This is a genomic window from Micromonospora sp. CA-248089, assembly GCF_050948515.1.
In the GTDB taxonomy this organism is placed as follows: domain Bacteria; phylum Actinomycetota; class Actinomycetes; order Mycobacteriales; family Micromonosporaceae; genus Micromonospora.
This window is the reverse complement of record NZ_CP192016.1, coordinates 2,672,844-2,730,514: the sequence shown is the minus strand read 5'-3', so window position 1 is coordinate 2,730,514 and position 57,671 is coordinate 2,672,844. Positions and strand designations below refer to the sequence as shown.

Here is a 57,671-nt window from a genome sequence, read left to right as displayed (position 1 = left end):
CCGTCCCTGGTCGCCGCGGCCGCCGGCTCGTCGTCGTTCGCCGACGTGAGCTGCTCCGGGGCCACCACCGAGGACATCCTGTCCGGCGGCGACGGTGCGCTGGGCATCGCGCTGCCGCCGCAGGTCAGCGCCGTCACCTCGGCCACCGCGCTGGTGACCGTCCAGATCGGCGGCAACGACATCGGCTTCGCCGGCATCATCGGCGACTGCGCCGAGGCGAGCGTGAGCAGTCCCCTCGGCTCGCCCTGCAAGGACCGGTTCACCGCGGGCGGCACCGACCAGTTGCGGGCCCGGATCGCCGCCACCGCGCCCAAGGTGACAGCGGTGTTGCGGGCGGTCCGCCAGGCCGCGCCGAACGCGCGCGTGGTGGTGCTCGGCTACCCGGCGATCCTGCCCGACAGCGGATACGGCTGCTGGCCGGTGGTGCCGATCGCCTACCAGGACGTGCCGTACCTGCGTGGCGTCCAGAAGGCGCTCAACACGATGCTCGCCGACACCGCGGCGGCGGGCGGGGCGAGCTACGCCGACGTCTACACCCCGTCGATCGGCCGGGACGCGTGCAAGAGCAGCGGCACCCGCTGGGTGGAGGGACTGGTGCCGCAGAACTCCGCCGCGCCGTTCCACCCGAACGCCCGGGGCGAGCAGGGCATGGCCACCGCCCTGCTGGCGCACCTGAACTGAGCCCGCCCGCGTGAGCCGGTCCCACTCTCGGCGGGACCGGCTCACGTCCCGCGGCTCAGACCCGGGTGATGCGGACCGCGTCGGCGACCACGTACCCGGTCCCGGCGCTCCAGCGGCTCACCCCGACCTTGTCGCCCGTCCCGGCGGCGAGCGTGAACACGCCGAGCGAGACCCAGCGCCCGCCGCCGGTGCGCTGGTCGACCGTCACCGTCCGGTTGCCGGTCGTGGTGGCCACGAGGTACGGGGTGCGGTCGTTGTAGCCGCTGTCGGCCGGGTACCACACCGAGACCTCGTAGCTGCCGCTCGCGGGCAGGGTCGTCCGGAACCAGGCCACGTCGCTCGCAGGGGTCGGCGCGGCGAAGCGGTAGTCGGCGCCGTACCGCTGCCCGGAGTACGCCGACGTGCCCCACGCCGCGCCGGCGGTGAACCCGCCCGCCGTGCCGTTGTCCACTGTCACACTCCACGGCGCGGGCGTCGCCGTGCCGGCCCGGAGGTCGAGGTAGTTGCGGTCGATCTTCATGGTCACGCCGCCCCACGTCTCGGTGACGTCGCCGGAGTACTGGTGCAGGCGCTGCTGGTCGGCGTAGCGGTCGTCGGCGCAGTACGTGCCCCCGTCGGTGTCCGCGACGCCGTTCCACCAGGCGATCCAGATCTGGTCCAGGCGCAGGTAGCGGGTGTCGTGGTACGCGCCGCAGACGTCGGTGATGCCGGACGAGCCGCTGGAGTACATGCCGGCGAGGTAGCCGCGCGTGTGCAGGCGCTCGACCCAGCCGGAGAGGAAGGAGAGCACGGCGGCGCGGCAGGAGGCGCTCGTCGGGTACTGCTCGATGTCGTTGTAGAGCGTGCTGCCCGCGCCGATGCCGAGCGCCGTCGCCGCCGCGACCGCGCTGTCCGCCGCGGTCCGGCCCTGCCCGCGCGCGGTGGCCGGGTCGGCGGACATCTTCGGCGTACGGGTGCCGCACGGCGCCTGGTAGCCCAGCTCGATCGGGATGAGCCGCCAGCCCTTACGGGTCTGGTCGGCCACCCAGGTCGCGGTCAGGTTGGGCTGGGCGCACGTGCGGCTGCCGCCGCTGATGTAGACGCCGACCGCGCGGTACGGCGACGCGGTCAGCCAGGCGTCCATCGCGGCCTGGGACGGCGCGGTGCAGGTGTCGAAGCCCTTACCGGTGTACGTGCCGGGCTGCGGGCCGACCGCTGCCGCGACGGCCGGCTCGGCGGTGCCCGTGGTCCCGGCGCGGGCCGGGACGGCCGGAGCCGGACCGGCCGCGGCCGCGACGACGGCGAGAAGTGTCAGGGCCGTGGCGATCGCTCTCATCGGCGCCCCTCCTGTGAAGGATTCCTCGCCCGGCGGCGAGACATGGGCAGGATTTCTACCACGCATCGACGAACGACGACAGACGGTCGTGGCGGAAGTTTTCACAATGGAAACGATCATTGAAGGGTATCGACAAGCGCCCGGCGCCGGGATAGCGTGCTCACACTCACATGCGTCGATCAGTGAAGCGCCGTCACCCGAGGAGCGCCATGCCCACGTCACGATCCCCCCGTCTGCGACGCCGAGGTCTGCTCGGCGTACCCGCCCTGGTGGCCGCCGCGGTCACCGTGGCCGTCCGTCCCGGCGCGGCGCACGCGGCGCCGAAGGCCGAGTGCCTCGCCGACCTGCTCCGGGAGCAGTGATGGCGACCATTCCCTGGCTGGTGGACGTGCTGCGGGCCGCCGGCGTGCAGGTGGTGGTCGAGGGCGACTGGCTCAACCGGATGCGCTCCGGCTCGTTCGACCCGATCGGCGTGCTCTGGCACCACACCGCTGCCACGTCCAGCGCCACCAACCCGCACCCGGCGCTGAACATCTGCATCAACGGCCGCTCCGACCTGCCCGGCCCGCTCTGCCAGGCGCTCGTGGACTACCACGGCGTGTTCCACGTGATCTCGGCCGGCCGATGCAACCACGCCGGCACCAGCGGCGGCAGCGGCCCGATCCCGGCCGGGGACGGCAACACCCTGATGATCGGGTGGGAGATCGACTACAACGGCGTCGACCAGCGGATGACCACCGCCCAGTACAACGCGAGCATCGCGGCCACCGCCGCCGTGCTCAAGCGGCTCGGCCGGGACTCCAGCTACGCCCGGGGGCACCGCGAGACCAGCACCACCGGCAAGATCGACCCGTCCTTCATCGACCTGAACACGATGCGCGCCGACGTGGCCGCCAAGATGGCCGGCGGCGGCACCGGCTGGACGTCGATCGTGGACAACGCCACCGCGGGCCGGTTCACCGCCAGCGCCAGCTGGGGCACCTCGACGTACTCCGGGCAGCGCTACGGCGCCGACTACCGCTACGCGGACCCGGTCGCCGCGAGCGACGCGGCCTGGTACAAGTTCAACGTCCCGCGCACCGGCAACTACCGGGTCGAGGCGTGGTGGCCGGCGAACGCGGGCTACAACGCGGCCACGCCGTACATCGTCGCCACCACCACCGGCAACCGGACCGTCGTCGTCGACCAGCGGGCGACCGGCGGGCAGTGGCGCTCACTCGGCACGTTCACGCTGCCGGCCGGGGACGCCAACCGCGTCGCGGTCAGCCGGTGGAGCTCCGCCGCCGGCCTGGTCATCGCCGACGCGATCCGGCTGACCGAGGTCTGAACCCGAGGATGCGGCCGGGTGGCGCCCCACCCGGCCGCATCCGTCGTGGAGTCAGCGCAGCGACCGGAAGGCCGCCCGCATCTCCTGCGCGAACAACTCCGGCTGCTCCCAGGCGGCGAAGTGCCCACCCCGGTCCAACTGGTTGTAGTGAATCAGGTTCGGGTACGCCCGCTCCGCCCAGCTACGCGGCGCGAGCAGGATCTCGTCCGGGAACTGGCTCACCGCCGCCGGCACCTGGACGCCCTTGGCGGCGAAGAACGACAGCGCATTCTGCGCGTACAGCCGGGCCGAGGACACCCCCGTGTTCGTCAGCCAGTAGAGCGTGACGTTGTCCAGGATGTCGTCGCGGCTCAGGCCGCCCGGCCGGCCCGCGAAGGCGGCGCAGATCAGGTCCAGGCTCGCCGCGTCGTGGTCGAGCATGAACGTCGCCAGCCCGGCCGGCGAGTCGGCGAGCGCCGTCAGCGTCTCCGGACGGGTGGTCATGATCAGCGCGTACGCGGAGTGCTTCCAGAAGAAGTCGATCCGCTCGCAGGCGGCCCGCTCCTCGTCCGAGAGCCCGGCCGGCAGCTGCGCGAGGGGGTTGTTCACGCCGGTGATGCCACTCTGCAGCAACGCGTCGATGTCCGGCGGCACCACGCAGGGCATGTTCGTGTGGATGCCGGCCAGCTCCGGCGGCGCCTGCACGCCGAGCATGTCGGTGATCAGCGCGCCCCAGTCGCCGCCCTGGGCCACGAAGCGGGTGTAGCCCAGCCGCCGCATCAGCTCGGTCCAGGCGCGGGCGATGTGCTGCGGGTCCCAGCCGGGCCGGTCCGGCTTGCCGGAGAAGCCGTAACCGGGCATCGACGGGATCACCAGGTGGAACGCGTCCGAGGCGCTGCCGCCGTGTGCCGTCGGGTCGGTGAGCGGGCTGATGATCTTCAGCTGTTCGATCACCGACCCCGGCCAGCCGTGCGTGACGATCAGCGGCAGCGCGTCGGCGTGCGGCGAGCGCACGTGGATGAAGTGGATGTCCAGGCCGTCGATCTCGGTGACGAAGTTCGGCAGGTCGTTCAGCCGCGCCTCGACCCTGCGCCAGTCGTACTCGGTGGCCCAGTAGCGGGCGAGCGCCTGGCTGGTCTCCAGCGGCACGCCCTGCGACTGGTCGTCCACCGTCTGCCGCTCCGGCCAGCGGGTGGCCGCGAGCCGGGCCCGCAGGTCCGCCAGGTCGGCCTCCGGCACGTCGATGCGGAACTCGCGGATGTCGGCGCCGGTACGCGTCGGCGTCATGGTCTTGACGGCCACGGGTTGTCCTCCTCGGGTCGGGTCAGGGGCCGAACGTGAAGACGTACGCGCGCAGACCGGGCCGCTCGGCGCGCAGGGTGAGCCGGTGCTCCCCCGGCGGCGCGCCGTCGATCAGCCGGATCATGGCCGCCCGGTCGACCCGGGCCCGGTCGTCCGGGCCCACGTCGGCGCCGCGCGCCTCAGCGGCCGGTTTCCCGTCCAGCAGCATCCGAACCCCGGCCGGTCCCGCCGGTCCCGGGTCGGCCACCAGGTTCACCTCGCCGGCGGTGAACGGCAGGACCAGTTCGGCGTCGGCAGCGGCCGCCTCGACGTACTCGCCCTCGACCCGCCAGTCGCCGCGCAGCGCGTACGTGCCGGGCACGCCCCGATCAGCGCCGAGGTAGGTCTCGGGCGTGAGCCCGGCGTACGTGGGCTGCGGGGTGGTCACGAACGCGGTCACCTCCGGGGTGACCGGTGGCAGCGCGGTCGCGGGCGCGGCGGCCTCGACCAGCCGCCGGATCAGTGTCTCGGTGCGGTCGTAGTCGCCCTCGCCGACCCAGCGGTCGGCCAGCCGCCCGTCGGCGTCGAACAGGTACTTCGCCGGCCAGGCGTCGTTTCGCAGGGCGCGCCAGAACGTGTAGTCGTCGTCGATCGCGATCGGGTAGGTGAGTCCGTGGTCGCGGATCGCCCGGTCGATGTTCTCCGGCAGCCGGCCGAACCCGAACTCCGGCGCGTGCGCGCCGATCACCGTGAGACCCAGGTCGCGGTAGTCGCGGTGCCACGCCCGCACGTACGGGGCGGTACGGATCCAGTTCACGCACGTGTACTCCCAGACGTCGACGAGCACCACGCGTCCGCGCAGGTCCTCCGGCATCAGCGGCGCGGAGTTCACCCAGCGGCGGACGTCGATCGGCGGCAGCCGGGTCGCCACCGCGGCCCGCGTCACCCGTGGCTCCCGTCGCCGAGGTCGACGCCCGTGGCGCCGACCACCGCCCGGTCGCCCTGCTGCACGTATCCGACGACCGAGGTGCGACGCGGGTCGGGTGCCGCCGGCACGTCGATCTCCATCCGGCCCCGCTCACCGTTGCACTCGGTGGAGCAGAACGCGCGCACCACGGTGTCCTGGCGCAGCCGCCGCCCGGCGTTCTCGCCCCGGGGGACGTCGTTCTCCAGGCCGCGCTCCACCACCGCCACGTTCAGCCGGGCCTGCTCGGGCAGCGCGCCGGTCTCGTAGTCGAGCACCACATGGCCGGCGTCGGCCGTCACCACGGACAGCGCCACCGGGGTGCCGGACGACGCGGCCAGCGCGGCGTCGATCGCCGAGGTGGCCTGCCGGCGGTCCGACCCGACGAACTCGACCGTCCCGTTGACGATCATCTGCGGCGTGTAGAGCCCGCCGGAGCGCAGCGCCCGCGCGTACCGCTCCTGCCGCAGCGTGTGAGCCTGCGCGCCGTACGGGTCGGCCCAGCCCAGGTGGTCCCAGTAGTCGACGTGGAAGCCGAGCGTGTAGATCCGCTCCCCACGCTCACGCGCGTCCCGGTCGATGGCGGACAGCACCTCCTCCGCGGGCGGGCAGCTGTCGCAGCCCTGGGAGGTGAACATCTCCACGACGGCGAAGCCGTCGCGCGGGGGCGATGCGCCGGTCATGCGGGCTCCCTTCCTCCGACGTCCGCCCGCGGTTACCCGGCCGGCCCGGCTTCGAACGGGCCGCCCGCCGGGCCGTGCGGGCGTTTGCCCACGCCCCGGCCGGGTAGGCCGGTGCGCCACCCGAGGGCGGGCCGTGCAGGCGGCGTGGGCGGCCGGGAGTCGCGGAGGGTCGATGACGGCTGGACCAGGGCGGGCACAGGCCCCGTCGGGCGAGGTGGTGGAGCTACGGGTGCACGGTGTCTCGGCGGGCGGCGCCGCCGAGGTGCTGGACCGGCCGCTGGTCCGGCAGGTCGCGGGCGACCGCAGCGCCGGCTTCTACCGTCCCCGTCCGGACCTGGTCGACGACCGCGGAGCGGGCGGCGTGACGCTCGAGGCGTACCAGTGGAACGACCTGCCGTCCGGCACTGCCCTGCGTACCCTCTCGCTGTTGTTCCTGATGCCCTTCATGCTGCTCAACGTGGCCGTGTGGATGCGGCCGGTGGACGCGGTCGGCGGCGTGGTGGTGCGGGCGCTGTGCCGGGTGCTGGGGCTGAGCCTGACCGGGCTGTACGTGCTCTCCGGCGCCGGGGTCGCGCTGGACCTGGTGGCCTGGCAGTGCCTGTCCGTCCCGGCCTGCATCGCCGACCGCGAATGGCTGTCCTGGATGGGCGGGCGGCCGGTGGGGCTGCGGCTCGTGGTGCTGGCGCTGGTGCCGACCGCCGCGGTGAGCCTGGTCTGGTGGGGCGCCCGGCGGCCGGGGCGCTCGTTCACCGCGTTCCGGGCGCCGGAGCGGGCGTCCGCCGGGCCTCCGCTGAGCACGATCGGCCAGTGGGACACCGAACCGTTGATGGGCCGGCTGCGCTCGATCCACATCGCGGCGGCCTTCGCCGTGCTCGACGCCTGCCTCCTCGCCGCCCGGGCCGCGCAGGGTGTTCCGCCCACGGTGGCGGTGCTACTCGCGGTCACCGGCGCGGTCCTGCTCGCCTGCGTCGTCCTGGTCTGCGTTCCGCCGCTCGTCGACCGGGCACCCACCGACCCGCGACGCGACCGGGTCGCCCGGGTGCTGCGCGCCACCGCGATCGGCCTCACCGTCGTGGTGGCCGGGTACCTGCTGTTCGCCCCCACCCGCTGGCGTACCGGCGGCGGGCTGCCCGGCTACGGCTCGATCCTGACCTGGCTGCTGTCCACGCACGCCGTCCTGCTCGGCGCCCTGGGCGCCGTGCTGATCTGGCACCGCCTGCGGGCACGCGGCCACCAGCCGCCGAACGGGCTCGGCGCGCTCGTGGTCGCCGCGGCGGCGGGCGGGCTCGCCGTCGCGTACTCCGCCGAGCTGGTCCAGCGCACCGCCGACCTGCTGGACCGGGGCGTGTCCCCGGCGGACGACATTCCGGGGCCGGCGCGCGCGTACACCTGGGCGATCTACGGCTTCTTCCGCGCGTTGCTGGTCACGCTGGTGGCCGCCGCCGTGGTGGCACTGGTGTCCCGGCGTGGCCGGACACGCGCCGCCCAGGCGATCGTCGAGCGGGACTTCCCGGCGCCCCCGGCCGAGGCGGCGCCCCGGCTGCGGCAGGTCCGGACGATGATCGTCCGCGCCCGGTTCACCGACCTGCTGGTGCCCCTGGCGGTGCTGTTCGCCGTCATGGCCGGCGCGGGCGCCGCGACCACCGCGATGGCGCTGGTCCACCCCGAGCCGGGCGTGGCTCTGGAACGGCGCACGCACATCCCGGCCGAGCTGGTCATGTTCGGCATCGAGGTGGGCGGGGTGGCGATCTCGGCCGCGGTGCTCGGCCTGGTGGTCGCCGGGATCTTCGCCTACCGCAGCCCCGGGTTCCGCCACCACGTGGGCGTGCTCTTCGACCTCGCCACGTTCTGGCCCCGGGCCGCGCACCCGTTCGCACCGCCCTGTTACGCCGAGCGGGCCGTGCCGGAGCTGGCCCGGCGCGTCACGTACCTGGTGCGCAGCGGCAACGGGGTCCTGCTGGCCGGCTACAGCCACGGCTCGGTGCTGGTCGCCGCCACCGTCCTGCAACTACCGGCGGAGATCAGCGCGCGGGTCGCCCTGCTCACCTACAGCTCACCGCTGCGCCGGCTCTACGCCCGGCTGTTCCCCGCCTACGTCGGCGACGACATGCTGCGCGGGATCGGCGGGCGGGTCGGCTGGCGGTGGCGCAACCTGTGGCGGGACACCGACGCGCTGGGCGGATGGATCTTCTCCCCGCACCGCGCGGACGAGCCGGCCCGCGTCACCGGGCCGGAGGCGACAGTGGACCGCCGTCTCCGGGATCCGGAGGGCCTGGTGGCCCCGCCCTGGGACAGCGTCCCGCCGCCGATCAAGGGTCACCTCCCGTCCGAGGACGACCCGGCGTACGCCGAGACGGTGCGGGACCTGGCCGGCCGGCTGCGCGCCGACGCCGTCGAGCCCTGACGCGGGCGGGCGTCACGCGGGCGGGTGGTCCGCCTCGAACCGTTCCCGGGTGAGGAACGCCAGCCTCGCCCGCTTGTCCGGCATGTCGATCTCGTCGCCGAGCGTGAACCCCTCGATCCGCAGCCGGCGCAGCATCGCGTCGTTGCGCACGTCCGGCTCGACCACCACCCGGCGCGCGGCCGGGTCGCGCAGCAGGAACCGGACCAGGGCCGGGAAGACCGCACCGGTCACGCCGCGCGGGTACCGCCGGGGCGGGTCGAGCAGCAGGTGCGTGCCCACGTCGCCGGGCTGCACCGGGTAGCGCTCGCCGACCGGGTCCGCCTCCGGCTGGTAGGTCTGGAACAGCCCGATCGGCTCGCCGTCGAGCCGGATCAGGTACGCGTGGTGGGTGTCCAGCCCGTCGACGAACGCGTAGATCTCGCGTACCTCGTCGACCGTGTGCGAGCCCATGCCCCAGAACCGGTTGCGGGGCCGGATCACCCAGCCGTGCAGCAGGCCGGCGTCCCGGTCGGGGCGTACCGGCTCCAGCGCCAGCTCGCCGAGGCCGGGGATGCGCTCCAGGTGGATCACGTCGTCTCGTCTCCCGTCAGGGGGCCGGCGGGCACCGGGATCAGCGTCCCGGCGGCCCAGTGGGGCAGTTGGTCGGCGAAGTGCGCGTCGCCGGGGCGCCCGGAGGCGCCGAACGGGACGATCCAGCGGCTGGCCGCCCGGTCGGTCAGGTCCCACACGTAGCGGGCGACCGGGCCGCGCCAGCAGGCGTCGGAGATGCCCGGCACGCTGGACGTGGCCAGCACGCAGTCCGTGTCACCGGCCAGCGCCACCCGCTGCCGCATCGCCGCCACCGCGTCGGTGACCGCGGGGGCGACGCCCAGGTGCACCGGGTGCAGCAGGTGCCGGCTGCCCCACGCACCGGGCGGCGGGCCGGCGGCCACCTCGGCCAGCGCCTCGGCGGCCGGTTCCGCGAGGTCGAACCCGGCCGCGAGGTGGTCCAGCGCCAGGCCGATCCGGGCCGCCGGGTCGGTCCACGGTGCGAACAGCTCGTCGAACCCGCACGGCTCGTCGAGGGCGCGCAACCTCGGGTGTACGCGCAGCCGCCGGGCCAGCGCCGCCCGCCACGCCGCGTACGCGCCCGCCTCGGCCGAGCCCGCCGCCATCACGCGGTCCCAGCCGCGCAGCCGCAGCAGCAGCGCGCGGGCGGGTTCGTCGAGCCGGCCGGGGTCGAGCCGGTCGAGGAGCCGGTACAGCGGGCCGGCCGGAAGCCGGTCGTCGGTGTGCACGGTGGACGGTTCGGCGTCCTGGGCGAGCAGCTCCCGGATCCGGCGGGCCCGGTGCGGCGGGGCGAAGTCGGTGCCGTGTGCGGCCACGTCGTCGCGGCGGTCGTTCGCGCACACCGCCGCGCCGTCGACCGGTTCGTCCACGAGCGGCAGGTAGTCGCCCCGCCACCGGTAGTCCGGTTCCCAGGCCGGCACGGGCTCCCGGCGGCACCGCTCGTCGCGTACCGGGACCAGGCCGGCGACCAGGCGGCGGACACTGCCCCGGGTGTCGGCGGCGAGCACGCTGTTGACCGGCTCGACCCAGTGCCGCAGCGCGTCGGCCACGTCGTCCGTACGCCGGGCGCGCAGCAGCGGCAGCAGCGCCTCGAAGCCGAGGCGGACCTCGACCCGGCTCGGGGTACGCAGAGCGATCGCCTCGCCGGTGACCCGGTCGTGGTCGATCACCGGGCCGCGGGGCGTCTCGATCACCTCGACGGTCTCCGGGGCGCCGCCGCGGACCTCGATCTCCTCGACGTGGCGCGTGGCGGGCGTCCAGCCGTCGGCGTCGCGCACCAGCACGCGGTCGCCGTCGCGGCGCAGCCGCTCGCGGTAGAGGTCCTGGTAGTCGGCCATCGCGTTGGTGACGGCCCAGGCCACGTGCCCGGTGTGGCCGAAGTGCGGCACGCCGGGTACGCCGGGGAAGGCGAGACCGACCACGTCGAACTCCGGGCAGGTCAGCCGGACCTGCTGGTAGACGCCGGGTAGTTCGAGCAGCCGGTGCGGGTCACCGGCGATCACCGGGCCGCGTCCGGTGGCCGGGTCGGCGGGCAGCGCCCAGGCGTTGCTGCCCGCCGACGCCGGTCCCTCGACCGCGAACAGTCCGGCCGCCTCGGGGCCGAGCGTGCGGGCCACGTGCGCGTGCCAGAGCTTGTTCGGGAACGTGGAGAACAGCACGTGCTGGACGAGGAACACGCCGAGCGGCGACCAGGGGTGCCAGGGTTCGGGTGCGGTGCCGGTGGCGGCGAACTCGGGTGCGCCGGCGGCGCCCTCGGCGAGTCCGGAGTTGACCCCGTCGACGTACGCCTCGACCCAGCGCCGGGTGTCCGGGTCCAGCCGTTCGTAGCAGCGCCGGGCGGTGTCGTCCAGCCGTACGCGGCGGGCGAACCGGTCCCACGCCAGCTCGGCCGGGCCGACGTGGGCGGAGAGGCGCCCTTCGGCGCGCCAGCGTTCGACGCTGATCTGCCAGGCCCGGTCCGTCGCCGCGACACGCCCCTGCAGGCGCGCGAGCGTGTCGACGTCGCCGGCCTGCAGCTGCGGCACGCCCCACGGATCGCGATCGACGCGTGTCATCGTCGTGCCCCGCCCGGGTGCGCCCGGCGGTGGTTCCATTCGATCGTCAACTTAGGATAACCTCCCCTAACCGACGGCGACCTTACCGCGACAGGCGGACGTCGCCAACCGGTGGTACATGCGGGACAAAACAGGCCGAGTCGCGCTTGCTTGTTAGGCCAGCCTAACCTAACCTGATCGCCGCGGCTCTGACCGCGCGCCCTGTCCGCACGACCGCTGGGAAGTCGCATGAGTTCGATCGGGAGCCCGACCGGCGCCGCGCCCACCGACACCGGCCGCACCGCCGCCGAGGCACGCGGCCACCTGTTCAACGCCGGCTCGCTCGGGCGGTACCGGGACGTGCTCGCCCGCGGCGTCGACCGGGTCGCCCGCCGGGTGGCCGAGGTGGACGCGCCGTTCACCGGCGTCACGCCCGACGAACTGGCGCCGCTCATCGGCGGCATCGACCTGGACCGGCCGCTGGGCGACACCGACGCCGCCCTGGACGAGCTGCACGACGTGTGGCTGCGCGACGCCGTGTACTTCCACCACCCGCGCTACCTGGCCCACCTCAACTGCCCGGTGGTCATCCCGGCGCTGCTCGGGGAGGCGGTGCTCAGCGCCGTCAACTCCTCACTGGACACCTGGGACCAGAGCGCCGGCGCGACGCTGATGGAGCGGCGGCTGATCGAGTGGACGGCCGGGCGCATCGGGCTGGGACCGGCCGCCGACGGGGTCTTCACCAGCGGCGGCACCCAGTCGAACCTCCAGGCGCTGCTGCTGGCACGCGAGGAGGCGTACCGCCGGGTGGTGGGCGGCGCCGACGGCCGGCCGGACCGGCCGGCGGTGCTGTCCCGGCTGCGGATCATCACCTCCGCGGCCGGGCACTTCAGCGTGCAGAAGGCCGCCAAGCTGCTCGGACTGGCCGCCGACGCGGTGCTCACCGTGCCCACCGACGCGAACCGCCGGATGCGCACCGACGAGCTGGCCCGCGTGATCGACAGCTGCCGTCGCGACGGCCGCGTGGTGATGGCCGTCGTCGCCACCGCCGGCACCACCGACTTCGGCACCGTCGACCCGCTGCCGGAGATCGCCGACATCTGCGCCGGCGCGGGCGTCTGGCTGCACGTCGACGCCGCGTACGGCTGCGGGCTGCTGGTCTCCCCCACCCGCCGGCACCTGCTCGACGGCATCGAGCGGGCCGCGTCGGTGACTGTGGACTACCACAAGTCGTTCTTCCAGCCGGTCAGCTCCAGCGCGCTGCTGGTCCGCGACGGCCGGACGCTGCGCCACGCCACCTGGCACGCCGACTACCTCAACCCGGCCCGGGCGGTCGAGCAGGGCATCCCGAACCAGGTCGACAAGAGTATCCAGACCACTCGCCGGTTCGACGCCTGCAAGCTCTGGCTGACCCTGCGGATCATGGGGCCGGACGCGATCGGCGCGCTGTTCGACCAGGTCGTCGACCTCGCGGCGCAGGCGTGGCGGCGGCTCGACGCCGACCCGCGGTTCGAGGTGGCCGCCCCGTCGCAGCTGAGCACGGTGGTCTTCCGCTACCGGCCCCCCGGCCTCGCCCCCGACCTGGTCGACGAGGCCAACCTGCACGCCCGCGACGCGCTCGCCGCCTCCGGCGCGGCACTGGTCGCCGGGACCCGGGTCGACGGCGCCCACCACCTGAAGCTCACCCTGCTCAACCCCGAGACCACTGTGGACGATGTCGCCCACGTGCTGGATCTCATCGCCGACCACGCCGCCTGGTACGCCCGGACCGCGACCGCCGCCGAGCTGTCCTGCCCGGTCGGCTGACCCCGTCGAGGAGAACGAGAACCCCATGTCGACCCACGACTTCATCGCCGTCGGGCTGGGCCCCTACAACCTCGGCCTGGCCTGCCTCACCGCACCGATCGACGACCTCGACGGGCTGTTCCTGGAGGCCCGCGACAGCTTCGACTGGCACCCCGGCATGCTGCTGGAGTCCACCCGGCTCCAGACGCCGTTCATCGCCGACCTGGTCACGCTCGCGGACCCCACCTCGCCGTACTCGTTCCTGAGCTACCTGAAGGAGACCGGCCGGCTCTACCCGTTCTACATCCGGGAGAGCTTCTTCCCGCTGCGCGCCGAGTACAACGACTACTGCCGCTGGGCCGCCGCCAAGCTGCCGAACCTGCGCTTCCGGCACACCGTCACCGCCGTCGAACACGACGAGGCCGACGACCGGTACGTGGTGCACGCGGACACGCCGGACGGGCCGGTCACTCACCGGGCCCGGCACCTCGTGCTCGGCACCGGCACCCCGCCGTACCTGCCGCCGGCCTGCGCCGGGCTGGGCGGTGACCTGATCCACAACTCGCGCTACCTGGAGCACCGGGAGGCGCTGCGGGCCAAGGACAGCATCACGATCGTCGGCAGCGGCCAGAGCGCGGCCGAGATCTACCACGACCTGCTCGGCGACATCGACACGTACGGCTACCAGCTCACCTGGGTGACCCGCTCACCCCGGTTCTTCCCGCTGGAGTACACCAAGCTGACGCTGGAGATGACCTCGCCGGACTACGTGGACTACTTCCACGCGCTGCCCGAGCCGACCCGCTACGCGCTGGAGGCGGCGCAGAAGCCACTGTTCAAGGGCATCAACGCCGACCTGATCAACGACATCTACGACCTGCTGTACGCCAAGAGCCTGCACGGTCCGGCGCCGACCCGGCTGCTGACCAACACCGAACTGGTCGAGGCGACGTACGCCGACGGCCGCTACCGGCTCGGGCTGCGCCACACCGAGCTGGACCGCGCGTTCACGCTGGAGACGCAGGGGCTGGTACTCGCCACCGGCTACCACTACCGGGTGCCGGAGTTCCTCGCGCCGGTACGCGACCGGCTGCGCTTCGACGCGCACGGCCGCTTCGACGTGGCCCGCAACTACAGCATCGACCACACCGGCCGGGGCGTGTTCCTCCAGAACGGCGGCACCCACACCCACAGCATCACCTCGCCCGACCTGGGCATGGGCCCGTACCGCAACTCGTGGCTGATCCGGGAGATGACCGGCCGGGAGCACTACCCGGTGGAGAAGGCGATCGCCTTCCAGGAGTTCGGAGCGCCCGCATGACCACCTTCACCCGCGTCGACGACGCGCTGGGCGAGTTCACGCTGCGCCCGCTGGACCCGGACGCCGACGCCGCGCTGCTGCACCGCTGGGTGACCCATCCCAAGTCCGCGTTCTGGCTCATGCAGGACGCCGACGTGGACGCGGTCGCCGCGGAGTACCGGCGCATCGCCGACCACCCGCACCACGACGCGTACCTGGGGTCGTGGCGCGGCACCCCGGCGTTCCTGGCCGAACGGTACGACCCGGCGCACGTCGAGCTCGTCGGCCTGTACGACCCGGAGCCCGGCGACGTCGGCATGCACTTCCTCTGCGCACCCGCCGACACGCCGGTGCACGGCTTCACCCGTGCCGTCATCACCACGGTGATGGCCTGGCTGTTCGCCGACCCGGCGACCCGCCGGGTGGTGGTGGAGCCGGACGTGCGCAACACCGCCGTGCACGCACTGAACGCGGCCGTCGGCTTCACCGTCGTCGGCCCGATCCGCAAGCCCGAGAAGGACGCGCTGCTCAGCGTCTGCACCCGGGACCAGTTCCGGGCCGCCACCGGCGCGCCCACAGGCGAGGAAGGGGCACCGGCGTGAACGCCAGCGCATCCGTGGACCACCTGACCCCCGAGGCGTGGGCGACGGCCAACCGGCTGCTGGTGCGCAAGGCGCTCGCCGAGTTCGCCCACGAACGCCTGATCACCCCCGAGCCCGCCGGACCCGGGCAGTGGCTGGTCCGCAGCGACGACGGCACCGTCGAGTACCGGTTCGCCGCGCAGCGGCTGGCGCTGGACCACTGGCAGATCGACCCGGACAGCATCGTGCGCCGCCGCGACGACGCGGACCTGCCGCCCGACGCCGTCGACCTGTGCGTGGAGCTGCGCGGCGCGCTCGGTCTCACCGACGCGATCCTGCCGGTCTACCTGGAGGAGATCACCTCCACGCTGGCCGGGACCGCGTACAAGCTGGCCAAGCCCGCGCGGAGCGCCGCCGAGCTGGCCGCCGCCGACTTCCAGGCGATCGAGACCGGCATGACCGAGGGGCATCCCTGCTTCGTGGCGAACAACGGCCGCATCGGCTTCGGCGTGCACGAATACCACGCGTACGCCCCGGAGGCCGCCGCGCCGGTACGGCTGCTCTGGCTCGCCGCGCACCGCGACCACACCACGTTTACCTGCGCCGACGACCTGGACTACGACACGCTGGTCCGGGCCGAGCTGGGCGAGCAGACGCTGGCCGGGTTCACCGCCACGCTCACCGGGCTGGGCCTGGACCCGGCCGACTACCTGTTCGTGCCGGTGCACCCGTGGCAGTGGTGGAACAAGCTCGCCGTCACGTTCGCCGGTGAGGTGGCACGGCGCCGGCTGGTCTGCCTCGGCGAAGGGCCGGACGAATACCTCGCGCAGCAGTCCATCCGTACCTTCTTCAACGTCAGCGACCCGGCGAAGCACTACGTCAAGACCGCGCTGTCGGTGCTGAACATGGGCTTCATGCGTGGCCTGTCCGCCGCGTACATGGAGGCGACGCCCGCGATCAACGACTGGCTGGCCGGGCTGATCGAGGCCGACCCGGTGCTCAGGCGCACCCGGCTGTCGATCATCCGGGAGCGGGCCGCGATCGGCTACCGCCACCGGCAGTACGAGGCGGCGACCGACCGCTATTCGCCGTACCGGAAGATGCTGGCGGCGCTCTGGCGGGAGAGCCCGGTCCCCGCGTTGGAACCCGGGCGGCGGCTGGCCACCATGGCCTCGCTGCTGCACCTGGACCGCGACGGGCGGTCGCTCGCCGCGGCGCTGATCGACGAGTCGGGGCTGGCGCCGGCCGACTGGTTGCGCCGCTACCTGGACGCCTACCTGGTGCCGCTGCTGCACAGCCTGTACGCCTACGACCTGGCGTTCATGCCGCACGGCGAGAACGTCATCCTGGTGCTGCACGGCGGCGCCGTGGAGCGGGTCGTCTTCAAGGACATCGCCGAGGAGATCGTGGTGATGGACCCGGACGCGGACCTGCCCGAGCGGGTGGGACGGATCCGGGCCGCCGTGCCCGAGGACGAGAAGATCCTGTCCATCTTCACCGACGTCTTCGACTGTTTCCTGCGGCACCTGAGCGCCGCCCTGCACACCCAGGGCGTGCTGGACCAGGACGGGTTCTGGCGCACGGTGGCCGAGTGTGCCGCCGACTACGCCGCGACGGTGCCGCACCTGGCCGACCGGATGCGCCGGCACGACCTGTTCGCGCCGGAGTTCACGCTGTCCTGCCTCAACCGGCTCCAGCTGCGCAACAACCAGCAGATGGTGGACCTGTCCGACCCGTCGGCCGCGTTGCAGTTCGCTGGCACCCTGGTCAACCCGCTCGCCCCGTACGCGCCACGCGGATGACGAAGCGGGCCGGCGCACCTGGCGCCGGCCCGCTTCAACGGCGGTGGGGACGTCTCAGTTCTCCGCGCGACCGGCCCGCCAGTAGCCCATGAACGCCACCGCGCGCCGGTCCATGCCCCGCTCGGTGACCAGGTGGCGGCGCAGGCCGCGGATCATCGCCGCCTCCCCGGCCAGCCAGGCGTAGAGCGCCGCGCCGTCGGGCCGCTCCGGCACCTCCCAGAGGATGTCCCGGTCCACGTCCACCTCGGCCAGCGGCGCGGCGCCCACCGCGACAGGTACCTGCACCAGGCGACCGGCCACGCTCGTCACGGCCGGGGTGAGCCGGCTGCCGTGCGGGGCGCCGTCGCGGGGCAGCCAGGTCACCGTGACGCCGGCCGGTGCCGCGCAGGGCAGCTCGTCGCCGGTCTCCGGCACCTCCACCAGCGCGTGTCCCCGCGCGTCGGCGGGCAGCCGCTCCAGGATCGCGCAGATCGCCGGCGCGGCGGTCTCGTCGCCTGCGAGCAGCAGCGTCGCCCCGGCGGGCGGCTGGAACTCGACGCCGCCGTGCGGCCCGTCCCAGCCGGCGTCCGGGCCGACCACGGCGATCCGGTCGCCGAGGCGGGCGCGCCGCGCCCACCGGGTCGCCGGGCCGCCGTCGCCGTGCAGCGCCATGTCCACGTCCACCTCGTACGCCTCCGGCCGCACGGCGCGGACCGTGTACGTGCGGATCGGGCTGCGCAGCCCGTCCGGCAGCTCGCGCCACCGCGGGAACCAGTCCGGCCCGTCGGGCAGCTCCCCCGGCGCCCCGTCGACCGGCGGCAGGGCCAGCTTGATCCGCTGGTCGTACCCGTTGTCGGCGAACCGGTCCAGGTCCGGCCCGGTGAGCGTCACCCGCAGGAACGACGGGCCGAGCCGCCGTAGCGCGCGGACCTCAACGGTGAAGACTCGCCAGGGCGCGACGGCCAAGGTGCTGGTCATGCGTCATTCCTCTCACGGCCGGTGGGCGGTTCGTGGGTGAACGGGTCAACGGGCCGCTGCCGCGGCGCGGGAACGCCACAGCAGCCAGACGAAGTACGGGGTGCCGATCAGTGCGGTGACCAGACCGGCGGGGATCTGGGCGGGGGGGATGACGGTGCGGCCGAGCGTGTCGGCGAGGCTGACCAGGGTGGCGCCGAGCAGCACCGCGACCGGCAGGACGCGGGTGTGCCGCCCGCCGACCAGCGCGCGGGCCGCGTGCGGCGCGACCAGGCCGACGAAGCCGATCACGCCGACCGCCGACACGGCGGTGGCGGTGAGTATCGCCGCCAGGCCGAGCGCGACCAGCCGGGCGTGCTCCAGCCGGACCCCGAGCACGCGGGGCGTGTCGTCGTCGAGCGCGAGCAGGTCCAGCTCGCGGCGTACGGCGGCCACCAGCGGCAACGCGATCAGCAGCGCGATCGCCACCGGCAGCACCTGCGGCGCGGTACGCCCGTAGGTGGAGCCGGACAGCCAGGTCAGCGCCTTGCCGGTGTTCCACGGGTCGGACGACACCACGATGAACGTGATGACCGCCGTACCGCCCTGCCAGACCGCGAAGCCGATCAGCACCAGCCGGTCGGAGTTGAGCCCGCGCCGCCGCGCCAGGCCGTAGACCAGCGCGAACGCGGCGACGGCGCCGAGTCCGGCGGCGCCGGACAGGGCGAGCACGCCGGCCATCGGCGCGAACGTCAGCAGCGACACCGCGCCGATGCCGGCGCCGCCGGTGATGCCGAGGATGCCCGGTTCGGCGAGCGGGTTGCGGCACACCGCCTGCACCGTGGTGCCGGCCAGGGCCAGCGCGGCGCCGGCCAGCAGCGCCGCGGTGACGCGCGGCCAGCGGGCGTCCAGCACGAAGGTGTACGCCGGCCCGGTGCGGCCCTGAACCCAGTTGACGATGTCGCCGAGCAGCACCCAGGTGTCACCGAAGAGCATGCCGAGCACCAGCGCGGCGGTGACGACGACCGCGCAGAGCGCGATGACCACGGCGACGAAGCCGCGGGAGCGTACGGCGGCGTGACCGCCCGGCGCCTGCCGGGTCGGCCCGGCGTCGCGGTGGCGGCGGGCCAGCCAGATCAGCAGCACCGCGCCGGAGAGCGTGGTCACCACGCCGGTCGGCACGTCGACGCCGGCCTGCCCGCCGAGCACGGCCCGCAGCAGCACGTCGGAGCCGAGCACGATGACCACGCCGACGATGCCGGCCAGCGGCATCAGGACCCGGTGCCGGTGCACCTCGGGCACCCACTTGCCGAGCAGTCGGACGATCACCGGCGCGCCGAGGCCGACGAAGCCGATCGGCCCGGCCATGGTGACCGCCGCGGCGGAGAGCAGCACCGCCAGCAGCACCACTGTGAGCCGGGTGCGGCGCACGTTGAGCCCGAGCACGGTGGCGGTGTCGTCGCCGAGGGCGAGCAGGTCCAGCCGGTGCCCGAGCGCCACGAGCAGCAGCGCGGCGACCCCGATCACGGGGGCGAGCTGGGTGAACGCGACCAGGTCGCCCTGCACGAGCGAGCCGTTGCCCCAGGCGAACAGGCCGATGGTGGACTGCTCGAACAGCAGCAGGAGCAGCATGGTCACCGAGGCCAGCGCCATCGCGGTGGCCGAGCCGGCGAGGATGAGCCGGGTGGTGGCGGCCTGGCCGCCGGCCGAGAGCAGCATGACCAGGGAGGCGGCGGCGAGGCCGCCGCAGAACGCCAGGCCGCCCGAGGGCAGCGCCGGCAGCGCGATCCCGAACGCGGCGGTGGAGACGATCGCCAGATGCGCGCCCGCGTTGACCGCGAGCGTGTCCGGCGAGGCGAGCGGGTTGCGGGTGGTCGACTGCAGCGCGGCGCCGGCGAAACCGAGCGCGACGCCGACGGCGAGGCCGGTGAGCAGCCGGGGCAGGCGGGAGGCGACGAGGATCCGGGCGGCCTCGTCGTCACCACCGGTGAGCAGCCGGAGCAGGTCCAGCGCCCCCACCGACGACGTGCCCTGGGTGAGGTGCACCGCGGTGATCGCGACGAGCACGACGGCGGCGAGGGTGAACGCGCCGGCGACCCGGCTGCGCCGGGCAGGCGGCGGCCCGACCGGGGCCGGCCTGGTGGCCGGCCCCGGCGGGGCGGGGGCGGTCATCGCGCTCAAGCCGTGTAGACCTTGACGAGCTCGTCGATGTACTGCTTGGCGGACAGCGTGCCGCCGAAGGTCCAGATGCCGTTGGGCATCTTGTGCAGCTTGTTCTGCTGCACGAACGGCAGGGAGCGCCAGATCGCGTTGCCGGCGAGGCCGTCGGCGAACACGTCGGTGCCGTCCGAGGCGTTGTAGAAGAAGTGCAGGTCCTGGCTCTTGAGGACGTTCATGCCCTCGACGTCGGTCTGGCCCAGGCCCCACATCTCGTCGGTCTTGCCGGTCCAGGCGTTCTTGAGGCCGAGCTGGATGCCGAGCTGGGAGACGAGCGCGCCCTGGCCGAACATCCGGATCGAGACGGTGCTGCCCTCCTTCCAGCCGTCGGCGATGGCGAACTGCTTGCCGGCCGCCCCGGCGTCGGCGATCTTCTTCTTGCCGTCGGCGATGGCGGCGTCGAAGTCGGCGAGCAGCTTGTCCGCCTGGGCGGTACGACCGGTCGCGGTGGCGATCATCTTCAGGTCCGCGCGCATCCGGCCGATGTTGTCGGAGGCGTCGCTGCCCTTGGTGACCAGCACCGGGACGTACTTCTCCAGCTGGGTGACGACGGCGGAGCCGCGCTCGGCCTCCATCACCACGAGGTCCGGCTGGAGGGCGACGATGGAGTCGACGCTCGGCTCACCCCGGGTGCCGACGTCCTTGACGCCCGGGTCGAGCGGGGCGGCGGTCACCCAGGTGGCGTACCCCTTGGGGTCGGCCACGCCGACCGGCATCACGCCGAGGCCGACGAGCATCTCCACCTCGCCCCACTCCAGGCCGACGACCTTGGTGGCGGGGCTCTTGAGGGTGATGGTCTTGCCCCGGCTGTCGGTGACGGTGACCGGGCCGGTCGACGCGGCGTCGGAGGGGGACGGTGCGGCGGCGGGCTCCTCGGTGGTGCCGCAGCCGGCGATCAGCAGCGCGCCGGCCGCGGCGGCGGCGAGCAGGGTCATGCGGGTACGCAACATCGGTTTCTCTTCTGTGTGCAGGAATCGGTCAGGCACAGACGCGGGTCGTGTGCCGGCCGACGGGACGAGTGGAGAGCAGGTTGGTGACCGGGTCGACGGTCACCTCGACGCGGATGCCGTAGGCCTCGGTGAGCGCCGCCTCGGTGAACACCTCGTGCGGCGTGCCGGCACCGCGTACCCGGCCTTCGTGCAGGAGCACGACCTGGTCGGCGACGGCAGCCGCCTGGTTGAGGTCGTGCAGCACCACACCGACGGCGACGCCGGCGGTGTCGGCGAGTTCGCGCATCAGGTCGAGGATCTCCACCTGGTAGCGCAGGTCCAGGAACGTGGTCGGCTCGTCCAGCAGCAGGATCGCGGTGTCCTGGGCCAGGCAGGTGGCCAGCCACACGCGTTGCAGCTCACCGCCGGACAGCTCGTCGACCGGCCGGGCGGCCATGGCGTCGACGCCGGTGACCCGCATGGCCCGGTCGATGGCGGCCGGCCCGTCGAGGTCGTTCGCGCGCCACCGCTGCCGGTACGGGTGCCGGCCGTACCCGACCACGTCGCGCACCGTCACCCCGCTGGGGGTGGGGCGGCTCTGCGCGAGCAGCGTCACCCGGCGGGCGAAGTCCCGGGCGGACAGCGACCGGGCCGGCGTGCCGTCGGCCAGCACGATCTCGCCGTGCTCCAGCGGGTGCAGGCGGGCCAGCCCGCGCAGCAGCGTCGACTTGCCGCTGCCGTTCGGGCCGACCAACGCGGTCACTGCCGCGGGCCGCAGCGTGATGGCGGCGTCGTGGACCACCGTCGTGCCGTGATAGCCCAGCCGCAGGTCACTGCCGCTCAAGCCGTCGGCTCGCACCGTTCTGCTCGTCACGGAGGTTAGGCTAACCTAAGACTTGATCGTGCTGTCAAGCCGGTCCTTCGGTCCGATCTCCTCCCCCACCCCACCCCCGCCCCCACCCCCGCCCTCACCCCCGCCCGGGTCGATCATGAGGTTGACGGCGGCGTCGATCTCCGATCCGGCCGCCAACCTCATGATCGATCGAGCGGGGGGCGGGCCGTCAGAGGGAGACCGGCCGGCCGCCGAGGGTCACCGTCAGGCGGCCGTCGCCGGCAAAGGACCAGGCCAGGGCACCGGGGTACGTGGCGCAGCGGGAGCCGTTGGAGCCGGACCAGAACTGGTTCGAGCCATCCACGTTGCCGACGGTCTTGTCGTTCGAGCCACCGCCGGCGAAGCGGCAGGAGGTGTTGCTCCGGAACACCGAGGTGCCGGCGTCGAACGAGAAGTTGCGTTCGGTGTTGTCGATGCTCAGGTTGTTCGAGATGGTCATCGTGCCCGGGTTGCGGTTGAACGTGAATCCGTGCTTGCCGTTGCGGTACGCGATGGTGCGCCGGACGGTGTGGTTGACAGCGATGTCCTCGCCGCCGAGCTTGAAGCCGTTGCGGTCGCCGTTGCCGTTCTGCGTACCGTTGCTCAGCGTGCCGTTGCTGAAGGCCAGCGAGTCCTCGATGGTCACCGTGCCGATCGCGCCGGTGTCGGACTTGGTGTAGAGGTCCCATCCGTCGTCGATGTTGTGGTGCGACACCGCGTACCGGAAGACGTTCCCGCCGCCGACGGTGAGCTTGGCCGCGAAGCCGTCGGCGTCCTCGCCGTCGGAGTCGGCGTTGTCGTGCGACTCCACACTGACCATCAGGTTGTTGGCGGGCCACTGGTCGCGGGGCGTGCTGGAGGCGATCCGGGACAGCTGCAGCCCGGTGTCGCGGTTGAACCGGGTCACCGTCCGCTCGATGATGTTGTTGCTGCCGCCGACGAAGATGCCGTTGTCACCGGCCCGCTCCACCACGAGCCCGCGCACGTGCCAGTACGACGCGTTGAGCGCCAGTCCCCGGTTGGCCGGGTCCTCGCTCATCGCCGAGAAGTTGAGGATCGGCGTCTCGCCGGGGTAGGCGTACAGGTTCTTGCGGGCGCTCGACGTGCCGTTGTTGCCGGCGGCGACGGTGACCGTCTGGGACAGGTTGTACGTGCCGCCGCGCAGGTAGATCGTGCCGCCGGCGCCGACGCGGGTGATCGCCGCGGCGATCGTGGTGGGGCTGGCCTGGGTGCCGGCCGCGCCGGCGGTGCCGTTCGGCGCGGCGTAGATCGCGCCGCCGGCCGGCGGCGGCGTGCTGGGGGGTGGCGTGCTCGGGGGCGGGCTGCTCGGCGGCGGGCTGCTCGGCGGCGGGGCGCTGGTCGGCGTGCCGGTGGTCGGGGTGACGCCGCCGGTGCAGGTGACGCCGTTGACGGCGAACGTGGACGGCACCGGGTTGCTGCTGTTGTTCCAGGTGCCGTTGAAGCCGAACGACGTGCTCGCGTTGGTGCCCAGGCTGCCGTTGTAGCTGACGTTCGCGGCCCGGACGGACGCGCCGCCGGCGGTGATCTCGGCGCCCCAGGCCTGCGCGACTGTCTGCCCGGCGGCGAAGGTCCAGGTGACGGCCCAGCCGTCGAGCGGGTCGCCGAGGTTGGTCAGGTTGACGTTGGCGGTGAAGCCGCCGCCCCACTGCGCGGTGACGGCGTAGTCGACGCGGCAGCCGGCGGCCGCCTGCGCGGCGGTCGCGCCGACGGCCAGGCCGGACGCGGCGAGCGCGGCCGTCGCCGCGGCCGAGGTCCACAACACCGTACGGCGGTGTCGGTTGATCATGGTGCACTCCTCCGGGGTGGTGGTGCAGTGCCCGCGCCGCAACGGCACCGATGCCCGGTCGGTGTCAGGGCGGGCCTTGTCGCCCGGACGTCCGTGTCGCCACGGACGAACGCTCACGCCTCCCGCTCAGTAAGCGCTTTCAGCGCAGCCTAACGACGGGCGTCGATACGGTCAAACCTCGGCCGACGCTGAACGATCTCGCCGCACCGTCCGTATCCACTGCCGACGGGAACATCGGCCGGAACCGCGATGCCGGAGCGGGCACGAGCACGATTCCTCCAGTCGTCACTTCGCACCGCGGAGGCGGCGCGGCGGTCGCCGCACCCGCCCTCCCGGTCAACCAGAGGAGAGGTGCATGGCCAGGGGTACGCGCAAGACCGCGGTCCTGAAGCTCGGCGGGGTGGGCGCCCTCGCGGCGCTGCTGTTCGCCGGCGGACTGCAACTGGCGTCGGCGGGCGAGAACAACCGCCCGGCTACCACTGCCGCCGCGCAGACCGTGAACTGCCCGACCGTACGCGACAAGCTGCCCGCCGTCCCCGCGGCGGCGTCGGCCCAGGTGGAACGGGAACTGGCCAACCTGGACCAGGAGATCGTCCGGCAGAACGAGCGGCTGGCCCGGCAGGCGGTACGCCCCGAGGGCGGACCGGCGTTCATCGACAACGCCATCCTCGGCCCGCTGCGCAGCAAGCGCGTCGCCGTGCTCGACCGCATCGAGATCGCCTTCAACCGAATCGGCGCGCAGCGGCCGGACCTGGACGCGCTGGCGACCTGCACGCTCAACGCCCCGGGCGTGCCGAGCGCCGTCAACGGTGGCGCCGGCCAGGCCGGCAACGGCAACGGCAACGGGCAGGCCGGTAACGGCAACGGCAACGCCGGGGGTCAGAACGGCAACGCGGGCGGCCAGAACGGCAACGCCGGCGGTGCGGCGCGGACCGTCAACTGCCCCCGGGTCGCGCTGCCCGCCGTTCCGGCGTCGGCCGCCGGTCAGGTGCAGGCCGAACTGGCCACGCTGGACAAGCAGATCACCGAGGCCAACGCCCGCCTCGCCCAGCTCGCGGTACGCCCCGAGGGCGGACCGGCGTTCATCGACAACGCCGTCCTCGGCCCGTTGCGCAGCAAGCGCGTCGCGGCGCTCGACCGCATCGAGATCGCGTTCAACCGGGTCGGCGCGCAGCGGCCGAACCTGGACGGGTTCGCCACCTGCGGCCTGAACTGATCCGGCCCGGTCGCGGCCCGGCGGTGCGCATCCCGCCGGGCCGCGACCGTGCTCACAACGGCCCGAACACGTCCCCCGGGTCGGCGTTCAGGGTGAGCGTCTCCAGCACGGTGAGCAGGCTGCGCTCCTCGTACCGGAAGTGCGACTCCATGACCGCCGCCACCCCCTCCAGGTGCCGGGCCAGTTCCCCGGGCGGGGCGTCGCGGGCCACCGCCGCGCTCAGGCCGGTCAGCAGGTACCCGATCATCGAGTGGTCCTGCCGCAATCGGTCCAGCGTGTCGCGCAACCCGGGATGCCGCGTCGCGATCGCCGGGAAGAGGCTGTGGTCCTCGCCCTCGTGATGCGCGGTCAGCGCCGCGCAGAACCCGTGGCAGAACAACAGCAGGTCACGCGTCGCGGGACGGGCCGGCTCACCGTCGGCCAGCGCCTGCCGGGTCACCTCCAGCGCCTCGCGCAGCCGCTCGTGCACGGCCCGCATCTCCCGGCTCCAGGCCACCAGCCTGGTCTGTTCGCCCTCAGCCATGAGGCGAGGGCGAAGGGACGACGAGTGTCATCGTCGTGCTCCCTTCGATCCGGCGCCTCCATGCCTGACACGGTCTGCCACCGGCACGCGACGCTTGCCCGAGCATAGCCAGGACGGCGCCCGTCGGGTGTCCCGCGCGCGCGGACGGGCCCGGTGCGAGGAATGGGACGACGCGAACGCCGGCGCTCCGGGTGGCCGCGCGGTCGTACGCTGAAGCAACCATGCATGTCCATTTCGCGTTGCTCGGCCCGCTGACGGTGACGCGCGACGGCGTGGCGGTCGGCCTCGGCTCGGCGAAGCAGCAACTGGTTCTCACGGCGTTGCTGCTGCGGCGGGGGGAGGCGGTCTCCGCCGACGAGCTGGCGACGTTGGTGTGGGGCGACCGGCCACCCACCTCGGCCGCGGCGAACCTGCGCACCTACCTGCGTGGCCTCCGGCAGGCGCTCGGCGCGTCCGGCGCCGAGCGGATCCGCACCACCCCCGGCGGCTACCTGCTACGGGTCGAGCCGGGCGAGTCGGACCTGGACCGGTTCGACGTGGCGGCGGCCCGGGGCCGGGCCGCCCTGGCGGCGGGCGACCCGGCGACGGCGGACACGGAACTGGCCGACGCGCTGGGGCTGTGGCGTGGGCCGGTGCTGGCCGGACTCCCGCTGCCCGGGCCGCTCGCCGGCCGTGTCGCCCGGATCGAGGAGCGGCGGCTGCTGGCCGAGGAGGACCACGCGGCGGCACGGCTGGCGCTCGGCGAAGCGGCCCGGGTGATCCCCGGACTGCGCGCGCTGCTCGACCGTCACCCGCTGCGCCAGCGCGCGTGGGCGCAGCTCATGACCGCTCTCTACCAGCTCGGCGACGTCTCCGGCGCGCTGGCGGCGTTCCGCCGGGCCCGCCGGGTGCTGGCGGAGGAGACCGGTATGGACCCGAGCCCGGAACTCACCCGCCTGCACGACGACATCCTGCACCACCGCCTCGCTCGGGGCCCGGCCGCCGCGCCACCGGCGGGTGCCGGGCCGGAGGCCACGACGCACCACCGGCCGCGTCAGCTTCCGCTCGCCGCCGCCGGTTTCGTCGGACGCGACGCCGAACTCGCGGTGCTCGACGCGACGCTCGGCGAACGGCCGGACGGACGCGACTCGGTGCGCATCGTCACGGTCAGCGGAATGGCCGGGGTGGGCAAGACCACGCTGGCGCTGCACTGGGCGCACCGGGCCGCCGGCCGGTTCCCGGACGGCCAGTTGTACGTCAACCTGCGCGGCTACGACGAAGGCGACACGGTGCCCGCGGCCGACGCCCTGCTCACCTTCCTGGAGGCACTCGGCGTGCCGGCCGGCCGGATCCCGGGCGGCGTCGACGGCCGGGCGGGCCTGTTCCGCAGCCTGCTGGCCCCGCGCCGGATGCTCGTGGTGCTCGACAACGCCCGCGACGCCGCGCAGGTACGCCCGCTGCTGCCGGGCGCGGGCCGCTGCGCGGTCCTGGTGACGAGTCGCGACCAGCTCAGCGGACTGGCGGTGGCGGAGGGCGCCCGGCCGTTGACGTTGGGCGTGCTGACCGCCGAGGAGTCGACGCTGCTGCTGCGCGGCCGGATCGGCGCGGACCGGGTCGCCGCCGAGCCGGAGGCCACCACCGAGATGATCGAGTCGACCGGCCGCCTGCCGCTGGCGCTCTCGATCGTGGCGGCGCGCGTCGCGGCCCGGCCGACCTTCCCGCTGGACGCGGTGGCGGCACAGCTTCGGCCGCCCGGGACACGGCTGGGACTGCTGGCCGAGGGCGACGTCCGGCGGGCCTTCTCCTGGTCGTACCGGGCGCTGAGCACCGACGCGGCCTGCCTGCTGCGCCTGCTGGGGTTGCATCCCGGCCCGGACCTGACCCTCGACGCCGCCGCCGCGCTGCTCGGCGCCCCCGCGTCGGCTGTCACTCCGCTGCTGCTGGAGCTGAGCCGCCTGCACCTGCTGACCGAGCACCGGCCCGACCGGTACGTGCTGCACGACCTGCTGCGGTCGTACGCGGTGGAGCTGGCCCGGGAGCGCGACCGCCCCCAGGAGCGGGACGCGGCCGTCCGGCGGCTGCTCGACCACTACCTACGCACCGCGCTCGCCGCCGCCGTGCTGCTCCAGCCGACCTGGACACCGCTCGAACCGGTGCCGCTCGGGCCGGCGGACGTACCCGTGCCGTTGCCGGACCGGATCGCGGCGCAGCGCTGGTTCCAGGCCGAGCGCCCGGTGCTGTTGCGGGTGCTGCGCCAGGCCGGCGAACCCGGCCTCGAGCGGTACGCCGGCCGGCTCGCCTGGGCGCTCGCCGCCTACCTGGCGCCTCGCGGGCTGTTCCAGGACCAGCTGACCGTCCAGCGGGTGGCGCTGGACGCGGCGAAGCGGATCGGCGATCGGCAGGCCGAGGCGGTGGCACGCCGGATGCTGGCCCGCGCGCTGATGCGGCTGGGCGACCGGGACGCGGCCGAGCACCATCTGCGGCGCGCCCTGGGCATGTACGAGCAACTCGGCGATCTGGCCGGCCTCGCCCTGATCCTGCGGCACTACACCGAGCTGTGCACCCAGAGCGACCGGCTGGACGAGGCGCTCGCGTACAGCGTCGAGGCGCTGCGCGTGTCCCGGCTGACCGGCAACGAGTACGCGGTGGCGCGGGCGCTTAACAGCAAGGGCTACCTGCACGCGCTCACCGGGGACTACCGGCAGGCGGTCGACGACTGCACCGAGGCGCTCGACCGGCAGCGGCGGATGGACGACCGGGTGGGGCAGGCGGCGACGCTGGACAGCCTCGGGTTCGCCTACCACCGGCTCGGTGACCCGAAGCGGGCCGCGGAGTGCTACGAGCAGTCGGTCGCGCACTTCGGGGCGTCGGTCAACCGGTTCCACGAGGCGCTGACCCTGATCCGCCTGGGCGAGGCGCGCGAGGCGACGGCGGACACCGCCGGCGCCGCCGAGGCGTGGCGGCGGGCGGTGCGGATCTACGACGACCTGGGTGATCCGGCCGCCGACGAGCTCCGGCGACGGCTGGCCCGGCTGCCACCGGGCTGACCCGGCCACGGGTCAGCCCGGCCGGGCGTTCTGCAGCTGGTCGCGGATCAGGGCCTCGTAGGGGCCGCCACGGGCGACCAGTTCCTCGTGCGTGCCCTGCTCCACCAGGCGTCCGTCCTCCATCACGCCGATCAGGTCGGCGTTGACCACGGTGCTGAGCCGGTGCGCGATCACGATCCGGGTGCACGACAACGCGGTGAGCACCTCGTCCACCCGGCGTTCGGTGACCACGTCCAGGTGACTGGTCGCCTCGTCCAGGAGCAGCAGCGGCGGGTTGTGCACGAGGGCGCGGGCCAGCGCCAGACGTTGCCGCTGGCCCCCGGAGAGCCCGCCGCCGCCCTCGGTCAGCCGTGTCTCGTACGCCATCGGCATCGCCATGATCTCGTCGTGGATCTGCGCGCGCTGCGCGGCGAGCACGACCTCCTCGTAGGTGGCGGACGGGTGGCCGAGGGAGATGTTCTCGCGGACCGATCCGGCGAACAGCGCGGGATCCTGCGTCACCATGCCGCACGAGCGGCGCAGCTCGCGGAAGTCGAGGTCCTGAAGCAGCCGCCCGTCGAAACGCACCTCCCCCTCGGTCGGCACGTACAGCCCGATCACCGTCTTGGCCAGCGTCGTCTTGCCCGATCCGGTCCGGCCGACCAGCGCCACCTTGGCGCCGGCCGGCACGGTGAGGTGGATGCCGCGTACCGCCCAGTCGGCGTTGCTGCTGTACCGCATGCCCACGCCGGTGAGCGTCACCTGGCCGGTGATACGCCGCCCCGGCCGGCTCGCCGAGGTGTCCTGTTCGGCGTTCTCATCCATGACGTCGCGGATCCGCTCCAGGTGCGTGCCGACGGTCTGGAGCTGCCGGGCGGTGTTGACCAGACCCATCAGCGGGGTGAGCACGGCGGCGGCGAGCGCGTTGAGCGCCAGCATCGTGCCCAGCGACATCCGGCCGGCGACGACCTGATGGGCGCCGACCCACAGCAGCAGCATCGGCGAGCCCATCCGGAAGGCGGACAGGAGCGCCTCGACGCCGGTCTCCAGCCGGCGGCGGTGCAGGGAGGCGAACTGCCGGCTCTGGAACAGCCCGGACCAACGTCCGAGGACCTGCTGCTCGGCGCCCATCGCCTTCACGGTTTCCGCGCCCGCCAGCACCTCGACCGCGTAGTTCTGCTCCTCGGCCTGAGCCGCGATGTCGCGGTGGGTGCGCTCCCGCATCGGCCGGTAGGTCGCCACGATCGCGGCGAGCTGAAGCAGGCCCAGCCCGAGCACCAGTCCGGCGTAGAGCGGGGTGAGCGCCAGCAGCAGGCCGATGTAGACGACCACGAACAGCCCGTCGAGGACCAGCGACATGGTCTGGCTGGTGACCATGTCGCGGATGACGGTGTTGCTGGACATCCGCATGAGCAGGTCGCCGCTGCTGCGGAGCTGGAAGTAGGAGTACGGGAGGGCGAGCAGGTGGTCGAAGAAGCGCCGCATCATGGTGTCGTCCATGCGGGCGTGCAGCACGTTGAGCGCGAGCCCCCGGGTGTAGCTGCCGACGCCCTGGGTGGCCAGCAGCAGGACCATGCCGGCGCCGAGGACGGTCAGAGCGTCGACCTGGCCCTGCCCGATCACCACGTCGACGGCGAACTTGGTGACCAGGGCGGGCAGCAGCACCGCCACCTGGAGCAGCAACGAGACGAGCAGCACGAGGCCGAGCAGCGGGCGGGAGAAGGTCAGCATGCCGCGGGCGAAGCGCAGCGAGGCGAGCCGACCCGGGCCGGGCCGGCGTTCGAACCGCTCCTGCGGCGTCAGCTCGATGGCGATGCCGGTGAAGCCCTCGCCGAACTCCTCCCGGCTCATCCGCCGCCGGCCCATCGCCGGGTCGACGACGACGGCGCCGCGCCGGTCCCACCGCTCCAGGACCAGATAGTGGCGGAACTTCCAGTGCACGATCGCGGGCAGTTCCAGCTGGTCCAGCGCGTCGAGGTCCACGCTGACCCCGCGTGCCCGCATGCCGTTCTCGCGGGCGAACTGGGCCATCTGCAACGCGGTCGCGCCGTCGCGGCCGATGCCGAGGCGCTCGCGGCACTCCGCGACCGACGTCCAGCGGCGATGCGCGGTCAGGACCATCGCCAGGCACGCGGCGCCGCACTCCGTCGCGCTCATCTGGAGCATCACCGGCACCCGGCGGCGCGGGCGGCGGGAGGTGGTCGCGCTCATCGCAGCGCGTCCGTCGCCTCGGGCAGCAACTGCAGCACTGTGGGTTCGGCGACCACGAGACTGAGCCGGCCGAAGGCCGTACCGGCCGGGGCACCGGACAGCAGCACCACGGTGGCCGGGCGGGCGACCGTCGGGGGCAGGCGCCACCGGCCCGCGGCGGCGGCGTCCTCGACGACCTCCGAGCGGACCACTCGCACCGTGGTCCGCCCGGTGTCCTGGTTGAGCGTCGCCTCGTCGCCGGGCGCCGGGGCGAGGCGACCGCCGAACACCGCGACGAGGTACGACCCGTCGGCGCCCACGACGGCGCCGTCGACCGCCTTCGGCACCCGGGTGACCGAGGCGAAGACCAGGCAGGCCAGGAGCAGCGCGGCGAGCGCTGCCAGCGGGCGGCGCGAGGAGCGGATCGGCAACCGGAGCGGGACGTCGGGCGGACCGCCCTGGTAGGTGGCCAGCGCCTGCGGGCGGTACGGCCAGATCGGCTGGTCAGCCACGGCGGCCACGCTCCCCCGCCGGCCGCGGCGGTTCGACCAGCAGGATCGACGGGACCCGGTCGGGCGCCGCCAGGCGCAGCAGGTTGTAGCCGATGCCGGCGATGCCGCTCATCAGGCCGGGTGTCTCCGCGCCCAGCGGCACCCCGCACAGCCACCCGTCCCGGTCGATGTAGTCGAGGATGCTCGCGGCCACCAGTTCGGCCTGCCGGGCCGCGGCCCGGTCGCCGAGGACCCGTGCGCCCGCGAGCACGGCCTCCACGTTGCCGAGGTCGCCGTGACAGATGCTGTGGTTGCCGGTGCCGGTGATCACCTCGCCGGTCAGCCCGAAGCGCAGCATGCCGTCGACGGCGTCGCGCAGGTCACGGTCGACGAGATCGCTGTCGTCGACGTATTCGGCGAGGTCGGCGCGGGCGAGCGCGATGCCGGGGCCGCCGTGGCACCAGGCGATCATCGAGTAGCCGTCCGGGGTGGTGTCACGCAGGTCGAGCCAGCAGCGGTGCTCCGGGTCGAAGGCGGAGCGCTCGTACCGGATCGCACCCTCCACCAGCGGCAGGTGGTCGCGGTTGCCCAGGACGCGGTCCAGCCGGGCCAGCGCGACGGCGATGCCGGAACCGCCGTGCGAGAAGCCGGCCAGCGGCCGGCTGGGGTTCACCGCGCCGGCCCAGCCGATCCCGTCACCGGCCGGCTCGGCCCGGTCCCGCAGGATGCGCGCGAACGTGCCGGCCGCGTCGAGCAGGCGTGGCGACGGGCGCGCCGCGTGCAGCGCGAGCAACGCGAGGATCGCCCCGGCCGCACCGCTGATCACGTCGTACGCCTCGTCCTCGGGCGCGAGGTGCAGGAGCACGGGCACGATCCGCTCGGCCGCGTCGAGCAGGTCGTCGCGGCGCCACAGCGCGCCGAGGTGGCTCAGGGCGTACAGCGGGCCGCCGAGTTCGTTGAACGCGCCGACGGTGAAGTTCTGCAGGCTCGTCACCGGAGTCTCGTCGAGCAGGTCGACCTGACGGGTGAGCATCGCCGCCGCGACCTCCGCGGCCTCACGGAACCGCGGCTCGCCGCTGATCTCCCCGAGGTAGCCGAGGAACAGGGCGATCCCGGACAGTCCGTTGTACAGGTCGATCCCGACCGGGCCGAGCTGCCAGATCCGGTCGGCCACCAGGGTGTGCCCGAGCCAGGCGATGGAGTCCTCGCCGGTGTCCGCGGTGAGCAGCAGCCGGTCCCCGGCGGCGCGGGCGGCGGCGACGAACCGGTCCGCGGGTGCCGGCGTGGTGGCGGCGGTGACCTGGTACTGCGACCACTGGCCCTGGCTCTCCACGCCCATCGTCAACGCGGCGAGGGAGCTGCGCAGGATCCAGGTCTGCTGGGCGAGGTGGGCGTCGGAGAGCGCGGCGATCCGCCGTCGGGAACGGTCCAGGCCGCTGCTGGCGAGTACCCCGGTGATCACCGATCCGTCGCCGGCGACGAAGTCCCGCGACGCCGGGGCGGTGCTGAAGAAGGGGATGTCGCCGCGGCTGAGCTGCGCCTGCTCGGACGCGGCGATCCTCGCCTCGGCCCCCGGCCACTCCTCCTGCAGCCAGAGGAAGCTCAGGAAACGCTCCCGGTCGAGCGCGTCGCGCAGCAGGTCCGGGTGCCGGCTCTCCTGCAGCACCTTGGCGTAGGTGCGGGTGGCACGCAGGATCACGCGTACCTCGTCGTCGGCGAAGGCCGCCACCGGCCCGTCCGCGGCCAGCAGGTCGTCGCGGTGGCGGTGCAGCAGCCGGTACGTGCGCTCGAACCCGGCGATGATGTCGTCGCTGAAGTCGAGCGTGTGGTGGGCCGCGCCGTCGAGGCTGGGCAGGTTCTGCCCGCCGCTCATCTCGATCCGCCGGCGCACCAGGCGCATCCGGTCGGTGCCGGACTCCTCCCAGGTCGCCACCGGCGTGGGGGTGAGCTGCCCGGCCGTGCCGGCGAGCCCGCTGAAGTCGACCCCGCCGACGCCGTCGTCGTCCTGGTAGATGATCGGCCGGGGCAGGAGCCCGACCTCGAGCACGGATTCGCGCATGGTCCGGAAGGACTCCGCCGATACGCCGATCTGCCTGTCGCTCTGCTCGCTCTCCGGGTGGAACAGGGCTTCCAGGTCGACGAGCATCGGATGCTCGCCGGCGGCGATGACGTTCTCCAGGTGGAAGTCGACGGCCGCGAGGCTGTGCAGCAGCGCCAGGTAGCTGCCCTGCCGGGTGTAGAAGCGGCGCAGCGCCTCCCGGTCGGCGCACGGGCCGGCGGCGACGAACTCCGACCAGCCGTACCCGCCGCGGTCGAGGACCCACATGGTCCGCAGCGGCGGCTGCGCGCCACGGGCGTTGAGCCACTCCAGCAACTGCTGGAAGTGCAGCTCCACCTGGAGGCCACGGGGCTTGTACACGACGCGGGCGCCGCTGGCGAAGCGGACGAATCCCACCGAGCGGCCACCGCGGTGCGAGTCGCCGGCGCCGAAGGACACCCCGGTGACGACGCCGAGGTCCGCCGGGTCGCCGAGCCGGTGTGCCAACGCGGGCGCGTCCGCGACGAGGCGCCGGGCGAACTCGACCCGGGCGTCGACCCAGTTGTCGACGAGGACCGTGGCGTCCCGGGCCAGGACCGGGTACTCCATCAGGACGTCCAGTGTGTACTTCGGATCGTGCAGGCGGCGGGTGAAGTCCTGGAACCGTTCCTCCGGCGTCGCCCCGGCGAGCTGGCCCTCCAGCCGCAGCACGTTGAGTTCGAGGACCAGCACCCGGCCGACGAGCAGGTTGATCGCGCCGGTGGGCGGGTCGCAGAGTTGCTCGGCGAGCCGGTCGGCGTCGACGTGCGGGCTCGGTGCGGCGGCGCACGCCTCGTGCACGGCCTGCCGTACCCGGCGCAGCCCGTCGTCGATCAGCGGGCGGACCAGTTCCACGAAGGCCCCGTGCGGGTGCGGGTCGTGGTGGTGCTCGTGGTCGTGGTCGTGGTGATCGTGCGCGGGAGCGCCACCGCCCGGCCGGCGGTCACGCCACGCGCGCTCGATCGCGCGCACGTGGTCCGGTACGTCGGTGAACCGGCTGCGGACCGTCTCCGGGGTCTCGCCGAGGACCCGGACCAGGGCCGGCTCGTCGAGGCCCAGCTCCCGGAGCCAGCTGTCGAACAGCTCGCCGCCTCCGTCGAAGACCGGCTCGTCCTTCCACCGCCGCAGTCGCTGCCGGCCCCGCTCCTCGTCCACGGTCCCGGTCGGCGTCCCGGCGCCGAGCCGCTCGGACAGGGAGTGGGCCAGATACCAGCCGGGGTGGGAAAGGTCCACCGGGCCGTCGGCGGGCGGGCGCGCGTACGTCATGGTTGCTCTCTCTCGCGGCGTCAGGTCTCGCGGGTCCGACGGCGCCCGGACACGTCCCGAATGCCCGGGCGCCGTCGGTGTGGGGAGCGGATCAGGCGGTGCACAGCCCGCAGGTCGACTGCGTCTGGCAGGTACCGCACGTGGTGCCGCCGCAGGTGGCGCCGCAGGAGCCACAGGGCGTCTCCCGGGCGGTGAAGCCGCCGCAGCAGCCGAGCGTCAGCAGGTACTCGGTGCGGGCGCCGGCGATGTGCGCGAGCACGTCGTCGCCGAGCTCGGCCACGCCGCAGGGGTGCTCGGGCAGCGCCGCGAGCTGGTCGGCGGAGAGGCTCGCCCGGTACTCGGGGTCCTTCCAGGCTCGTACGATGTCCATCGAAGTTCTCCTCGGGGGTTCGGGGTGTGCCGGCGGCGGAACGTGTCGTGGAGGGAGGAGACGCGTCCGTCCGGGTCGGTGCCTCGGGTCAGCCGCAGCAGCCGACGGTGAACACCGCGCAGGTGCCGTTGCAGACGGTGCCGTTGATGCTGAAACATCCGGCGACACCGGTGACCGCGGTGATGGTGGGGGTCGGGGTCCACGTGCCACCGGGTGCGGTGTCGAGCTCGTGGTCGCTCAGCTCGACGAAACCGGCCGGGTTCGCCGGCAGCGCCGCCCGCTCCTCGTCGCTGAGCGACGCCCGGTAGACCGGGTCCTTCCATGCCCTGATGTAGTCCATGTGGGTCTCCGATCGAAGTCGTCGTGCAGGGTGTACGGGTTGGCCTCCACAGGCGGAACCGTAGGGCCGTGCTATGGCAGATCGATGGCACCGCGATGGTCGTGCGGCGGCTCCAGCGACAGCACCGACGGCACCCCGGCCGGGTCCGCCAGGCGCAGGAACGCGTAGCCGATGCCGGCCAGCCCGCACATCAGCCCGGGTGTCTCGACGCCGCGCGGTACGCCGCACCGCCAGGCGCCCGCCTCGACGTCGGCCACGGCCGCGGCGGTGAGGGTGGCCGCGTGCCGGGCCAGGGCGTCGTCGCCGACGGCCGCAGCCGCGACCCACGCGGCCTCGGCGTTGCCCAGGTCGCCGTGGCAGATCGAGTGGTTGTGCAGCAGGTTGTGCGGGTCGCGCAACGCGGCCGAGGCGAGCCGCAGGTCGTCGCGTACGAGGTCGTCGTCGGTGGCGTGACCGAGCAGTTCGGCACGAGCCGTCGCGACCCCGGCCGCGCCGTGGCACCAGGCGACCATGCCCCGGCCGGGCGGCGCGTCCGGACGCAGGTCCCGCCAGTTGCCGGTGGTCTCGTCGTAGAGCGTCCGTTCGTACCGCAGTGCCGCGTCCACCGTCGCGCGGTGCTCGCCGGTGCCCCGGTGCCGGTCCCAGCGCGCCAGCGCGGTGGCGATGCCCGAGGCGCCGTGGGAGAAACCGGCCAGCGGACGGTCGACGTAGAGCGCCCCGTGCCAGCCGACGCCGCCCGCCACCGGTCGCGCGCCGGTGGTCAGGTGCGCGGCCATCGCGCCGACACCGGCGAGCAGGTCGGGGTCGCCGGTCATCCGGTGCAGGGAGAGCAGGGCGAGCAGTCCACCGGCCGTGCCGCTGATGATGTCGTACTCGCGGCTGTCGGCGGTGTGGGCGGCCATCGCGGCGGCGAGGCCGGTGGCGGTGTCGAGCAGGTCGTCGCGGTCCAGCACGGCGGCGAGGTGGCTCAGGGCGTACACCGCGCCGCCCAGGTGGTCGAAGCCGCCGACGCCCAGCGTGGCGTCGGCCGGTTCGGCGAGCCAGGCCCGCCCCTCGCGGAGCATCATCGTGGCGGCGAGGTCGGCGGCCCGCCGGTAGGCCGGGTCGCCGGTGACCCGGGCCAGCCGGCCGAGGAACAGGGCGATGCCGCTGATGCCGTTGTACAGGTCCATGGCGCTCGGGCCGAGCATCCACACCTTGTCCGCGACCAGCCCCAGACCGAGCCAGCAGATCCGGTCGCCGTCGGTGAGCGCGGTGGCCAGCAGCCGGTTCCCGACCAGGCGTGCGGCGTCGACGAGCCGCTCGGGCGGGACCGGGCCCGCGGCGGCGGGGCGGCGTGGCGGGGCGGGTGGGCGCCAGGTCGACGGGTCACCCATGATCAGCGCGGTGACGGAGGCCTCGATGATCCAGCTCTGCTGGGCCAGGTGGTCCTCCGACATGTCCGCGAGGCGGTCCCGCACGGCGTCGAGCCCGGTGCGCCGCAGCGCCGCCGGCAGCACGGTGCCGTCACCGCCGACGAGATCGGTCGACGATGGCGTGGTCACGAAGATCGGGACGTCACCGGCACGCATCTGCGCCAGCTCCGCGGCGATCAGCCGCTCCCGCTGCTCGCGCCCGTCGTGGCCGGCCCAGAGGTTCTCGAACCAGCGGTCCCGGTCCAGCGCGTCACGCAGCAGGTCGGGGTGCCGGGCCTCGGCGAGCATCCGGACGTACGACTCGGTGGCCCGTGGCACGACGCGCACCTCGTCGCGGGCGAACGCCGCCAGCGGCCCGTCCGCGGCCAGCAGGTCGTCGCGGTGCTCGAACAGGATCCGGTAGAGCCGGCGGTAGCCGTCCACGATCTCCGGGGCGAACTCGGTCACGTCGGCCTCGTCGTCGGCGAGCGTGGGCAGGTTGGCCGAGCCGGGCAACGTCACCCGCTGCCGGTCCAGGTGCATCTCGTCGGTGCCGAGGCCGTTCCAGACCATCACCGGCCGGGCGGTGAGCTGGCCGCCCGCGCCGGCCATCCCGCTCATGTCGAACCGGTTGACCTGGCTGCCCTCGGTCCACAGCACCGGGGCGGGCAGCAGTCCGACGGTGACCGCAGACCGGCTCATCAGGTCGATGCCCACCGCCTGGAGGTAGCCCGCCCGGTCGTCCGGTTCGGCCGGCCGTTCCCACTGCCAGTTGTGCAGCATCGCCTCCAGGTCGATGAGCATCGGGTGCTCGCCGGAAGCGATCACGTTCTCCAGGTGGAAGTCGGTCGCGCCGAGCGTCTGGAGCAGAGCCAGCAGCGCGCCCTGCCGCCGGTGGAACCGACGCAGCGCGTCCCGGTCGGCGCACGGCCCGCTCTCGACGAACTCGGTCCAGCCGTACGTCCCGCGGTCGAGGATCCAGAACGTCCGCAGCGGTGGCTGCGCGCCTCTGTCGTCGAGCCAGGACAGCAGGCGCTGGAAGTGCTGGTCGACCCGGAGGTTGCGGGGCTTGTACATCACCCGGGCGCCGGAGGTGAACCGTACGACGGCGACGGAGCGCCCACCGCGATGGCTGTCGCCCGCGCCGAAGCTCACCTGCGCCAGGTCGCCGAGGGCGTCCGGGCCGCCGTGGCACGCGGCGAGCGCGGCGTGGTCGGCGACGAGGCGCTCGGCGAACTCCGTCCGGGCGTCGGCCCAGTCGTCGACGACCCGCACCAGGTCACGGGCCAGCACCGGGTACTCCCGCAGCAGGCGCAGGGCGTGCGCCGGTTGCCGCAGCCGGTGCAGGAAGTGGTGGAAGCGCTCGTGCGGCGTGGCGCCGGCCAGGTCACCGCGGATCCGGAGCACGTTGAGCTCCAGTGCCATGACCCGGGCCAGCATCCCGTTGAGCGTGTCGAACGGGCCGTGTCCCAGCTGCGTGGTCAACGCCTCGGCGCTCAGTCGGGGGTGGTCCGCCACCAGCGCGTCCACCCGGCTCCGGAGCTGTTCCCGCGCGTCCTCTACCAGTGGGGCCACGACCACCGCGAACCCGGTCGGGTCGTCGGGTCCGGCGCCGGTGGGCGGTCTGCGCCGCCACGCGTCGACCAGTCGCCGCGCGTACTCGGGTTCCCGGTCAAACCGGTCGCGGACGGTCTCCGGTGCCTCGCCGAGCATCCGGATCAGGCCGGCCTCGTCCAGACCGTGCTCGGCCAGGTGGCTCGCGGCCCGGTCGGGCCGCCGGGCGTGCACGGGCTCGTCCCGCCACATCTTCAGCCGGATCCGGCCGACCTCGGTGTCGACCGGGCCCCGGGGACGCCGGCCGGTCAGGCGCTCCGGCAGGGAGTACGCCAGGAACCAGGCGGCGTCGCCCGGCTGCACCGGGTCGGAGTCGTCGTGCATCTGCTCCGCCTCACTGCGCGGTGTGGTCGCGCGGTCCGTGGTGGTCGCCGCCCGGGCGCGGGCGGCTCGTGCCGGGAGACGCGCAGACGCCGAGGTCGCCCCGCAACATCGACGTGTACGCCTCGCTCAGCGCGGGGGTCGGTTCGACGCCCAGTTCGGCGTCGAGCCGGCTGCGGAAGGAGCCGAAGACCTCGATCGCCTCGTCCTGCCGGCCGGTGCGGTACAGGGCGGTCATCAGCAGGATCGCCGGCCGCTCCCGCAGCGGATGCTCGGTGCGCAGGGCCAGCAGGGCGGGGATCGCCTCGTGGAAGTTGCCCAGCCGCAGTTGCAGGTCCATCCGGTGTTCCAGACACACGACGCGGCGCTCGCGCAGGTGGTGACGGCGGCTCTCGACGTACGGGCCGGGCAGGCCCGCCAGCGGCTCACCGGCCCAGATCTTCTCCGCCGCGGCCAGGTGCGCGGCGGCACCGGCGAGGTCACCGCCGTTCTCCGCCGCGGTGGCCCGTTCCACCGCCTCGTCGAAGTCGGTGACGTCGATCCGGGCGGAGCCGAGACGCAGCCGGTAGCCGATGCGCAGGGTGTCGATGGTGGGCCCGTCGTGGCCGGCGGACGCGGCCTGGAGCGTGCGCCGCAGCCGGTAGATGTAGGGCGGGATCAGCTTCCTGCCGGTCGGCGGGGCGTCTGCGCCCCAGACGCCCTCGAGGATCGACGCCGGGGTGACCACCCGGCCGGCGTTGAACAGCAGCAGCGCGAAGACCGCCTGCTGGCGTATCGGCCCGAGGTCGAGCCATTCACTGCCGACCTCGGCGTGCAGCGGACCCAGGGCGAAGAACCGCACCCGGGTCACGGCGTCGCACCGCCCGCGCCGCGACTCGTCATCGCTTCCCCTCCCCCACCGACGGCCGGTGAGCGCACCCGGACGGCAACGAAGATCATCGCTCCGAGGATGCTACGGGGAGGCGCGCACAATGCGCGCACAATGCGTGTATGGACGGCGCCGGGAATCACCATTCGGCGCCATGACATTGACGTGTATCTACGCTAGGGCCATTTTCCGACCGGCTCGGGTAGTGCCAGCGCTACCCGCGATCCGGCAGCAGGCGGGATGGAGCACGGGGCCGGTTCTGGCGAGGCTTGAGGCCGTACCCGTTCACCTCCGTCGAGGAGTTCCCATGAACCGCCGTACCTTCCCGGTCGCCGTCGGCGCCACGGCCCTGCTCACCGTCACCGCGCTGGGTGTGCCCGCCGCGTCCGCCGCGACCACCGACGCCCGGCGTCCCGCCGCCGACGCCGTCCAGAAGCGACTGGACGGCCTGGTCGCCGAGCACGGCTTCCCCGGGGCGCTGGCCTCCGTACGCCGCGACGGCCGGGTGCGCGACTACACCGCGGGCGTGGGTGACCTGCGCACCGGCGCCGCGATCCCCCGCGACGCCCGGGTGCGCGTCGGCAGCAACACCAAGACGTTCACCGCCGTGGTCGTCCTCCAGCTCGTCGGCGAGGGCCGCGTCGACCTCGACGCCACCGTCGAGCGCTACCTGCCCGGGATGGTGCGCGCCAACGGCAACGACGGGCGGCGGATCACCGTACGCCAGCTGCTGCAGCAGACCAGCGGCCTGCCCGACTACGACGAGGTCGTGTTCAGCGAGGCGCAGGATCTGGTGGACCGCCGCAGCGACTACTTCGACCCGCGCCGGCTGCTGGACGAGGCGCTCACCCAGGACCGGCGCTTCCCGCCGGGTCAGAAGTGGGAGTACAGCAACACCAACTTCGTGCTGGCCGGGCTGATCATCGAGCGGGTCACCAAGCGCCCCGTCGGTGAGGAGATCACCCGGCGGATCATCGAGCCGCTGCGGCTGCGTGACACGTACTGGCCGCAGACCGGCGAGCAGGACCTGCCCGGCCGGCTGCCGCGCGGCTACGTCGCGGTGGAGCCCGGCGCGCCGTGGATCGACGTGACCCGGATGGACCCGTCGCTGGGCTGGGCCGCCGGTCAGCTCGTCTCGACCCCGTCGGACCTGCGGACGTTCTTCGAGGCGCTGCTGGCGGGCAAGCTGCTGAAGCCGGCCCAGCAGGCGGCGCTGACGCGCACGGTGCCGGCGCCCGACTTCGAGCCCACCGGCGTGTGGGCGTACGGCCTGGGCATCGCCCGGCACGAGCTGCCCTGCGGCGGCCACGCCTGGGGACACGGCGGCGACATCCAGGGCTTCCAGACCCGCAACCTGTCCACCACCGACGGGCGCAGCGCGGTGGTCGCGGTGACCGGGCTGCCGACGAGCATGGAGATGCTGGAGGCGGTCACCAGCACCGTCGACGCGGCCCTGTGCGGCACCCGCCGCTGATCCGCCTCGACATCGCACGCGCGCCGCCTCCCGCGAGGCGGCGCGCGGACGTGCGTACGCTTACCGCCGGCCGTCGAGATAGCGCAGCACGGCGGTGACCCGGCGGTCCGCGCGGTCGTCCGGCGGCAGGCTCAGCTTCGCGAAGATGCTGCGGATGTGCTTGTGCACCGCGCCCTCGGTGACGAACAGCCGTTCCGCGATCGCGCCGTTGCCGAGCCCCTCGGCCATCAGCGCCAGCACCTCGTGCTCACGAGGCGACAGCTCGGCCAGGGCGGTGTCCGGCCGCCGGTTGCGGGCGAGCAACTGCCCGACCACCTCCGGGTCGATCACGCTGCCGCCGTCCGCGACGCGGTGCAGCGCGGCGAGGAACTCCTCGACCCGGCCCACCCGCTCCTTGAGCAGGTAGCCGAGCCCGGAGGCGCCGACCGAGAACAGCTCGGTGGCGAACGCCTGCTCGACGTACGCGGACAGGACCAGCACCGCGAGGCCCGGCCGGCGGCGGCGCGCCTCGACCGCGGCGACGATGCCCTCGTCGGTGTGGGTGGGCGGCATCCGCACGTCGACGATCGCCACGTCCGGCCGGTGCTCGTCCACAGCGGTCAGAAACTCCCCCGGCGTGCCGGCGGTGGCCACCACGTCCAGGTCCTCGGCGCGCAGCAGCAGCGCCAGCCCTTCGCGCAGCAGCGCGTCGTCCTCGGCGATCACGATCCGCATGGCAGCTCCACGTGCATCCTCGTCGGTCCTCCCGGTGGACTCGTCAACGTCATCCGCCCGTCGTACGCCTCGACCCGCCGGCGGATGCCGGTCAGCCCCGAGCCGCGCGTCTCGTCGGCGTCCCCGCGACCGTCGTCAGTGACGGTGACGAGCAGCCGGTCCCCCTCCCGGCGCACGGCGACCTCGACGCCGTTCGCGCCGCTGTGCCGGACCACGTTCGTCAGCGCCTCGGCCACCACGAAGTACGCGGTGGCCTCGACCGCCGCCGCGCAGCGACCGTCGACGTCCACGGCCAGGCGGCACGGCACCGCGCACTCCGCGGCGAGCCCGGCGAGCGCCCCGGACAGGCCCCGGTCGCCGAGCACCGGCGGGAGGATGCCGCGCACCACCGTACGCAGCTCGCCGAGCGCCTGCTCGGCCGCGTCCTGCGCGCGTTCCAGGATCTCGTCGGCGCGGTCCGGATCGCGGCGTACCGCCCGCCGGGCGGCGCCGAGCAGCACGTTCACCGCGACCAGCCGGTTCTGGGTGCCGTCGTGCAGCGACCGTTCGATGCGGCGCAGTTCCACCGCGTGCGCGTCGAGCGCCGCGGCCCGGGTGGCGGTCAGTTCGGCGACCCGCAGCGACAGGTCGACGCCGGGGGGTGGAGGCAGCAGCCGGCGGCCCGGCCGGGCCTGGATCCGTGCGAGCGCCGGGCCGGTCGTGACCGCGAGGACCAGCCAGCCGATCCCGAGCACGGCGACCACGAGCGCGTCGCCGAGCCCGTCGATGTGCCACCAGCCGAGGCCGGGCGCGCCGGCCTCCGGCGGCACCAGCCGGTACCAGAGCGGGAACGTCATGTCCTGCACGGCGTACAGCGGAAGCACCAGCGCGAGCAGCCCGGCACCGAAGCCGAGCGTCCCGTGGACGGCCACCCAGCGCAGCTCCCGCCGCAGGACCGGGTCGCGCAGCGCCGGGCGCAGCCCGGCCGGCACCGGGCCGGGCGCCGGGATCGGCGTCCCCCACCGGGACAGCCGGGCGCGTTCCCGGTCGGCCACGGACCGCACCGCCTGGAGAATCCCGGGTACGAGCAGCAGCCCGACCCCGCCGACGCAGGCCGCCGCCACGACAACGGTGCCGAGCAGCACGCCGAGCGCCAGCACGGCGGTGCCCAGCCCGCCGACGAGGTGCTCCAGCGCGGTCACCGCGGCACGGAACCGCCCGCGTACGAACTCCATCCCGGCCCACCCCCGGCCGAAACGATAGGTCACCGCCGTCGCCGTGCGTCAGTGCCGGGGGCGGAAAGTACAGCCTGCTGTACCCCGGTTGTCGTGCTGGCGGGATCGTTCCGGGCAGGCCCCGCGCCTAACGTTCAGGTGCAAGGACATCACCCGAGGAGGCAGCCGTGAACGACCTGGACCGTAGTGCTGAGACCACCGCCGCGACGACGCCCGTCACCCGGATGCGCCCGCTGCTCTGGCTGGTGCTCGTCGTCGGCGTGGTGGCGAACGTGACGCTGTCGAACGTCCTGGGCAACCCGTGGGCCGGTTCGGCCTTCGGCGTGCTGGCGCTGGCGTCCGGCGTGGCCCTGGCCATGAACCACTACCGCAACCGCTGATCCGCGTCGGGGCGGGCCGGGACGACCGTCGGCCCGCCCTGCGGCGTTCGCCCGCGCGACCCGCCCGCGGCTGGTACGACTGGTGTCGTCGACGGCGCGTACGGAAGGGACCGGATGGCGAGTGAGCCGCGTGGGCACCTGCTGCGGCCCCGCGAGGCCTCCCGCCGGGCGTCGTTCCTGGAACTCTTCTTCGACCTGGCTTTCATCCTCGCGTTGAACCGGGTGTCCCTGGTGCTGGAGGAGGATCTGAGCCTCGGCGGGGCGTACCGGGCCGCGCTGCTGCTGGTGCCGATCTGGTGGGTGTGGTTCGTGACCGCCTGGTCGACGGACTGGTTCGACCCGCGTTCCCCGCCGATCGTCACGCTGCTGCTGTGGGTCATGTTCGGCGGCCTGCTGATGGCGGCGGCGGCGCCCACCGCGTACACCGGACACGCGCTCGTGTTCGCCGGCGCGTACGTGGCGATCCACCTGGGCCGGCCGTTGATCCTGCTGCCGGCGCTGCGCGGCCATCCGCTGCGGCTGCGCAGCCTGCGGGTGGCGATCTGGTTCGCTGTGTCAGGGGTGCTGTGGGTGACCGGCGCGCTCGCCGGGACGGCGCAGGTGGCGCTCTGGACCACGGCGATCGTCCTGGATCTCGTCCTGGCGCGACTGCGCTGGCCGACACCGGGGCTGGGCCGGTCGAGCTGGCGCGACCTCCAGGTGGTCGGCGAGCACCTGGCCGAGCGCTACCAGCAGATCTACATCATCGCGCTGGGCGAGCTGATCCTGTCCGCCGGGATCGTGTTCAGCAACGCCGGTTTCGACGGTTACCGCACCGTCGCGTTCGCGCTGGCGTTCGTCAACGCGGTCACCGTGGGGCGGCTCTACCTGGTGCCGGGCGGGATGCGGCTCGGCGAGGCGATCGAGGCGCGCGGGCCGTCCGGGAGCCGGCTCGGCCTGCTGGCCGGTTACCTGCACCTGGTGATGGTGGCCGGGGTGGTGGCCACGGCGGTCGGCGCGCAGGTGATGATCGGGGATCCGCTGTCCCGCGATCCGGCCGCACTCGTGGTGGCGCTCAGCGGCCCGGCGCTGTTCCTGATCGGCTGGATCGGGCTCGCAGCGGCCGTGCACCGCCGGGTGACCTGGTACCGGCCGGCCGGGCTGGCGGTGATCGTGGCGCTGGGCGTCCTGGCGTACGGGCTGCCGCTGCTGGCCGGCTCCGCGTTGCTGGCCACGCTGCTGATCCTGATCGTGTACGCGGAGACCACCGCGGTGCGCCGGGAGGTTCGCAGCTGAACGCGTTAACGCCACCATTCGATTGACAGACGACTATGCAAACGCCAGGCTAGGGGAGATTGTTAGCGTTAACGCAGCCGTCATCTCCACCGCAGAGGAGGGCCCCTCGTGCCCCTGACCCGACGCGCGTTCACAGTCGGCGCCCTGTCCACCGCCACGTTCCGCGCCGACGTCACGTTCCGGGTCACCGCGTAGCCGTCCCCCACCACCACCGTCCCGCCACGGAGGCCGTCCATGCCCGCTCCCCTGGTGAACCGCCGATTCCTGCTCCGCGCCACCGGCGCCACCGCCGTCGCGGCCACCGCCGGCGCCGCCGCCGGGTCCGTCACCGCAGGCGGTACGGCGCACGCCGCGCTGCCACCGGCCCGCCCCGACATCGGCGTGTCCGCGTACGCCTTCGACCCGGGCCAGGTCCGGCTGACCGCCGGGCGCTGGCAGGACAACCAGAACCGTACGGTCGCCTACCTGCGCTTCGTCGACGTCAACCGGCTGCTCTACAACTTCCGGGCCAACCACCGCCTGTCCACCGGCGGCGCCGCCGCCAACGGCGGCTGGGACGCGCCGAACTTCCCGTTCCGCACCCACATGCAGGGGCACTTCCTGACCGCCTGGGCGCAGGCGTGGGCGGTGCTCGACGACACCACCTGCCGGGACAAGGCGCTCACCATGGTCGCCGAGCTGGCCCGCTGCCAGGCCAACAACGGCGCGGCCGGGTTCAGCGCCGGCTACCTGTCCGGCTTCCCGGAGTCCGACTTCACCGCGCTGGAGGCACGGACCCTTAGCAACGGCAACGTCCCCTACTACTGCATCCACAAGACGCTGGCCGGGCTGCTGGACGTGTGGCGGCTGATCGGCAGCACCCAGGCCCGGGACGTGCTGCTGGCGCTGGCCGGCTGGGTCGACCAGCGCACCGGCCGGCTCACCTCGGCGCAGATGCAGGCCATGCTGGGCACCGAGTTCGGCGGCATGAACGCGGTGCTGACCGACCTCTACCAGCAGACCGGCGACGCGCGGTGGCTGACCGTCGCGCAGCGGTTCGACCACGCCGCCGTGTTCAACCCGCTCGCCGCGAACTCCGACCAGCTCAACGGCCTGCACGCCAACACCCAGGTACCCAAGTGGATCGGCGCGGCCCGGGAGTACAAGGCGACAGGCGTCACCCGCTACCGCGACATCGCCACGAACGCGTGGGCCATCACCGTCGGCGCGCACACGTACGCCATCGGCGGCAACAGCCAGGCCGAGCACTTCCGTGCCCCGAACGCGATCGCCGGCTACCTGCGCAACGACACCTGCGAGGCGTGCAACACGTACAACATGCTCAAGCTGACCCGGGAGCTGTGGCAGCTCGACCCGGACCGGGTCGCGTACGCCGACTTCTACGAACGCGCGCTGCTCAACCACATGATCGGCCAGCAGAACCCGGCCGACGCGCACGGCCACGTCACCTACTTCACCCCGCTCAACCCGGGCGGGCGGCGCGGTGTCGGCCCGGCGTGGGGCGGCGGCACCTGGAGCACCGACTACAACTCCTTCTGGTGCTGCCAGGGCACCGGGCTGGAGACAAACACGACGCTCGCGGACGCGATCTACTTCCACAACGGCACCACGCTGACCGTCAACCTGTTCATGCCCTCGGTGCTGACCTGGAGCCAGCGCGGCATCACCGTCACCCAGGCCACCTCGTACCCGGTCGGCGACACCACGACGCTGACCGTCACCGGCTCGGTGAGCGGGTCGTGGACGATGCGGATCCGGATCCCGGCGTGGACCAGCGGGGCGAGCGTCAGCGTCAACGGCGTCGCGGCGGGTATCGCCACCACGCCGGGCAGCTACGCCGTCCTGACCCGTGCCTGGACCTCCGGCGACACGGTGACGGTCCGGCTGCCGATGCGGGTGGCGACTGTCGCCGCCAACGACGACGCCGCGGTGCAGGCCGTCACGTACGGGCCGGTGGTGCTCTCCGGCAACTACGGCAACACCACGCTGAGCGCCCTGCCGACGCTGGACCCCGGCTCGGTGACCCGTACCGGCACCGGCAGTCTCGCGTTCACCGCCCGGGCGGACGGCGCCACCGTGAACCTCGGCCCGTTCTACGACGCCCACGGGCACAACTACACGGTCTACTGGCGGGTCGGCGCGGGCGGTGGCGGCAGGGAGGCGAGTTTCCGGCTCGCCAACGCGGCGAGCGGCCTGGTGCTCGGCATCCAGAACATGTCCACCGCCGACGGCGGGCTCGCGCTGCAGTGGGGCGACACCGGCACCGCCGACCACGACTGGCAGCTCGTCGTCGACGGGTCGGCGCTGCGGCTGCGCAACGTCAACAGCGGCAAGGTGCTGGGGGTGGAGAACATGTCCACCGCCGACGGCGCCCGGATCCTGCAGTGGGCGGACAACGGCACCGCCGACCACCTCTGGACCGTTGTCGACGTCGGCGACGGCAGCCACAAGCTGCGCAACGTGCACACCGGCAAGCTGCTCGGCATCTCCGGCGGCTCGACCGCCCAGGGCGCGTTCGCCGTGCAGGACCCGGACAACGGCAGCCTGGACAACCAGTGGCGGTTCCTGCCCAACGGAGCGCGGCGGATCCAGAACCTCGGCAGCGGTCTGGTGCTCGGCGTACAGAACATGTCCACCGCCGACGGCGGGCTGGTCATCCAGTGGGGCGACACCGGCACCGCCGACCACCTCTGGACCGCCCTGGTGGACACCGGCGGCTACCTGCGGCTGCGCAACAGCAACAGCGGCAAGGTGCTGGGCGTCGAGGGCGGCTCGAGCGCGGCCGGCGCCCGGATCGTCCAGTGGGCCGACAACGGCACCGCCGACCACAGGTGGCGGCTGCGGCACGGCGGAGGCGGCTGGTTCCGGATCCAGTGCGCGAACGGGGGCCGGGTGCTCGGGCTCAGCGGCGGCTCCGGCGCCCAGGGCGCGCAGGCGGTCCTCGCCGACGACACCGGGGCCGCGCACCAGCGCTGGCGCTTCCTGTAGATCAGGCGGTGACGGTGGGAGCGGTCCGGCCGCTCCCACCGTCACCGGGTCGTTCCGGCGGTCAGGGGGTCAGGGCGTCCCCGGCGGGCGTCCAGGTCGACTCGTCCCGCACGTCGTCGGCGACGGTGATCCCCTGGGCAATCTTCAGCAGCTCGGCCTGGGGCAGCCGGCCGCCGACGCCCTCGGAGCTGACCTGGACGACGACACTGCCGTCGACGCTCCAGATGTTGCAGAACCCGCCCCGGCGGGCCGCCCCCGGATAGCACTTCGTCGCACCGGGCTCCGGTGACTGGTTGGAGCTGGTGCTCGGCGTGACGAAGATGTGGAACCCGTCCCTGATCGCGCCCTCGACCGAGTCGAACGGCGCGGTCAGGCCCGAGGTCGGCAGGGGCGGCCTGGTGTACGTCGCGCCGCCGTAGTCACCGGCGCGGGCGGTGGCGATGCCGCTCAGGCCGGGCAGGGCGTGCGTGCCCACCTGGAGCGGCACGTAACCCCGCGGCAGGTAGCCCACCGTGAACGGCAGCGGAGCCGGCGTCGGCCCGGCCGGCTTCAGGCCCGTGACAAGGCCACTCAGGTCGCGGAAGCTCGGCGACGCTTCGTCGCCGGAGATCGCCGTGACGACTGCCCAGGCGTTTTTCGCGTATTGCCAGGCGAAAAGCTTGTTGCCCCTTTCCGGCGGCTGGGTCGGGTCGAGGGCGTACGGCAGCGTCGCCTGCACCGCCCTGCGTCCGGCCACCATGACGTTCCGCCCGCCCTTGATCGCGGCCGGGGCGAAGGCGCCGGGCCGGTAGACGGTCAGGTAGGCCCAGAGGCTCGGCTTCGCCCCGGCGGCCGTCGTCTCCTGCTGCATCGACTCGGCCTCGTCCGCGGTGACGGGCCTGTCGTTCGAGGTGTGCCGGTCGGAGTAGACGGGGGCGATCTGGTACGCGGTCGACACGACGATCGGGTCCTGCACGTGCAGCGTGCCGGCGTCGTACCCGGTGAAGGTGAAGGTGAACGGCGAGGCGTCCGGCCAGGGGCTGACGCCCGGACGCGGCGCCTCGGACAGCGTCGAGGAGGTGCGCCTCGCGTCCAGGACCGGCACCGTGATCGCGGAGGCGACCGCCACCGCGACGAGGCCAGCCGCGCCGGCTGTCGCGAACCGGTTCCGGCGGCGCCGCTCGGCGCGCCGCCCGGCCGCGACGATGTCGTCGACGGTACGGCCCATCGGCGGCTCGTCGCCGGTCACGGCGTCCACCAGTTCACGCAACTGCATTCGTCCACTCCTCCATCGGCCTGCCGGTGAGATTGAGGTGTTCGCCGCCGAGTGACTCGCGCAGCTTCGCCAGCCCACGGGAGACCTGGCTCTTGGCCGTGCCGACCGTGCAGTCGAGCACTGCGGCCGTGTCCTCCAGGCTCAGGTCCAGGTAGTGCCGGAGCACCACGGCGGCCCGCTGCCCCGCCGGGACGGATTCGAGCGCCGCCCACAGGCGCATCCGCTCGTCCGTCACCGCCGCCGTGTCCCGTACCGCGGCGTCCGGCACGGCGTCGCCGGCCGACCGCTCGCGCCGCCAGGGCCGGCGGGTCTCGTCGATCGCAGCCCGGTAGACCATGGTCTTGACGTAGAGATCGGGCCGCTCCAGCTTCCGCCAGCGTGGATAGAGCTTGACCAGCGCGTTGGCCACGGCGTCCTCCGCGGCGTGCCAGTCGCCGCAGGTCATGTACGCCAGCTTGCGCAGGGACGCCATCTGTGACGTCACGAACTCGCGGAACGCTTGTTCGTCTTCGGCTTTCAATCGACTGCCTCCTCGTGACGGAGGTAGAACGGCTGCGCCCGCCCGCGAAGTTGCACGGACCGCGGACCAATTTCGCCGCGCGTCCGGAGACCTCGGTCAGTACCGTCCCGGTGGCGGCACCGGCCACGAACGGATCATGGTCGCCACCAGCGCCGGATGGTCTGTCGCCCCGCGCATGTCCACCGCGCGGCGGCAGCAGATCGTCACGCCGCTCGACGCCAGGATCTGCTGGCGGCCGCCGTCGTCGATCCGCCGGTAGCCCACCGGCACGCACGACCGCACGTCCGGCATGCCACCGGCCCGCAGGTTCAGGTCACCGCCGAGGACGGTCGGCGCGCCGACGGCGTCGCCCCGGACCCCCGGCACCACGGTGCCGAGCAACTGCCCGCACTGGGCCAGCGCCACCGGGCCGCTGGTGTTCGCCAGGTGCGTCGTGCACGCGTGCAGCCCGTCGGCCCGGACGCAGAGCCAGACCCGCTCCTCGGGGTCGTTCAGGTCCTGCGCCGGATAGGTCCCCCGGTGCACCGACGGCCGCGCGTCGCGGGCGTCGAGGCGGGCCAGCAACCCGATCCCGTACGGCTCGCCGTTGTTGCACCGGGTGGGGCCGCCGGAGGGGCGGTCACCGGCGGCCTGGAACGCGGACACCGTCGTGCCACCGGCACGGGCGGCCCGCAGCGTACGCTCCAGCGTCGGCACGTCGTCGCGGCAGATCTCGTTGAGCGTGACCACGTCGGGCAGTTCCGCGGCGATCACGTCGGCGGCCTGCGGGACGGCCCGGCCGGTGTAACAGCCGGCCCGGCCGCTGTTGCAGAGGTTCATCTGGAGCACCCGCAGCGTTCCCGGCCCGGTGCCGCCTGCCGTCGCCGACCCGGCGGGCAGCCCGGCCACGACGAGCAGGCACACCACTGCCAGCACCCGGCGGACTCGCGAGGTGCGGTGAGTGGCCGGCTGCGGGGACAGCGGGGCTCCAGCGGATGCGGGCGGCGGCGGGCGCGGTGATCCTATCGCCGGAGCGTGCCCGTCGCCGCCCGGCCGGCACCTACCTGGGTACGTCCCGGAACCACGCCTCCCGGTCGTCCGGGTCCGGTCCGCGCCGGGGCAGCGCCGGCGGTTCCTCGCCGGTGACCGGCGCGTAGTGGTCGAAGGTGGTGGTCAGGACCGCCTCGCCGCCGGTGAGGTCGGGCAGGGCGGCGACGACCCGCGGCACCCGGGCGGACGGCAGGGTTCCGCTCACCTCCAGGTAGCCGCCGACGACGGCGGTGTCGTGGACGACCGCGCCGAGCCGGCCGAGCAGCGCCAGCACCGTCTCCACCGCGTGCCGGGGCAGGTTGACGTCGAACCGCTCGATCGGCTGGCACACCCGAGTACCGGCCTGCCGCAGCGCGGCGGCGACCACGACCGGGGCGAGGTTGCGGAAGTCCGCCGCCACCGTCGAGATCGACTTGTCGAACTTCTGGTGCGGCCTGCTCTGCCGGGGCCAGTACCGGGAGGCCGTCATGGTGACGGTGCAGTCGGTGACCGGCCAGCCGTGCCGGCCCTGCCGCAGCGCGGCCCGTACGCCCTCCTCGGTGGCGGCGACGAAGGCCGGCGGCAGCCGTCCCGGCTCGATCCCGGGACGGAACTCGATGCCGTGCCCGGTCGGCGCGGCCTCGATGCGCAACCCCAGCCCGGCCAGGTACGGGTTGCCGCGCTCCCGGACCCGCTCCTGCGCGGTGCCGGTGCCGGCGACCCGTTCGATGCAGGCGGTGAGCGTGCCGGAGAACCGCACCCGGACGCCGTACCGGTCCTCCATCAGGGCGGCCAGCACCTCCTTCTGGACCTCGCCGTGCAGGCGGATCACCGCCTCCGCCTGCTGCTCGTCGAGGCGCAGGTCCACGAGCGGGTCCTCGTCGACCAGTTCGGCCAGCCCGGCGAACATCGCCAGGCGCTGCTCCGGTTCGACCGGTTCGACGACCGCCTGCCGGGTCGGCGGCGGGAACCGGTAGCCGTGCCGCCGGGGCGGGTCGCCGATGTGCTGGCCGATCCGGGCCGGCACCCCGCGTACCGCCGCGATCTGGCCGCCGGAGACCGACGGGCGCACCTGCACGCCGGTGGGCTCGATGACGGCGATCTCGGTCACCGGCTCGGGGCGGCCGCCGTCGAGCCGTACCCGGTCCCGTACCCGCAGGCGCCCGGACCACAACCGCAGCCAGACGCGCCGGCCGTGCCCGTCCCGGTCGACGGCGAAGACGGTGCCCGACGGCGGGCCGTCCGGCGCGTCGCCGTACGGCAGCAGGTCGGCCAGGACGTCGCACAACTGCCGTACCCCGGTGCCGGTGATCGCCGAACCGCACACGGCCGGGATCAGGTCGGCGCCTCGCACCGCGCGCCGGATCGCCCGCCGGACGTCGCGGACCCGGACCGGCCGGTCGGTCAGCCAGCGCGCCGCCACCGCGTCGTCGACCTCCGCCACCTCCGCCACCACGGGCTCGGCGGTCAGGTCCACGGCCCGCGCCCGCGCCTCGCGTGTGCCCTGGCCGGAAACGGTGGTGAGCGGGACCGGCCGGGCCCCGAGCCGCTGCCGCACCTGGGCCGTCACCCGGTCGACGTCGGCGCCGCCACGGTCGACCTTGTTGAAGAAGAACACAGTCGGTACGCCGATGCGGCGCAGTGCCCGCCAGATGGCGACAGTCTGCGGCTGGACGCCTTCCACGCTCGACACCACGAGCACGGCGGCGTCGAGCACGGCGAGGGAACGCTCGACCTCCGCGATGAAGTCGGGGTGGCCGGGGGTGTCCAGCAGGTTGATGCTCAGGTCGCCGATGGCGATCGACGTGACGGCCGCCCGGATGGTGATGCCACGGCGGCGTTCCAGCTCCATCGAGTCGGTCCGGGTCGTGCCGGCGTCGACACTGCCCGGCTCGGTCACCGCGCCCGCCTCGTAGAGCAGGCGTTCGGTCAGGCTGGTCTTTCCGGCGTCAACATGGGCGACGATTCCGAGGTTCAACAGGGCCAAGGCGGAGCTCCACGGTAGGACGGGCAAGGGTCCGAAGCGTGGAAGCTGCTCGCATTGTCTCTCCTGGTCCTCGTCGTGACGGCGGCGCTCGCCGCCGGTGTGCGGTTCCACCTTGCCCGTCCGCCGCGACCGCCACCACCGATTTCGCGGCCGGAGGCCCGTCCGGGCCGGCCCCGGGTTCGATTCCGGAGCCGGCCCGGCCGGTGACGCGGTGGGGTGCGGGGGTCAGACGCTGATCCGGCCCGCCCCGGCGCCCGCGGTCACGACTGCCTTCACGTTGCAGGCGGTGTCCAGCGTGTACGGGTACGGGATGCCGGCGACGCTGCCGCCGGTCTGCCCGGCCCCCGAGTTGACGAAGCAGTTGTTGCGGGCGACCAGGGAACCGGGACCGGACGAGCCCTCACCACGGTGGTAGGGGTCGGCCGTGTTCTCGAAGTAGTTGCCCTCGACGAGCACCCCGGCGTTCATCGTCGACGCCACGCCGTAGCCGCCGACGTTGCTGTAGAGGTTGTTGTAGACGTGGACGGGGTTGCCGAAGCGCACCCGTGGATGGCGCTGGTTGGAGCCGTCGAACCAGTTGTGGTGGTAGGTGACCCGCAGGCGCCCGGTGTCCTGGCTGCCGTTGTCGTCGCTGTGGCCCAGCAGCATCGACTTGTCGTGGCCGTAGACACGGTTCCAGGACACGGTGACGAAGTCGGAGCCGCGCTTGATGTCGACAGCGCCGTCGTACCCGTTGGTGAAGCTGTTGTGGTCGATCCAGATGTTGGTGGCCGACTGCTCGACGTTTATCGCGTCATCGCTCCAGTTGCGGAAGTTCAGGTTGCGGACGATGACGTTGCGGTCGCCGTTGACGGTGAATCCGCAGCCGGAGATCGTGGCGCCGGCGTTGCCGAGGATCGTCTTGTTGGAGCGGACCCGCAGCATGCCGGAGCAGGAGATCGTGCCGGACACCCGGATGACCGCGGCGCTGGACGACCCGAGCGCGCTGGACAGGGCGGACGCGCTGGTAACCGTGGTGACGGCGGCGTTGCCACCGCCGGTGGTGCCACCGTTCTGGGTGGCCCAGCCGACCAGCCCGGTCTGCGGCGTCCCCGGGCTGCCACCTCCGATCGGGACGAGCTGCCACTGCTGGTTCCACCCGTTGAGGTCGGCGTACTGGGAGATCCGGCCGCCGTCGGCGGTGGACCACTCCCAGACCTCGAGCGCCTTGCTGGAGTGCCTGTTGATCAGGCGGACATGGCCGCCGTCCGAGTCGAGGACCTGGAACTGCTGGTTGGTCGCGTTGAGGTCGGGCCACTGCCGGAACTCCGCGCCGTCGGCGGTGTTCCATTCCCACAGGTCGACGACCTTGCCGCTGTTGCGGTTCTGCAGCCGGTAGTAGCCGCTGCCGGAGCTGACGAAGCGGAACTGCTGCCAGGCGCCGTCGTTGCGGGACCACTGCTGGATCACCGCGCCGTCGGCGGTCGAGGTGTCCCGGACGTCGAGGACCTTGCCGCTGTTGCGGTTGACCAGCACGTAGTACGCGTTGGTGTCAATCGTGGCGGCCTGCGCCGAGGGCGACGCGACGACCGCGCCGACGCCGCCGACGACGAGGGCGCCGGCGGCGGCGACCAGGGCCCGCCAGCGGTGCCGCCGGCGCCTTTCGGGGGTGGTGAGAGCCGTTGTCACGGGAACTCCTCCGGTGGACGGTGGTGGTGGGTGGGTGGGTGGTGCGGGGGGTGCCTGCGGCGCTCAACACCAGTTCAGCGTGGAGTTGATCCGGGTGACGTTGCTGATCGTGTTGTTCGCGCCGCCGCAGGGACTCTGGGTGATGTTCGTGTTGGTGACCGTCAGGTTCTGGAAGCGGATGCCGGAGGAGATCGGGAACTCGGTCCGGGAGGCGATGCGCACCTCGCCGCCGCCGGTCACCGTGCCGGACACCCCGGCGATCGTGACGTTGTAGCAGTTCTCCACGAGGATCGAGTTGTTGCCGGTGTTGGAGATCGTCACGCGGTCGATGACCGCGCCGCCGGACTCCGACACGCAGAAGATCCCCCGGCCGCCACCGGACGCGATGACGGTGCCGACCCGGATGTTCGTCGGGTACGAGCTGCCGATCCGGCCGTTGCGGTTGGCCATCCGGAACGCCGCGTACCCGGTCCCGGTGCCGGCGCCCTGCGCGTCGACGGTGCCCACGGTGGCGTTGATCGTGTCGTTGAGCAGCAGACCCGAGTAACCGGTGTTGCGTGCGGTGACGGTGCCGATGGTCAGGCCGTCCACGCCGTACGTCTCGACGCCGTGCGCGCCGGTCCCCGACACGTACACGGTGTCGATGCGCACGTTGCGCACCTTGACCGCCCGGTCGCCGCCGTGGTTGTCGATCCGGATCCCCAGACCGCCGGACAGCCGCATGTCGATCTGCCCGAGCGTCAGGTTGTTCACGTTGCGCATGAAGATCCCGTACAGCGGCGCACCGGTGAGGGTCAGGTTCTGCACCTCGACGTCGGTCGTGCCCCGCGAGTAGACGGGCGCGTAGTCGCCCGACCCCGAGCCGGTCACGTTGATCGTGCCGCAGACCGCGAGCGTCGTGTACGACGGCAGCGACAGCCGCGAGCCCGCGCTCATCGAGCCGGAGCCGCGCACCACCACCCGCTGCTTGGCGGTCCGCCCCGCCGACAGGGAGTTCACCGCTGCCTGCATCGCGGCGAGCATGTCCCCGCCCGAGTACACGGTCGACGATCCGTTGCGGGCCGTCCAGGTGCCGCCGTTCAGCACGGCCTCGGCCTGGTAGGAGCCGCTGCCGCATCCGGTGGACGGCGGCGGCGTGGTCGGCGTGCCGCCGGTGCCCACCCGGACCATCTGCCACTGCTGGTTAGTGCCGTTGAGATCGGTGTACTGGCTGATTCGGGCGCCGTCGGCGGTCGACCTCTCCCAGACCTCCAGGGCCTTCCCGGAGTGCCTGTTGATCAGCCGGATGTAGCCGCTGTCCGAGTCGAGGACCTGGAACTGCTGGTTGGTGCCGTTGAGGTCGGGCCACTGCCGGTACTCCGCGCCGTCCGCGACGTTCCACTCCCACAGGTCGACGACCTTGCCGCTGTGGCGGGCCCGCAGACGGTAGTAACCGCTGCCGGAGGAGACGAACTGGAACTGCTGCCACTCGCCGTCGTTGCGGGACCACTGCTGGATCGCCGCGCCGTCGGCGGTCGAGGTGTCCCGCACGTCGAGGACCTTGCCGCTGTTGCGGTTGACCAGCACGTACCAGGCGCTGGTGTCGATGGTGGCCGCCTGCGCCGGCGGCGCGGCCACGACGGCGACGCCGACCGCGGCGGCCAGCGCCGCCACCAGGGCCAGCGCCAGTCCGGCCCGCCGGCGGCGTGCGGGCGGCGACGTCACTGCGGGGTTGAGCATCGTTCGACCTCCGAGAAAGGGGTACGCCGGGTCCGGCGCAGCGGTTGTCGGGGCGCCTACTCCAGGTGGAAGGTGGCCGCGGCCCGGTCGGCACTCGTGCCCACCGTTTCGAGGTGGAGCGGTCCGTCCCGGTGGCGGACGTACCGGCCGCTGTAGTTCTGCGATTCGAGGGAGAGCCCCTCGGCGGCGGCCAGGCCCGCACGGCGCTGGAAGCTCGCGTCGTTGTCGAACAGGACCGAGCCGTCGTCGCGTTCGACGTAGAGGGCGAAGGCCCGGTGCCGCAGGTAGTAGCCGGGGAAGTTCGTCGACTCCAGCGACACCGATCCGCCGCCGGCGAGGCCGGGGACGATGCGGAACTGCGAGTCGGCGAGGTTGGTGACGTTCGGTTCGACCCGGGCCCGGTAGTCGTAGTGCCGGACGTAGCTCGTGCTCAGGTCGTGCGAGCGCAGCCGGACCGGGGTGGCCCCGTCGGGTACGGGGATGCCGAAGTTCGGGGTGCCGTCGGCGTTCCAGTACAGCTTCTGAATCCGGGTGCGCCGGTTCGGGTCGTTGAGCGGGTCGCCGCTGATGTCCCGGTAGTTGCGGTCGTGGTAGACCAAGATGTCGCTCTGCCCGTCCTCGGAGACGGTGAAGGAGTTGTGCCCGGGGCCGTACTGGCCGGTGGCGGCGTTGCTGGCGAACACCGGGGTCGGGCTCTTGCTCCAGGAGGCGGGGTCGAGCAGGTTCGCGCCGGCCGACGCGGTGAGCATGCCGAGGCAGTAGTTGGCGTCGGTGGCGCTCGCCGAGTAGGTGAGGAAGACCCGGCCGTTGCGCTGGATCACCGTCGGGCCCTCGGCCACCCGGTAACCCCGGGTCTCCCAGTCGTACGCCGGGACGACCAGCCGGGCCACCGTGCCGGTGATCTGCCACGGGTTGGCGCCCATACGGGCGAGGTAGACGTTGGAGTTGGTGGAGATGCCGGGCTCCTGCTGGGCCCAGGTCAGGTACCGCACCCCGTTCACCACGAACGTCGAGGCGTCCAGACTGAACGTGTCCCACGGCGTGGTGATCCGGCCGCGTTCGGTCCACGAGCCGGTCAGCGGGTTGGCGCTCGCGTTCTCCAGCACGTACATCCGGATCCGCCACACGTCGTCGGTGCGTCCGGCGGCGAAGTAGACGTACCACCTGCCATTGATGAAGTGGATCTCCGGGGCCCAGATGTGGGCGCCCATCTCTCCGCTGGTGTGCCGGCGCCAGATCGTCGTCTCCGTGGCGGAGGCCAGCCCTTGGAGCGTGGTGGCCCGCCGCAGCACGATCCGGTCGTACTCCGGCACCGTCGCGGTCATGTAGTAGTAGCCGTCGGTGTGCCTGACGATGTGCGGGTCGGCGCGCTGGTTCACCAGCGGGTTGGTGTAGTTCACCGCCGGTGCGGCCTGCGCGGGTCCGGCCACCGGCAGGCCGGCGGTCACGGCGAGCGCCGCAAGGGCGCTGGCCAGCATCGGCCGCAGGCGTCGGCGGGCGGGGGCGTCGGCGGGCGCCGCGCCGGCCCGTCGGCGGTGGGCCGTGCGGAGCAGGTGTCGAATCGGCATGTGCCCTCCCAGGTGGGCCAGGTCGACGGTCGGCGGCGGGGTGGTCCGGGTGCCGGGTCAGTAGACGTAGGGCCAGGCGGCGGCGTCGTAGCCGATGCGGTTGACGCCGAGCAGCGACGCGCCGTTGTCGGCGTAGTAGTGGTAGAAGAGGACGTCGCCGTCGGTGTCGGCGAGGACCGCCTGGTGGCCGGGCCCGTGCACGCTGCCGTGCGAGGCCAGGATCTGGGTGCCGCCCCCGGCGAGCATGTCCCGGCCGGCGCGGTCCACGAACGGCCCGGTCGGGCTCGCCGAGCGACCGACCATGATCCGGTACGTGCTGGCGGCGCCCTGGCAGCATCTGTCGAACGAGACGTACAGGTAGTACCAGGCGCCGCGCTTGACCAGGACGGGCGCCTCGACGCCGGGGCCGTAGTCGGCGAGCGCGTGGATGGCGGTGCCGAGCCGGCGTCCGGTGGCCGGGTCGATCGGGATCATCTTGATGCCGGACCAGAACGAGCCGAAGGTGAGCCACCAGCGGCCCTGGTCGTCGACGGTGAGGTTCGGGTCGATGGCGTTGAAGTCGTCGGTGGTCCGCGACTCGACGACCAGCCCTTCGTGGGTCCAGCTGCCGGCGGCTCCGGTGGTGCTGGTGGCCAGGAAGATCGCCGAGCGGTTGGAGCCGAAGGTCGAGGCCGAGTAGTACAGGTGGTAGCGCCCGTTGCGGTACGACAGGTCGGGTGCCCAGAGGTTGCGCGCTCCCCCGGTGTACGTGGTGGTCCACGGCGCGCCACCGGGAAAGACGGTGC

Annotated in this window: 43 protein-coding genes (2 of these 43 cut by a window edge); 14 read left to right on the top strand and 29 right to left on the bottom strand. The window is 73.4% G+C overall.

The window, feature by feature from the left end; genetic code table 11:
* Positions 1 to 681 carry the 3' portion of an SGNH/GDSL hydrolase family protein gene (locus ACQP26_RS12920; protein WP_433495834.1) on the top strand. The gene continues 210 nt to the left of window position 1, outside the view, so only the last 681 of its 891 coding nucleotides appear in the window; its start codon lies beyond the left edge, outside the window; the stop codon is at positions 679 to 681.
* A 55-nt stretch (positions 682 to 736) separates the two neighbouring features.
* Here the strand turns inward: ACQP26_RS12920 and ACQP26_RS12915 are convergent, their stop codons facing one another.
* A complete protein-coding gene (locus ACQP26_RS12915) occupies positions 737 to 1,996 on the bottom strand; it encodes a glycoside hydrolase domain-containing protein (protein ID WP_433495833.1) in 1,260 nt (419 codons plus the stop codon).
* A 209-nt stretch (positions 1,997 to 2,205) separates the two neighbouring features.
* Between ACQP26_RS12915 and ACQP26_RS12910 the strand changes: the two genes are divergently transcribed.
* Both ACQP26_RS12910 and ACQP26_RS12905 read left to right on the top strand, forming a co-directional pair.
* A complete protein-coding gene (locus tag ACQP26_RS12910; RefSeq protein ID WP_174533668.1) occupies positions 2,206 to 2,358 on the top strand; it encodes a hypothetical protein in 153 nt (50 codons plus the stop codon).
* The gene (locus ACQP26_RS12905; RefSeq protein ID WP_281578160.1) at positions 2,358 to 3,323 is read left to right on the top strand and encodes an N-acetylmuramoyl-L-alanine amidase; all 966 of its coding nucleotides are present in this window, start codon (positions 2,358 to 2,360) and stop codon (positions 3,321 to 3,323) included. Before ACQP26_RS12910 ends, ACQP26_RS12905 begins: the two co-directional genes overlap by 1 nt.
* Positions 3,324 to 3,374: 51 nt before the next feature.
* Here the strand turns inward: ACQP26_RS12905 and ACQP26_RS12900 are convergent, their stop codons facing one another.
* From ACQP26_RS12900 to ACQP26_RS12890, 3 genes are read right to left on the bottom strand one after another with little or no spacing between them, the layout of a single operon-like run.
* Positions 3,375 to 4,604, bottom strand: coding sequence for an epoxide hydrolase family protein (locus ACQP26_RS12900; RefSeq protein ID WP_433495832.1), 1,230 nt, complete (start codon positions 4,602 to 4,604; stop codon positions 3,375 to 3,377).
* Between the two features lie 22 nt (positions 4,605 to 4,626).
* Positions 4,627 to 5,529 carry a redoxin gene (locus ACQP26_RS12895; RefSeq protein ID WP_433495831.1) on the bottom strand — a complete coding sequence of 301 codons (903 nt, stop codon included), beginning with the start codon at positions 5,527 to 5,529 and terminating at the stop codon, positions 4,627 to 4,629.
* Positions 5,526 to 6,230 carry a DUF1223 domain-containing protein gene (locus ACQP26_RS12890; protein ID WP_433495830.1) on the bottom strand — a complete coding sequence of 235 codons (705 nt, stop codon included), beginning with the start codon at positions 6,228 to 6,230 and terminating at the stop codon, positions 5,526 to 5,528. The genes ACQP26_RS12895 and ACQP26_RS12890 overlap by 4 nt, the downstream gene beginning before the upstream one ends.
* A gap of 172 nt (positions 6,231 to 6,402) precedes the next feature.
* On the opposite strand from ACQP26_RS12890, the gene ACQP26_RS12885 reads away from it, so the two are divergent.
* Positions 6,403 to 8,634, top strand: a complete 2,232-nt coding sequence (locus ACQP26_RS12885) for a hypothetical protein (protein WP_433495829.1) — start codon at positions 6,403 to 6,405, stop codon at positions 8,632 to 8,634.
* A 12-nt stretch (positions 8,635 to 8,646) separates the two neighbouring features.
* On the opposite strand, the gene ACQP26_RS12880 is transcribed toward ACQP26_RS12885, so the two are convergent.
* Positions 8,647 to 9,204, bottom strand: coding sequence for a GNAT family N-acetyltransferase (locus ACQP26_RS12880; RefSeq protein WP_269706755.1), 558 nt, complete (start codon positions 9,202 to 9,204; stop codon positions 8,647 to 8,649).
* Positions 9,201 to 11,237 (bottom strand): penicillin acylase family protein, encoded by a 2,037-nt coding sequence (locus ACQP26_RS12875; RefSeq protein ID WP_433495828.1) that lies wholly within the window; start codon positions 11,235 to 11,237, stop codon positions 9,201 to 9,203. Before ACQP26_RS12875 ends, ACQP26_RS12880 begins: the two co-directional genes overlap by 4 nt.
* 228 nt (positions 11,238 to 11,465) lie before the next feature.
* Between ACQP26_RS12875 and ACQP26_RS12870 the strand changes: the two genes are divergently transcribed.
* From ACQP26_RS12870 to ACQP26_RS12855, 4 genes are read left to right on the top strand one after another with little or no spacing between them, the layout of a single operon-like run.
* Positions 11,466 to 13,022, top strand: a complete 1,557-nt coding sequence (locus ACQP26_RS12870) for a pyridoxal phosphate-dependent decarboxylase family protein (RefSeq protein WP_269706757.1) — start codon at positions 11,466 to 11,468, stop codon at positions 13,020 to 13,022.
* A 25-nt stretch (positions 13,023 to 13,047) separates the two neighbouring features.
* A complete protein-coding gene (locus tag ACQP26_RS12865; protein ID WP_433495827.1) occupies positions 13,048 to 14,322 on the top strand; it encodes a lysine N(6)-hydroxylase/L-ornithine N(5)-oxygenase family protein in 1,275 nt (424 codons plus the stop codon).
* Positions 14,319 to 14,903: a GNAT family N-acetyltransferase gene (locus ACQP26_RS12860; RefSeq protein ID WP_433495826.1), complete on the top strand. Its 585-nt coding sequence runs from the start codon at positions 14,319 to 14,321 to the stop codon at positions 14,901 to 14,903. The genes ACQP26_RS12865 and ACQP26_RS12860 overlap by 4 nt, the downstream gene beginning before the upstream one ends.
* Entirely contained in the window at positions 14,900 to 16,684 is a 1,785-nt protein-coding gene (locus tag ACQP26_RS12855) for an IucA/IucC family protein (RefSeq protein ID WP_269706759.1), read from the top strand. The genes ACQP26_RS12860 and ACQP26_RS12855 overlap by 4 nt, the downstream gene beginning before the upstream one ends.
* Positions 16,685 to 16,738: 54 nt before the next feature.
* On the opposite strand, the gene ACQP26_RS12850 is transcribed toward ACQP26_RS12855, so the two are convergent.
* The 5 genes from ACQP26_RS12850 to ACQP26_RS12830 all read right to left on the bottom strand — a co-directional run bounded on the left by ACQP26_RS12850 (position 16,739) and on the right by ACQP26_RS12830 (position 23,441).
* Entirely contained in the window at positions 16,739 to 17,641 is a 903-nt protein-coding gene (locus ACQP26_RS12850; RefSeq protein ID WP_269706760.1) for a siderophore-interacting protein, read from the bottom strand.
* A 45-nt stretch (positions 17,642 to 17,686) separates the two neighbouring features.
* Entirely contained in the window at positions 17,687 to 19,789 is a 2,103-nt protein-coding gene (locus ACQP26_RS12845; RefSeq protein ID WP_433496134.1) for an iron ABC transporter permease, read from the bottom strand.
* A 5-nt stretch (positions 19,790 to 19,794) separates the two neighbouring features.
* A complete protein-coding gene (locus tag ACQP26_RS12840; RefSeq protein WP_269706761.1) occupies positions 19,795 to 20,784 on the bottom strand; it encodes an ABC transporter substrate-binding protein in 990 nt (329 codons plus the stop codon).
* Positions 20,785 to 20,812: 28 nt separating this feature from the next.
* On the bottom strand, positions 20,813 to 21,622 hold the full coding sequence (locus tag ACQP26_RS12835) for an ABC transporter ATP-binding protein (RefSeq protein WP_269707115.1): 810 nt from the start codon (positions 21,620 to 21,622) through the stop codon (positions 20,813 to 20,815).
* A gap of 202 nt (positions 21,623 to 21,824) precedes the next feature.
* A complete protein-coding gene (locus tag ACQP26_RS12830; protein ID WP_281578165.1) occupies positions 21,825 to 23,441 on the bottom strand; it encodes a cellulose-binding domain-containing protein in 1,617 nt (538 codons plus the stop codon).
* Positions 23,442 to 23,796: 355 nt separating this feature from the next.
* Between ACQP26_RS12830 and ACQP26_RS12825 the strand changes: the two genes are divergently transcribed.
* The gene (locus ACQP26_RS12825; protein WP_269706763.1) at positions 23,797 to 24,657 is read left to right on the top strand and encodes a hypothetical protein; all 861 of its coding nucleotides are present in this window, start codon (positions 23,797 to 23,799) and stop codon (positions 24,655 to 24,657) included.
* A 52-nt stretch (positions 24,658 to 24,709) separates the two neighbouring features.
* Here ACQP26_RS12825 and ACQP26_RS12820 read toward each other — a convergent pair whose 3' ends face one another.
* A complete protein-coding gene (locus tag ACQP26_RS12820; RefSeq protein WP_269706764.1) occupies positions 24,710 to 25,180 on the bottom strand; it encodes a hemerythrin domain-containing protein in 471 nt (156 codons plus the stop codon).
* 221 nt (positions 25,181 to 25,401) lie between these two features.
* Here ACQP26_RS12820 and ACQP26_RS12815 point away from each other — a divergent pair, with 221 nt between their 5' ends.
* Positions 25,402 to 28,206, top strand: coding sequence for an AfsR/SARP family transcriptional regulator (locus tag ACQP26_RS12815; protein ID WP_269706765.1), 2,805 nt, complete (start codon positions 25,402 to 25,404; stop codon positions 28,204 to 28,206).
* A gap of 12 nt (positions 28,207 to 28,218) precedes the next feature.
* On the opposite strand, the gene ACQP26_RS12810 is transcribed toward ACQP26_RS12815, so the two are convergent.
* The 7 genes from ACQP26_RS12810 to ACQP26_RS12780 form a co-directional block, all read right to left on the bottom strand.
* Positions 28,219 to 30,396: a peptidase domain-containing ABC transporter gene (locus ACQP26_RS12810; protein WP_269706766.1), complete on the bottom strand. Its 2,178-nt coding sequence runs from the start codon at positions 30,394 to 30,396 to the stop codon at positions 28,219 to 28,221.
* Entirely contained in the window at positions 30,393 to 30,887 is a 495-nt protein-coding gene (locus ACQP26_RS12805) for a hypothetical protein (protein ID WP_433495825.1), read from the bottom strand. Before ACQP26_RS12805 ends, ACQP26_RS12810 begins: the two co-directional genes overlap by 4 nt.
* Complete coding sequence (locus ACQP26_RS12800; RefSeq protein ID WP_433495824.1) at positions 30,880 to 34,209, bottom strand: type 2 lanthipeptide synthetase LanM family protein; 3,330 nt, start codon at positions 34,207 to 34,209, stop codon at positions 30,880 to 30,882. The genes ACQP26_RS12805 and ACQP26_RS12800 overlap by 8 nt, the downstream gene beginning before the upstream one ends.
* Before the next feature lie 91 nt (positions 34,210 to 34,300).
* Positions 34,301 to 34,579, bottom strand: a complete 279-nt coding sequence (locus ACQP26_RS12795; protein ID WP_269706769.1) for a mersacidin/lichenicidin family type 2 lantibiotic — start codon at positions 34,577 to 34,579, stop codon at positions 34,301 to 34,303.
* A gap of 88 nt (positions 34,580 to 34,667) precedes the next feature.
* Entirely contained in the window at positions 34,668 to 34,919 is a 252-nt protein-coding gene (locus tag ACQP26_RS12790) for a mersacidin/lichenicidin family type 2 lantibiotic (RefSeq protein ID WP_269706770.1), read from the bottom strand.
* Positions 34,920 to 34,990: 71 nt separating this feature from the next.
* The gene (locus ACQP26_RS12785; RefSeq protein ID WP_433495823.1) at positions 34,991 to 38,251 is read right to left on the bottom strand and encodes a type 2 lanthipeptide synthetase LanM family protein; all 3,261 of its coding nucleotides are present in this window, start codon (positions 38,249 to 38,251) and stop codon (positions 34,991 to 34,993) included.
* Positions 38,252 to 38,261: 10 nt separating this feature from the next.
* Positions 38,262 to 39,098, bottom strand: a complete 837-nt coding sequence (locus ACQP26_RS12780; RefSeq protein WP_269706772.1) for an AfsR/SARP family transcriptional regulator — start codon at positions 39,096 to 39,098, stop codon at positions 38,262 to 38,264.
* Between the two features lie 325 nt (positions 39,099 to 39,423).
* Here ACQP26_RS12780 and ACQP26_RS12775 point away from each other — a divergent pair, with 325 nt between their 5' ends.
* Positions 39,424 to 40,590, top strand: coding sequence for a serine hydrolase domain-containing protein (locus tag ACQP26_RS12775; protein ID WP_433495822.1), 1,167 nt, complete (start codon positions 39,424 to 39,426; stop codon positions 40,588 to 40,590).
* A 60-nt stretch (positions 40,591 to 40,650) separates the two neighbouring features.
* On the opposite strand, the gene ACQP26_RS12770 is transcribed toward ACQP26_RS12775, so the two are convergent.
* Positions 40,651 to 41,304 (bottom strand): response regulator transcription factor, encoded by a 654-nt coding sequence (locus ACQP26_RS12770; RefSeq protein WP_269706774.1) that lies wholly within the window; start codon positions 41,302 to 41,304, stop codon positions 40,651 to 40,653.
* Positions 41,292 to 42,518 (bottom strand): sensor histidine kinase, encoded by a 1,227-nt coding sequence (locus ACQP26_RS12765; RefSeq protein WP_433495821.1) that lies wholly within the window; start codon positions 42,516 to 42,518, stop codon positions 41,292 to 41,294. Before ACQP26_RS12765 ends, ACQP26_RS12770 begins: the two co-directional genes overlap by 13 nt.
* 167 nt (positions 42,519 to 42,685) lie before the next feature.
* On the opposite strand from ACQP26_RS12765, the gene ACQP26_RS12760 reads away from it, so the two are divergent.
* The 3 genes from ACQP26_RS12760 to ACQP26_RS12750 all read left to right on the top strand — a co-directional run bounded on the left by ACQP26_RS12760 (position 42,686) and on the right by ACQP26_RS12750 (position 47,161).
* A complete protein-coding gene (locus tag ACQP26_RS12760; RefSeq protein WP_269706776.1) occupies positions 42,686 to 42,898 on the top strand; it encodes a hypothetical protein in 213 nt (70 codons plus the stop codon).
* A gap of 114 nt (positions 42,899 to 43,012) precedes the next feature.
* Complete coding sequence (locus tag ACQP26_RS12755; protein ID WP_269706777.1) at positions 43,013 to 44,173, top strand: low temperature requirement protein A; 1,161 nt, start codon at positions 43,013 to 43,015, stop codon at positions 44,171 to 44,173.
* A gap of 234 nt (positions 44,174 to 44,407) precedes the next feature.
* Complete coding sequence (locus ACQP26_RS12750) at positions 44,408 to 47,161, top strand: beta-L-arabinofuranosidase domain-containing protein (RefSeq protein ID WP_269706778.1); 2,754 nt, start codon at positions 44,408 to 44,410, stop codon at positions 47,159 to 47,161.
* A 61-nt stretch (positions 47,162 to 47,222) separates the two neighbouring features.
* Here the strand turns inward: ACQP26_RS12750 and ACQP26_RS12745 are convergent, their stop codons facing one another.
* The 8 genes from ACQP26_RS12745 to ACQP26_RS12710 all read right to left on the bottom strand — a co-directional run.
* Positions 47,223 to 48,416 carry a hypothetical protein gene (locus tag ACQP26_RS12745; RefSeq protein WP_269706779.1) on the bottom strand — a complete coding sequence of 398 codons (1,194 nt, stop codon included), beginning with the start codon at positions 48,414 to 48,416 and terminating at the stop codon, positions 47,223 to 47,225.
* Positions 48,403 to 48,936, bottom strand: coding sequence for a SigE family RNA polymerase sigma factor (locus ACQP26_RS12740; protein ID WP_120570384.1), 534 nt, complete (start codon positions 48,934 to 48,936; stop codon positions 48,403 to 48,405). The genes ACQP26_RS12745 and ACQP26_RS12740 overlap by 14 nt, the downstream gene beginning before the upstream one ends.
* A 96-nt stretch (positions 48,937 to 49,032) precedes the next feature.
* Positions 49,033 to 49,851: an endonuclease/exonuclease/phosphatase family protein gene (locus tag ACQP26_RS12735; RefSeq protein WP_269706780.1), complete on the bottom strand. Its 819-nt coding sequence runs from the start codon at positions 49,849 to 49,851 to the stop codon at positions 49,033 to 49,035.
* 124 nt (positions 49,852 to 49,975) lie between these two features.
* Positions 49,976 to 51,931 carry an elongation factor G gene (locus ACQP26_RS12730; protein ID WP_269706781.1) on the bottom strand — a complete coding sequence of 652 codons (1,956 nt, stop codon included), beginning with the start codon at positions 51,929 to 51,931 and terminating at the stop codon, positions 49,976 to 49,978.
* Positions 51,932 to 52,156: 225 nt separating this feature from the next.
* The gene (locus ACQP26_RS12725; RefSeq protein WP_433495820.1) at positions 52,157 to 53,599 is read right to left on the bottom strand and encodes an RICIN domain-containing protein; all 1,443 of its coding nucleotides are present in this window, start codon (positions 53,597 to 53,599) and stop codon (positions 52,157 to 52,159) included.
* Positions 53,600 to 53,662: 63 nt separating this feature from the next.
* Positions 53,663 to 55,318 carry an RICIN domain-containing protein gene (locus ACQP26_RS12720; RefSeq protein ID WP_269706782.1) on the bottom strand — a complete coding sequence of 552 codons (1,656 nt, stop codon included), beginning with the start codon at positions 55,316 to 55,318 and terminating at the stop codon, positions 53,663 to 53,665.
* A 56-nt stretch (positions 55,319 to 55,374) separates the two neighbouring features.
* Positions 55,375 to 56,886 (bottom strand): family 43 glycosylhydrolase, encoded by a 1,512-nt coding sequence (locus tag ACQP26_RS12715; RefSeq protein ID WP_269706783.1) that lies wholly within the window; start codon positions 56,884 to 56,886, stop codon positions 55,375 to 55,377.
* Between the two features lie 57 nt (positions 56,887 to 56,943).
* On the bottom strand, positions 56,944 to 57,671 hold the 3' portion of the coding sequence (locus ACQP26_RS12710) for a family 43 glycosylhydrolase (protein WP_433495819.1). 727 nt of this gene lie beyond the right edge of the window; 728 of the gene's 1,455 nt are visible here — the last part of the coding sequence; the start codon falls outside the window, past its right edge; it ends in the stop codon at positions 56,944 to 56,946.

Excerpts from the sequence above, each read along its gene's own strand:
- ACQP26_RS12860 (WP_433495826.1), top strand. The coding sequence starts at position 14,319 with ATGACCACCTTCACCCGCGTCGACGACGCGCTGGGCGAGTTCACGCTG.
- ACQP26_RS12905 (WP_281578160.1), top strand. The coding sequence starts at position 2,358 with ATGGCGACCATTCCCTGGCTGGTGGACGTGCTGCGGGCCGCCGGCGTG.
- ACQP26_RS12875 (WP_433495828.1), bottom strand. The coding sequence starts at position 11,237 with ATGACACGCGTCGATCGCGATCCGTGGGGCGTGCCGCAGCTGCAGGCC.
- ACQP26_RS12865 (WP_433495827.1), top strand. The coding sequence starts at position 13,048 with ATGTCGACCCACGACTTCATCGCCGTCGGGCTGGGCCCCTACAACCTC.
- ACQP26_RS12910 (WP_174533668.1), top strand. The coding sequence starts at position 2,206 with ATGCCCACGTCACGATCCCCCCGTCTGCGACGCCGAGGTCTGCTCGGC.
- ACQP26_RS12800 (WP_433495824.1), bottom strand. The coding sequence starts at position 34,209 with ATGACGTACGCGCGCCCGCCCGCCGACGGCCCGGTGGACCTTTCCCAC.
- ACQP26_RS12795 (WP_269706769.1), bottom strand. The coding sequence starts at position 34,579 with ATGGACATCGTACGAGCCTGGAAGGACCCCGAGTACCGGGCGAGCCTC.
- ACQP26_RS12870 (WP_269706757.1), top strand. The coding sequence starts at position 11,466 with ATGAGTTCGATCGGGAGCCCGACCGGCGCCGCGCCCACCGACACCGGC.
- ACQP26_RS12820 (WP_269706764.1), bottom strand. The coding sequence starts at position 25,180 with ATGGCTGAGGGCGAACAGACCAGGCTGGTGGCCTGGAGCCGGGAGATG.
- ACQP26_RS12915 (WP_433495833.1), bottom strand. The coding sequence starts at position 1,996 with ATGAGAGCGATCGCCACGGCCCTGACACTTCTCGCCGTCGTCGCGGCC.
- ACQP26_RS12825 (WP_269706763.1), top strand. The coding sequence starts at position 23,797 with ATGGCCAGGGGTACGCGCAAGACCGCGGTCCTGAAGCTCGGCGGGGTG.
- ACQP26_RS12815 (WP_269706765.1), top strand. The coding sequence starts at position 25,402 with ATGCATGTCCATTTCGCGTTGCTCGGCCCGCTGACGGTGACGCGCGAC.
- ACQP26_RS12810 (WP_269706766.1), bottom strand. The coding sequence starts at position 30,396 with ATGAGCGCGACCACCTCCCGCCGCCCGCGCCGCCGGGTGCCGGTGATG.
- ACQP26_RS12765 (WP_433495821.1), bottom strand. The coding sequence starts at position 42,518 with ATGGAGTTCGTACGCGGGCGGTTCCGTGCCGCGGTGACCGCGCTGGAG.
- ACQP26_RS12890 (WP_433495830.1), bottom strand. The coding sequence starts at position 6,230 with ATGACCGGCGCATCGCCCCCGCGCGACGGCTTCGCCGTCGTGGAGATG.
- ACQP26_RS12790 (WP_269706770.1), bottom strand. The coding sequence starts at position 34,919 with ATGGACTACATCAGGGCATGGAAGGACCCGGTCTACCGGGCGTCGCTC.
- ACQP26_RS12720 (WP_269706782.1), bottom strand. The coding sequence starts at position 55,318 with ATGCTCAACCCCGCAGTGACGTCGCCGCCCGCACGCCGCCGGCGGGCC.
- ACQP26_RS12830 (WP_281578165.1), bottom strand. The coding sequence starts at position 23,441 with ATGATCAACCGACACCGCCGTACGGTGTTGTGGACCTCGGCCGCGGCG.
- ACQP26_RS12775 (WP_433495822.1), top strand. The coding sequence starts at position 39,424 with ATGAACCGCCGTACCTTCCCGGTCGCCGTCGGCGCCACGGCCCTGCTC.
- ACQP26_RS12715 (WP_269706783.1), bottom strand. The coding sequence starts at position 56,886 with ATGCCGATTCGACACCTGCTCCGCACGGCCCACCGCCGACGGGCCGGC.
- ACQP26_RS12755 (WP_269706777.1), top strand. The coding sequence starts at position 43,013 with ATGGCGAGTGAGCCGCGTGGGCACCTGCTGCGGCCCCGCGAGGCCTCC.
- ACQP26_RS12750 (WP_269706778.1), top strand. The coding sequence starts at position 44,408 with ATGCCCGCTCCCCTGGTGAACCGCCGATTCCTGCTCCGCGCCACCGGC.
- ACQP26_RS12885 (WP_433495829.1), top strand. The coding sequence starts at position 6,403 with ATGACGGCTGGACCAGGGCGGGCACAGGCCCCGTCGGGCGAGGTGGTG.
- ACQP26_RS12770 (WP_269706774.1), bottom strand. The coding sequence starts at position 41,304 with ATGCGGATCGTGATCGCCGAGGACGACGCGCTGCTGCGCGAAGGGCTG.
- ACQP26_RS12785 (WP_433495823.1), bottom strand. The coding sequence starts at position 38,251 with ATGCACGACGACTCCGACCCGGTGCAGCCGGGCGACGCCGCCTGGTTC.
- ACQP26_RS12840 (WP_269706761.1), bottom strand. The coding sequence starts at position 20,784 with ATGTTGCGTACCCGCATGACCCTGCTCGCCGCCGCCGCGGCCGGCGCG.
- ACQP26_RS12850 (WP_269706760.1), bottom strand. The coding sequence starts at position 17,641 with ATGACCAGCACCTTGGCCGTCGCGCCCTGGCGAGTCTTCACCGTTGAG.
- ACQP26_RS12745 (WP_269706779.1), bottom strand. The coding sequence starts at position 48,416 with ATGCAGTTGCGTGAACTGGTGGACGCCGTGACCGGCGACGAGCCGCCG.
- ACQP26_RS12845 (WP_433496134.1), bottom strand. The coding sequence starts at position 19,789 with ATGACCGCCCCCGCCCCGCCGGGGCCGGCCACCAGGCCGGCCCCGGTC.